Source organism: Vibrio sp. 661 (genome assembly GCF_033339315.1).
GTDB classification, from domain to species: Bacteria; Pseudomonadota; Gammaproteobacteria; order Enterobacterales; family Vibrionaceae; genus Vibrio; species Vibrio alginolyticus.
This window is the reverse complement of sequence record NZ_JAWOUJ010000008.1, coordinates 115,344-173,014: the sequence shown is the minus strand read 5'-3', so window position 1 is coordinate 173,014 and position 57,671 is coordinate 115,344. Positions and strand designations below refer to the sequence as shown.

Sequence of the window (57,671 nt, the reverse complement as noted above, 5' to 3'; positions counted from 1 at the left end):
GAAACCCTGGTTGAAGCCACTCAAGAGTAACGCGATACCCATTGGGAATCTCAGAAATTACAATGATGAATGAACTCTTTCATCGCCTTAAGCGGCCCTTAGTGGCCGCTTTTGTTGGCGCCTCTACTACACTCGCTTTCGCTCCTTACCAGCTGTGGCCTATTGCCATTCTTAGCCCTGCAATTCTACTGATTCTTCTTGCTAACCAAACTCCGAAACGCGCACTATGGATTGGTTATGCTTGGGGGTTAGGTCAATTTGCAACTGGCGTTAGCTGGGTTTACGTCAGTATCTCCGGTTTTGGCGGTATGCCGCTCATTGCCAATTTATTTTTAATGGGCTTACTTGTTGCCTACTTGGCTGTTTATTCAGGCTTATTTGCTTGGCTCAACAACAAGCTGTTTCCTCAATTTACGCTCACAAAAGCACTTCTCGCTGCACCTGCTTTATGGCTGATAAGTGATTGGTTGCGTGGTTGGGTGATGACCGGCTTCCCTTGGTTATGGCTAGGCTATAGCCAGATAGATGCTCCACTCGCAAGCTTTGCACCAATTGGCGGCGTAGAACTGCTTACTCTATTTATCCTTATCAGCGCAGGGGCGTTAGCCTATGCATGGATTCATAAGCAGTGGCTGATGGTGATTATCCCTGCGGTATTACTCAGTACTGGCTTTGGGATTCGCAACTACGATTGGGTAACACCCCGACCAGAAGACACGACTAAGCTCGCACTGATTCAAGGTAACGTAGACCAAAACCTAAAGTGGCTACCAAGTCAACGCTGGCCAACCATCATGAAATATGCTGACTTAACTCGTGAAAACTGGGACGCTGACATTATCGTTTGGCCAGAAGCAGCAATTCCCGCTTTTGAAATTGAAGTGCCTTCATTTTTGAGCAATATCGACAGCGCTGCAAAAATGAATAACAGCGCAATCATCACCGGTGTCGTCAACCAAGCTGAAGATCGACAGTTCTACAACAGTATTCTGTCCCTCGGCATCACACCATACGGTGACTACAGCTTCGATTTAAGCGAACGTTACCATAAGCATCACCTACTACCGTTTGGTGAGTTTGTACCATTTGAAGATATTTTGCGCCCATTAGCGCCATTCTTTAACCTACCGATGTCATCGTTTAGCCGTGGGGCTTTTGTGCAGCCAAACATCGTTGCGAATGGCATGCACATGGCACCAGCGCTTTGCTATGAGATCATCTTTAATGAGCAAGTGCGTCAAAATGTGACTGACGAAACAGACTTCATTCTAACGCTTTCAAACGATGCATGGTTTGGTCACTCTATCGGCCCTCTTCAGCATATGGAGATCGCCCGTATGCGTGCCTTAGAGTTAGGTAAACCGCTCATCCGCTCGACTAACAACGGATTAACAGCGGTAACCGATCACAAAGGTAAAATCGTTGAGCAAGTACCGCAGTTTGAAACTGCAGTACTGCGCGCAGAGCTCACCCCAACCGATGGGAAAACGCCATATCGAATCGTTGGTACTTGGCCATTGTATATTTGGGTAGGGTTAAGTTTAGCTCTGGCTTTCGGTTTAAGAAGAAAACAGAGCTGATAACAGCTTGAAAGTAGAAAAGACAAAAAAGAGGCGACTAAGCCTCTTTTTTATTCATAGCATTATACTGTCGTTACGCGCCATTTATGGCTTTAATGACTGACGAGTAAAGCCTTTGTGACCACATTTAATACACGGAATGATTACAGTTGGGTGGTTATACGTTGTCTTGTGACCACACTCATCACAGACTAAAGTGCCTAAGCCTATCACCTCTCCTGCTTCATATAGCCCTTGATGCTCTAAGTCATCGAACAACTCAACCCACTCAACTTTAGTTCGGTCAGTAATCTCTAACAGCCCTTGCCATATCGAGTCCGCAATCGTTAAGTAAAACGGGCCGCTTTTGCTATCCTCGTAACTCTCTGAAAACTCTTTTAAGTCTGCTTTAAGGTACGCTTTGATTAAAGCCAATTCATCTTTGGTCAAGTCATTAGCAGCATCCACCACTTTGCCCGACGTCTCAATCGCTTTGTTAACTTCTTCCGGACTGTGCTTCAAGGTTTCAATCACATCCTCGAGCATTTCCTCATAACCTGTTTTACGTTTAGGCATAACTGACCTCCATCTTTCTCCTACCTGCGTCACTTAAGGGCGCATGGGTACAGATTGGCTATTGTTGTGATCCCTAGCTTTAGGTATTCTATGACGATCTATTTAAGTCTGTTCTAACCGAACTCACAAATTCCAAGATAACGGATACCATCGATGCAAGAACAATACAACCCACAAGATATTGAACAAAAAGTTCAAAAGCACTGGGATGACAACAAAACCTTTGTTGTAAGTGAAGACCCAAATAAAGAAAAATTCTACTGTCTGTCCATGTTCCCATACCCAAGTGGTCGACTGCACATGGGTCACGTGCGCAACTACACTATCGGTGATGTAGTATCTCGTTTCCAACGCCTACAAGGCAAAAACGTGATGCAACCAATCGGTTGGGACGCATTCGGTCTACCTGCAGAAAACGCAGCAGTAAAAAACAAAACTGCGCCAGCACCTTGGACTTACGAAAACATCGAATACATGAAGAACCAACTTAAGCTTCTAGGCTTTGGTTACGATTGGAACCGTGAATTCGCAACATGTACACCGGAGTACTACCGCTGGGAACAAGAGTTCTTCACTAAACTTTACGAGAAAGGTTTAGTTTACAAAAAGACTTCTTCTGTTAACTGGTGTCCTAACGACCAAACTGTTCTTGCAAACGAGCAGGTTGAAGACGGTTGTTGCTGGCGTTGTGATACGCCTGTAGAGCAAAAAGAAATCCCTCAATGGTTCATCAAAATCACTGAGTACGCTCAAGAGCTACTAGACGACTTAGACAAGCTTGAAGGTTGGCCTGAAATGGTGAAAACCATGCAGCGCAACTGGATTGGTCGTTCTGAAGGTGTTGAACTGAAGTTTGAAGTTAAGGGTCAACAAGACCTAGAAGTTTACACAACACGTCCAGATACGCTAATGGGTGTGACTTACGTGGGTATCGCAGCCGGCCACCCTCTTGCAGCTCTTGCAGCAGAGAACAATCCAGAGCTTGCAGCGTTTATCGACGAATGTAAGAACAACAAGGTTGCAGAAGCTGAGCTAGCGACAATGGAGAAGAAAGGTATGGCAACTGGCCTTACTGCTATTCATCCATTGAACGGCCGCGAAGTACCAGTATACGTAGCAAACTTCGTACTGATGGACTACGGTACAGGCGCGGTAATGGCTGTACCTGCGCACGACCAACGTGACTACGAGTTCGCAACGAAGTACGGTCTAGACATCGTGCCTGTTATCAAGCCTGCTGATGGCAGCGAGCTAGACATCTCTGAAGCAGCATACACAGAGAAAGGCGTACTGTTCGATTCAGGTGAATTCGACGGCCTCGAATTCCAAGCGGCGTTCGATGCAATTGCAGCGAAGCTAGAAGCAGAAGGCAAAGGCACTAAGACTGTAAACTTCCGTCTACGCGACTGGGGTGTATCTCGTCAACGTTACTGGGGCGCACCAATCCCAATGGTAACGACTGAAGACGGTGAAGTTCACCCAGTACCTGCTGACCAACTACCAGTGATTCTTCCAGAAGACGTGGTAATGGACGGCGTAACCAGCCCAATCAAAGCAGACAAAGAGTGGGCGAAGACAACCTTTAACGGCGAACCTGCTCTACGTGAGACAGATACGTTCGATACATTCATGGAATCTTCTTGGTACTACGCGCGTTATTGTTCACCGCAAGCAGACGACATCCTAGATCCAGAAAAAGCAAACTACTGGCTACCAGTAGACCAGTACATCGGCGGTATCGAGCACGCTTGTATGCACCTACTGTACTCACGCTTCTTCCACAAGTTGCTACGTGACGCGGGCTACGTAACGTCTGACGAACCGTTCAAGCAACTACTGTGTCAAGGCATGGTACTGGCTGATGCGTTCTACTTCGAGAACGAGAAAGGTGGTAAAGAGTGGGTAGCTCCAACAGACGTAGCCGTTGAACGTGATGGTAAAGGCCGCATTACTTCTGCTAAAGACACTGAAGGTCGTGATGTAACGCACTCAGGCATGATCAAGATGTCTAAGTCTAAGAACAACGGTATCGACCCTCAAGAAATGGTAGACAAGTACGGCGCTGACACAGTACGTCTATTCATGATGTTCGCGTCTCCAGCGGACATGACACTTGAATGGCAAGAGTCTGGCGTAGAAGGTGCGAACCGCTTCCTAAAACGTGTTTGGAAACTAGTGAAAGAGCACACAGCGAAAGGCGCAGCAGAAGCAGTAGATACCGCAGCGCTTTCTGGTGATCAAAAAGCACTTCGCCGTGACGTTCACAAGACTATCGCGAAAGTGACGGACGATATCGCTCGTCGTCAAACATTCAACACCGCGATCGCAGCGATCATGGAGCTGATGAACAAACTAGCGAAAGCGCCTCAAGAATCTGCGCAAGATCGTGCAATCCTTGACGAAGCACTGAAAGCTATTGTTGTCATGCTTTACCCTATCACTCCGCATATCTCATACGAGCTATGGGCAGCACTAGGTGAAACAGACATTGATAACGCGGCATGGCCGACGTTTGACGAAAAAGCGCTAGTTGAAGACGAAAAAACTATCGTTGTTCAAGTTAACGGTAAGCTACGTGCGAAGCTAACAGTCCCAGCGGATATCTCTAAAGACGATATCGAACAGCTTGGTCTAAACGACGAAAACGTGGTTAAGTTCACTGATGGCCTGACTATTCGTAAAGTCATTTACGTTCCAGGTAAACTGCTGAACATCGTTGCAAACTAATCACAGCTGTCAATTTGTCTCTGTGTAGCGAACTTATTTGTTAACCAAGAGTCATTAAACAGGGTAGTTAGCTACCCTGTTTATTTACCTCAAACCATTCACATGAGTGGTTTAAGGTAAATAACCCCTTCAATTTAGGATGAATACAATCAATGCGCTTTTTCTCTTTGATTAAACTACCAGTGGTATTGGTATTAGCGGGGCTTCTTTCTGCCTGTGGTTTTCACCTTCGCGGCGAGTATTCCGTACCGGAAGAGCTGCACACTATGTCTTTCTCCAGCTACGATGAATACAGTGAATTAACTCGCTATGTTCGCTCTCAACTCGAACTGAACAAAGTTGAACTTGTTCAACCATCATCGACGGTACCCAACCTTCATTTGACGGAAGCGACAATCGATGAGCGTACACTATCGCTTTATCAAAATAGCCGTGCAGCAGAAAAAGAGCTGACATACGTAGTAAAATACCGTGTGACAATTCCTGGCTATGGTTCTAAAAACTTTACGACAACAGTAAACCGCAACTACCTAGACAACCCGTTGACCGCACTTGCAAAATCTGTTGAGCGTGACGTAATTGAAGACGAGATGCGCTTGCAAGCCGCAAAACAGATGATGCGCCAGTTGGGTCGTATTCGTGCCGAATATGAAGCAGGACAAATCTCTGAGCCAGCGAACAAAAACTCTTAGTCACTATGCGAATTTATGCCGATAAGCTAACGGATCATTTAACTAAACAAGTTAAACAGGTTTACTTAATCTTTGGTAATGAGCCGTTACTGATTCAAGAAAGCCGCCAAGCAATCCAAAAGGCAGCGTTTCAGCAAGGTTTTGAGGAAAAACACCGTTTTGCTGTGGATGCTAGCATCGACTGGAACCAAGTTTACGACTGTTTCCAAGCGATGAGTCTGTTTTCACACCGTCAATTGATTGAGCTTGAAATTCCTGAAAGTGGCGTGACAACCGCCGTCAGCAAAGAGCTGCAAACACTGTGTGATATGCTTCATGATGACATCATGCTCGTCATTGTTGGTAGCAAACTGACCAAAGCCCAAGAAAATGCGAAATGGTTCAAAGCATTAAGCTCAAAAGGCGATTGGGTAAGCTGCTTGTCGCCAGACCTTCAACGCCTACCTATGTTCATTCAGACACGTTGCCGCACGTTGGGACTAAAACCCGATCAGCAATCACTGCAAATGTTGGCTCAATGGCATGAAGGTAACCTATTTGCATTGACACAAAGCTTAGAGAAATTGGCCCTACTCTATCCGGATGGTGAGCTGACCATCATACGTTTAGAGGAAGCCCTAAGTCGCCATAATCACTTCACTACCTTTAACTGGATCGACGCCTTACTGGCAGGTAAAGCAAACCGTGCACAACGCATTCTTCGCCAACTTGAGGCGGAAGGGGTTGAGACCGTGATCTTGATTCGAAGTGTACAAAAAGAGTTGAGCCAACTTTTAAATATGCATCAAGACTTAACTCAAATGGGAATGAACCAGGTATTTGAGAAATATCGAGTTTGGCAAAACAAGCGTCCACTCTATAACGCAGCACTGACCCGCTTATCGGCGAGTCGTATTTGTGCATTGCTCTCCTTGTTGGCTCAAGCAGAGATAAAAGCCAAAACTCAATATGACGAGTCTGTATGGCCAACTATTCATCAGTTGAGCTTAGAAACCTGCTCTCCTGATATTAAGCTGGCAATTTAAAAATCAAAGCGTGATATAGTGCGCGACCTGTTTTGCAAGCAAGAATGTAAAACACTGTAGAGATAAGAGACAAACCGAGGAAAACCGAGTGCTTCGCGAAGAACTGAAAGACTTTTTAGCTGATAAAGCCGACGACATGAAAGCGGAAGACATTATCGTCCTAAATGTGGAAGATAAATCAAGCGTGACAGATTACATGATCATCTGTACTGGTACATCCAAACGCCACGTTTCATCCATCGCTGACCATGTTGCAACAGAAGTGAAAAAAGCCGGTCTTGAGCCACTAGGAATGGAAGGTGAAAACGAAGGTGAATGGGTAGTCCTAGATATGGGCGACGCCATGCTTCACGTGATGCAAGAAGAGCACCGCGAACTCTACCAGCTAGAAAAACTCTGGGGTTAATCTTTTGAAAATTCAACTAATTGCTGTTGGCACAAAAATGCCAAAATGGGTTGAGGAAGGCTTTCAAGAATATCGTCGCCGTTTCCCGCATGATATGCCGTTGGAGTTGATTGAAATCTCTGCTGGCAAGCGTGGTAAGAATGCCGATATCGCTCGCATCCTGCAAAAAGAAGGGGAAGCGATGCTCGCGGCGGTACCAAAAGGCAACCGTATCGTCACGTTAGATATCCCTGGTAAAAAATGGGACACTCCTCAACTCGCTGAGCAGTTAGAAGCTTGGAAATTAGATGGCCGTGATGTATCAATATTAATCGGCGGTCCCGAAGGACTCGCTCCTGCATGCAAAGCTGCAGCAGACCAAAGCTGGTCATTGTCTGCCTTAACGCTACCCCACCCTCTAGTGCGTATCGTAATGGCAGAAAGCTTGTACCGAGCGTGGAGCATCACCGCTAACCACCCTTATCATCGCGAATAATCGTTGTTTAACTTTAGAGCCAAGCGTTAATGATTCGTAAACGCCGCAGTCAAATCCGAGATTATCAAGCCGAAGCGCGTCTGTTTGCCAGCCGCGCTATTGTTGCTTTTATCGGCATTGTTGTCTTGATGGGAGCTCTGGTTGCCAACATGTACAACATTCAGGTGAACCAGTTTCAAGACTATCAAACCCGCTCGAACGATAACCGCATCAAAGTAGTGCCTATCGCGCCTAACCGAGGTCTAATTTATGACCGAAATGGCGTTTTACTGGCAGAGAACCGTCCCGTCTTTAACTTAGAACTGACCCCAGAAAAAATTAAAGACATTGATGCAACCATCCAAGAATTACAAACTATTCTGGAAATTACACCAGACCAGATTGAACGTTTCCACCACGAGCGTAAACGGACTCGTCGATTTAAATCGGTCCCACTGCTTACCCAACTGAACGAAAAACAAGTAGCGGTATTCTCCGTCAATCAGTACCGCTTTCCGGGTGTGGAAATAAGTGCGACCTTAAAGCGCTACTACCCTTTCAGCGAAGTCTTAACCCACGTGATTGGTTACGTTTCTCGAATCAATGATCGCGACATGCAGCGCCTGATCCGAGAAGAAAAAGACGCAAACTATCAAGCCACTCGCGACATTGGTAAGCTGGGTATTGAAAAATACTACGAAGACCTCTTACACGGTACAGCCGGATATCAAGAAGTCGAGGTAAACAGCCGCGGCCGAGTAATTCGTACGTTAAAGTACGTTCCACCTGTACCCGGAAAAGACATCGTTTTAAACCTTGATATCAACTTGCAGCTGTACGTACACCAATTATTGGATGGCCGCAGAGGCAGTGCTGTAGTGATCGATCCTAGAGACAACGGCGTACTGGCTATGGTTTCAAGTCCTAGCTACGATCCTAACTCGTTCGTGCACGGAATCTCAGGTAAAGACTATCGTGCCCTTTTGAACGATAAAAACCGCCCTTTGGTCAACCGCACTACACTTGGCATTTACCCTCCGGCCTCTACCATCAAACCATTTATGGCGGTAGCCGCGCTGCAAGAAGGTGTCGTCACACCTAACACCACACGAAATGACCCTGGTTATTGGCGCATACCAAACTCCAACACACGCCCGTTTCGTGACTGGTTGCGTTGGGGGCACGGGCGCGTCGATATCATTAAGTCGATCGAAGAGTCTGTTGATACCTTCTACTATCAAATCGCTTATGACATGGGTATTGACCGTATTTCGAATTGGATGATGATGTTCGGTTTTGGTGATTACACTGGCATTGATATCTACGAAGAAAGTAAGGCGAATATGCCGACTCGTGACTGGAAAATGTCTCGCCATAAAACCCCATGGTATAAAGGTGATACGATCCCTGTGGGTATCGGTCAAGGATATTGGACAGCAACACCAATGCAAATCGCCAAAGCAACCTCCGTATTAGTAAACGAGGGAGAAGTGATCGCACCTCACTTGCTCAAAGCGACGATAGAAAATGGTAACGACTTCGAAGAGCAGCAAACGACAGAATACGTGACTTACCCACCAATCAAGAATGTGCCTAAAAAGTACTGGGATATGGCGAAAGAAGGCATGCGTCGGGTAAACCATGGCACGCGCGGAACAGCTCGTCGCTCATTCTACAAAATGAATTATGAAACAGCGGGTAAATCAGGTACTGCACAGGTCTTCGGTCTGGGTGAAAACGAAGAGTACAACGCCGATGAGATCGCCGAGCACTTACGTGACCATGCGTTATTTACTGGCTTTGCACCATTTGATGATCCTAAAGTGGTCGTCACTGTAGTACTAGAAAATGCCGGTGGTGGTTCTAGTAACGGTGCCCCAGTAGTAAGGAAAATTTTTGACCGAGTCGTTCTTGGTCCAGAAGAAATTGAGCCTGAAAACAATGCGAAGAAAGAGGTAAAACAGTAATGAAGATGGATCCCTCTACAGGTAAAAATCGCGCCCTGTTTGAACGCTTCCATATCGACTTACCACTCCTACTTGGCATACTGGCCCTGATGGGGTTTGGCCTGGTGATCATGTACAGCGCCAGTGGCCAAAGTTTACTGATGATGGATCGCCAAGCCATGCGAATGGTGCTTTCACTCGTTGTGATGCTCGTCCTTGCACAGCTTTCTCCACGAACTTACGAAAGCTTGGCACCTTTGATGTTCGTTGGTGGCGTTATACTGCTTTTCGGCGTGCTGTTTTTCGGTGAAGCATCGAAAGGCGCGCAGCGTTGGCTTAACCTCGGTTTTGTGCGCTTTCAACCGTCAGAGCTATTGAAGCTCGCGGTGCCATTAATGGTAGCTCGCTATGTTGGTAGACAGCCCCTCCCACCAACGCTAAGAACACTCATTGTTGCACTGATTATGGTCTGCTTACCAACCATTCTCATTGCAAAACAGCCTGACTTAGGTACCTCAATCCTGATCGCGGCTTCCGGTATTTTTGTTATCTTCCTCGCAGGCATTAGCTGGAAAATAATTGCTGGTGCTGCGATTGCATTAGGTGGTTTCATTCCAATTCTGTGGTTTTTCTTGATGCGAGAGTATCAAAAAGTGCGAGTTCGTACTCTATTTAACCCGGAGTCTGATCCGCTAGGAGCGGGCTACCACATTATTCAGAGTAAAATTGCGATTGGCTCCGGCGGTATTTCCGGCAAAGGTTGGTTGCAAGGTACGCAGTCACAACTAGAATTTCTTCCTGAACGACACACTGACTTTATCTTTGCAGTAATTGCTGAAGAATGGGGTATGATTGGCTTCCTTTGCCTTTTAGCCATCTATCTATTTATTATTGGACGAGGTTTATATCTCGCCAGCCAAGCGCAAACCGCATTTGGACGAATGATGGCAGGCAGTATTGTACTCAGCTTCTTCGTGTATATTTTTGTAAATATTGGCATGGTAAGTGGCATCCTACCTGTAGTAGGTGTACCGTTGCCACTCATCAGTTATGGCGGCACATCAATGGTAACCTTGATGGCTGGTTTTGGTATTCTGATGTCGATTCATACGCACCGAAAAGCATTCTCTAAGGCGACCTAGACATGCAAAAACGCGCTTTATATTCCTTGGTTTTCTCTGCTCTTATTTTGGCAGGCTGTTCATCAACTAGCCAAAAAGAACAAGAAGGCCGTTACGAACTCGAATCCGATGTTGCACCGGATACACCGCTTTCAGTCGAACACATCGAGGATGCGCATCCTAAATATGAACCGTACAGCCTAGGTGGGAACAAAGATTACCACTTGCGTGGCAAAGACTACAAAATAGTTCGCAATGCGAAAGGCTTTAAAGAAAAAGGCCGCGCATCTTGGTATGGGAAAAAATTCCAAGGTCATTTGACTTCTAATGGCGAAATCTATGACATGTACTCAATGACGGCAGCGCATAAAACGCTACCGTTACCAAGTTACGTAAAAGTTACCAATACTGACAACGGCAAAACCACCATAGTACGAGTTAATGACCGAGGTCCTTTTCACGATGGCCGTATCATTGATTTAAGCTATGCCGCCGCGCACAAGTTAGATGTCATAAAAACAGGCACCGCGAACGTGGAAATTGAAGTGATCAGTATCAATCAGCCCACGGACAAAAAGTCATTAGAAGCGCACCCTAGGTACGTTATTCAAGTGGCATCATCAAAAAATGAAGAACGCGCGCGAACTTTAGGTACCGAGCTTGGTCAAAAATTGGATACAGAAACTTTCCTAGAGAGTGCGAAAGAGTCTTATCGCTTGTTGTTAGGGCCATTTACTGACTATTCCCTGACGCAAGCCACATTAGATAAAGTAAAGTTGCTCGGCTATTCGTCTGCATTTATTAAAAAACACAACACTGCCAAATGACCTCGTGTCATGAATTTCTCTTTGATCCCCCTCTTACATAACTAGGGATTCTGATAAGATGTCTGCAGTTAACCCAAAAATTTGAATTACCATGAATAAAAATAAGTTTGTGAAATCTATTCTCGTTTCTTCGGTTGCCCTTTCTGCAACTTTCGCTCAATCTGCTCTTGCATCACCTATCGTTGTTCCAGATGCCCCTCAAATCGCGGCGAAGGGCTACGTGCTGATGGATTACCATTCAGGTAAAGTACTGGCAGAGAAAGAGATGAACACAAAATTGTCTCCAGCTAGTCTGACTAAGATGATGACCAGCTATGTAATCGGCCAAGAGCTAGCGCGTGGTAATATCTCAGAAGATGATGATGTCACCATCAGTAAAAATGCGTGGGCGAAAAACTTCCCTGATTCATCAAAGATGTTCATTGAAGTAGGCACAACAGTTAAAGTACGTGACCTGAACCGAGGTATCATCGTCCAGTCAGGTAACGATGCCTGTGTTGCGATGGCAGAACATATTGCAGGTTCAGAAGATGCATTTGTTGACCTAATGAACGCTTGGGCCAACACATTGGGTATGACTAACTCGCACTTTGCCAACGTTCATGGCTTAGATAACGCAGAATTGTACTCAACACCATACGACATGGCACTGCTAGGTAAAGCACTTATCCGTGACGTACCAAATGAGTACCGAGTGTACTCAGAGAAGAAATTTACTTACAACGGCATCACCCAATACAACCGTAACGGTCTACTTTGGGATAAGAGCATGAACGTTGACGGCATCAAAACGGGTCACACAAGTAATGCGGGTTACAGCCTAGTAAGTTCAGCAACTGAAGGTCAAATGCGCTTGGTTGCGGTCGTTATGGGTACTAAAGATGCCAATGCTCGTAAGTCAGAAAGCAAAAAGCTGCTAAGCTACGGCTTCCGTTTCTTCGAAACAGTGGCACCGCACAAAGCAGGTGAAACGTTCGTAGAAGAAAAAGTGTGGATGGGTAACAAAGACACCGTAGCACTGGGTCTTGACCAAGATACTTACGTAACACTACCGCGTGGTGAAGCGAAAAACCTAAAAGCAAGCTTCGTCCTTGAAAAAGAGCTAGAAGCCCCAATTAATAAAGGTGATGTAGTTGGTAAGCTATACTATCAGATCGATGGTGAAGATATTGCCGAGTACCCACTAATGGCACTAGAAACCGTAGAGCAAGGTAGTCTATTTAGCCGCATGTGGGATTACATCGTATTGTTATTCAAGAGCTTCTTCTAAAAAGAACGTTAGAGTAGCAAACTTATTCGCAAAGCCGCCTGAATGGGCGGCTTTTTAAGTTTGAGCTCCTCGTCTTGAGTTCCCCCTAATTTGACTGTACTATTTCGCACCGCAACGAATATCTACTGGAGTTATCGATATGCTAACCATCAACTCTGATGCAAAATTAAAAGACCTGCTTGAGTTCCCTTGTTCATTTACTTACAAGGTAATGGGTCATGCAAAGCCTGAACTTCCAGAGCTTGTTCTTGAAGTTATTCAGCGCCATGCTCCAGGTGACTACAGCCCGACCGTTAAACCAAGTGCTAAGGGCAACTACCACTCTGTGTCAATCAACATTACTGCAACCTCTATCGAGCAGGTTGAGACACTGTACAAAGAGTTAGGTGAAATTGACATCGTACGCATGGTTCTATAATTTTTTGATATATTAAATTTTTTTTGAAAGCAGCCTTGGCTGCTTTTTTATTACTTATCAAAGAGATAACGAGGCTTTACATCGCTTTCAGTTAAAAATCTGTTACGCAGCGGTAGAGCATCAGGGTTATCCGGTTTATAATCCAAAAACTTTATATATTAGCAACAGGAATTCCCATGCAACACCAACTTGTTGTAAAACGACTTGGCCGCCAAGACTATGAGCCTGTATGGAAGGCGATGCATGAGTTCACCGACCAACGCACAGAAGAAACCCGTGATGAAGTCTGGTTGGTAGAACATAACCCAGTATTTACGCAAGGACAGGCAGGTAAAGCTGAGCACTTGATTAACACTGGCGATATTCCTGTTGTACAAAGTGATCGCGGAGGCCAGGTTACGTATCATGGCCCTGGTCAGTTGGTCGCCTACTTCTTGATCAACCTACGCCGCAAAAAATTAGGTGTACGAGATCTCGTTACCACAATCGAGAACCTCGTGATCAACACGCTAAAAGCATACAATATTGACTCAGCCGCGCGACCTGACGCACCAGGTGTCTACGTTGCCGGTAAGAAAATATGCTCTCTCGGTTTACGCATTCGTAAAGGATGCTCGTTTCATGGTTTAGCCTTGAACGTAAATATGGATTTAACACCGTTTCTGCGTATTAACCCTTGTGGTTATGAAGGTATGGAAATGGTTCAGGTCAGCCAATTTGGCGGCCCAGACAATGTAGAAGCCGTAGAAAAACAATTAATAGAAGAACTCGTTACTTTGCTCGATTATGAGCAAGTAGAATTCAGCACAGAAGCACCTTCTCAAGGTAATAAAGCATGAGCAAACCAATCCAGATGGAAAAAGGCGTTAAATATCGTGACGCCGATAAAATGGCATTGATTCCCGTAAAGAACATGCCTACAGAGCAGAAAGAAGTGCTACGTAAGCCTGATTGGATGAAGATCAAGCTACCAGCCGACAGCCAACGAATTCAAGACATCAAAGCGGCGATGCGTAAGAATAAACTTCACTCCGTATGTGAAGAAGCATCTTGCCCGAACCTAGCGGAATGTTTTAACCACGGTACAGCAACCTTCATGATCTTAGGTGCTATTTGTACTCGTCGTTGTCCTTTCTGTGACGTTGCTCATGGCCGCCCATTACCACCGGAAGCAGAAGAGCCTCAAAAACTGGCGAAAACCATTGCCGATATGAAGCTGAAATACGTAGTAATCACTTCTGTTGACCGTGACGATCTGCGTGACGGCGGTGCACAACACTTTGCCGATTGTAACCGCGAGATCCGTGCGTTAAACCCGCATATTAAGATTGAAACACTGGTTCCTGACTTCCGTGGTCGCATGGATGTAGCGCTTGATCTAATGAAAGACAATCCGCCAGATGTCTTCAACCACAACTTAGAAACAGCGCCACGTCTTTACCGTAAAGCTCGCCCAGGTGCGAACTATAAATGGTCACTTGAGCTTCTTAAGAAGTTCAAAGAGCAGCATCCCGATGTACCGACCAAGTCTGGTTTGATGATGGGCCTTGGTGAAACCAAAGAAGAAATCATCGAAGTACTGAAAGATCTACGCGCACACGGCGTAACGATGCTGACTCTAGGCCAGTACCTAGCGCCAAGCCGTCACCACTTGCCAGTAGAACGTTACGTTCCACCATCAGAGTTTGACGAGCTAAAAGAAGTTGCACTAGAACTTGGCTTCACGCATGCAGCGTGTGGTCCATTTGTGCGCTCTTCTTACCATGCCGATATGCAAGCTCAAGGTATCGAGATTAAATAAGCTCTCGCTTGTTTTGAAAAGCTTGTTTTGAAAAGAAAGGTTGGCTCAGTGCCAACCTTTTTTGTATCTGGAAAATGATGATAAAAAGCCATTCTACCACTGTCATTCTGAACAGCGAGGAACGAGCGTGATTCAGAATCAGTTTTCAGAATACTGATGATTTTTAGGGAAACTCTGAGTAAAAGAGTGTGCCTCAACAAGATTCCTGATCTCGCCTAGGCTCGTCGGAATGACGTGGTTTGGATATATTGAAAAGGGACAGTGTTGGTAGCCATCCCCTTATCACACACTCTCGCTATATCTCATTCCAAACGCCAGACAAACAAAAAGGCCCTCAAATGAGGACCTTTAGTATATCAATGTTCAAAATAGATGAGTCGAGTTCTAGAAGAACACACGGAGTTTGCGCGAGCAAATGAGTATGTTCGACACCGAAATCGACTCACTCTATGAAAAGCAGTTAGGCGTAAACTGGTAGACGCTTACAAATTTCTAGCACTTTCTGTTTTGTCGCTTCGATAACTTCTTCGTTGCCGATGTTATCTAGAACGTCACACATCCAGTTTGCTAGCTCTTTTGCATCTTCTTCAGTGAAGCCACGGCGAGTGATCGCTGGCGTACCTACACGGATACCAGACGTTACGAATGGGCTGCGTGGGTCATTTGGTACTGAGTTCTTGTTTACAGTGATGTTTGCTGCACCTAGTGCCGCGTCTGCGTCTTTACCAGTGATATCTTTGTCGATTAGGTCAACAAGGAACAAGTGGTTTTCTGTACCATTAGATACGATTTTGTAGCCACGCTCTTGGAACTGACCAGCCATTGCTTTTGCGTTTTTCACTACGCGAGCTTGATAAGCTTTGAACTCTGGCTCCATCGCTTCTTTGAACGCTACTGCTTTACCAGCGATAACGTGCATTAGAGGGCCACCTTGACCACCAGGGAACACTGCTGAGTTCAGTTTCTTGTACATATCTTCGCCAGCATTTGACAAGATAAGACCACCGCGAGGACCTGCTAGTGTTTTGTGCGTCGTTGTTGTTACCACGTGAGCATGCGGTACTGGTGTTGGGTATTCACCGGCAGCGATAAGACCAGCTACGTGCGCCATATCAACAAATAAGTAAGCACCTGCTTTGTCAGCGATTTCACGCATGCGTTTCCAATCAACGATTTGCGAGTAAGCAGAGAAACCACCGATGATCATCTTAGGTTTGTGTTCAAGTGCTAGCTGTTCCATCTCGTCGTAGTTGATTTGACCAGCTTCATCGATACCGTAAGGGATAACGTTGTAGTGCTTACCAGAGAAGTTTACTGGTGAACCGTGAGTTAGGTGACCACCGTGCGCTAGGCTCATGCCTAAAACTGTATCGCCTGGGTTAAGAAGCGCCATGTAAACTGCGCTGTTTGCTTGAGAACCTGAGTGAGGCTGTACGTTAGCGTACTCACAACCAAATAGTTGGCATGCACGCTCAATTGCTAGTGCTTCAGCTTTATCTACGTACTCACAACCGCCGTAGTAACGCTTACCTGGGTAGCCTTCAGCGTATTTGTTCGTTAGCTGAGAACCTTGCGCTTCCATTACACGTGGGCTTGTGTAGTTTTCAGAAGCGATAAGTTCAATGTGTTCTTCCTGGCGAAGAGTTTCTTCCTGGATAGCTGCGAACAGTTCCGCATCGTAATCTGCGATGTTCATATCACGCTTAAGCATCTGTATCTCCTGACTCAGATTAGTACTGAAAGTTGCAAAAAAACTGTTGAATGACCCGACGCAAACGTTTTCGTCACCCTAATGGCGCGCATTCTACATAATTTGATTTAGGTCATAAAGAGAAATTTACAATTTTTCTCATGCAGTTTTTTCATGATGACAAGCAATGTTTATCATGCCAGCATTGCAATCGCATAACGACAATCTATTGCCTGTCAAATTTGTGCTTTACACCCTGTAAAACAGCAATTACATAGGTTTACCGTAAATTTTACCCTCTAGCTACCGAAAAGATCATCTTTTTACTACTATGCACGCCTTATTTATCACTAATGACTGCAACATTGATGGAAAAACACTCATTAAAAGAAGACTGGATAGCGATTCTCACGGGTACCTTTTTAGTAGCTCAAGGCGTTTTCTTTCTCCAATCCGCGAACCTTCTAACGGGAGGCACGACTGGATTGGCTCTGCTTGTTAGCCAATTTACACCTTTTACCTTTGGTGTGCTGTACTTTTTAGCAAACAGTCCTTTTTACTTACTAGCATGGAAACGCTTCGGCCGTCATTTCGCCATTAATAGTGCCATTTCTGGCGCGTTGGTTTCTATCTTTGCCGATCATCTTTATTTGCTAATCTCGCTCGAATCGGTAAATGAAGTTTATTGCGCCGTCGCAGGCGGGCTTTTAATGGGGCTCGGTATGCTGATCCTATTCAGACATCGCTCCAGCTTAGGTGGCTTTAACGTGCTGTGTTTGTTTATCCAAGACAAATTTGGCATTTCAGTTGGCAAAAGCCAAATGGCAATCGATGCATGTATCCTGTTTGCTTCATTCTTCTTTGTCACACCAGAAGTGATTGGCCTTTCAATTTTGGGGGCGTTTGCACTCAATGTCGTGTTAGCGATGAACCACAAACCGCACCGCTATTCCGTGACCTACGGTTCATAAATTTTTGATAATGATTGAAGCGCGATTTATAAGATTTCGCGCTCCAATCGCTATATAATACTTCGCGATTTCCAAATAGATCGGTACGGTATGCGCGACTTTCTGCAACAAGCTAAACAGACTCACAGTTGTATTGCGATTGGAGAGCTGATCTATAACCCGAAGACACAGAGCCTTCATCAAGATGCTATCGCGATTGATCTTGAACCTCGCACCGTTGAATTATTAGAACTGCTGTTAACAAGCGTTGGCCACCCACTCTCTGCTGACACCATTATTGAAACCATTTGGCAGAGCAAGTTCATCTCTAAGAATGTGCTCACGAACCGCATTAGCACCTTACGTGCACTGCTACAGCAGTACTTACCCGAATACGATGCCGCTAAGCTTTTAGTCACTTACCCCCGCAAAGGCTACTTTCTTAACCCTGCCAATATTCGTTTAGTGCCACCAGCGAAAAACCATCGGCGCGTTATCTCAACCCAGGTGGCGAGTAATAAGAACTTCAAGCTGATTTTTGCTTACAGCTTATGTGCCATACTTGCGGTATGTAGCATGACACTCGCAAGCTTGTTATGGCAACGCCAAGAAATCTCAACACAACAAACACGTCATCAACTACTGATTCCCAAAGTCGAGCTACTACTCAACCGTGTCGATTCAATCGGCTCTCAGGCGCGAAAATACCGCATACTGGTCAAAGCCATCTTGCTGCAACAACAGGTCGAATATCCATACACCGACATCGCCAACCAAGATGCTCCCAGTTACTTTCTTGATCCTATCGGTCATACGCCATATTTCCCTGGCGCACGAAACATGCAGACCAGCGACTACGAGCTCAATATCGAGTTAAAAGACGGCGCAGAGCAAGGCATCTTGAAAGCGCAGATGAACCTTATTTATCCTGCGACGGGCAAGCTAGCGTTTCGCAATGAGTACACACTGCGTTTATCTGACTTACAATCGGATATTTTCCAAATGCACTCGGATGTCGCGCAATACTTCAATCTGCCTGCACCTTCGGCAAGTACGTGGCAGCTTTCGGATATTCACAAAAAAATGTTATTCGAGAATGCCTTTTCTAGCCAACCTCTCCGACAATCTGATGAGTTTGCGGCTATAACAACGGCAAGACATCTCGCCTTATACGAGCACGAACATCAAAAGCTGGAAGCGTATTTAACTCAAGTACAATCGTCGTTTGATGTTTTGCCAGATGAGCTGAGCCTCTGGTTAGGTCTATTGCATTTCAAATTAGGTAACTTAGACAGGGCAAAAGCTCTGTTAACGACACCAGATGGCGACTCACGCATCCAAAACGCACTGATTTATACCTTTGTGTCTCACATTGCTTACAAGCAGAACAAACTTGAACAGTTCCGTCTCAACTACATGGAATCACTGGTGGCGCTGCTGCGCGTTTTACCTTCCGAAACCTTGTTTGAGCGTCTTTCTCAATCTGAATCCAAAGAGACTTGCCTCCAACCGTGGAAAACGTTGCATGTTAGTGTGACCGATCAAGAAATCATAAGCCGATGGAAAGCGCTCATTAACGAGTATTGCACTAATGTAGCCAACGAAATAAATCCAAATAAAACAAAGACCTAAATATAAAATTAAGCTTTCATTAACCCCTGTTATCTTTTGTTTTTTGCCCTTTTTCTCTCGCTGAACTTAGCATGCTCGCATTCAAGCAACGGCCCAACATGAAGCGGCCTTATCAATCAGGAATGTAAACCATGCTAAACAAAATGACGCTTATCGCAGCAGCAACTCTGGCTCTTTACGGCTGTGGCGGAGGTTCGTCTTCTGGCAGTGCGAATCCAAACAAAGTGCCTCAAGAAAGTTTCGACGTCTCGATTCACAACTCCATTTTCGCTCCTGTACCAAACACACAATTGAGCTATTCGTTTAGCTTGGATGGCCAACCAGAGGGCGACATGAAACTGAGCTTCCAAGCGATGGATAGCGAGCAAATATTGGCAGCATTGGCACAAATCCCAAACAGCGAGGCAATGGTCCAGTTGGTTAATGACTTGATGAACTACGGCGCCGAACAGTTCTACTATTCAGACGAGCAGTACAACGACGACGAAGAGAGCAATACGCTTTACTTTGCAGGATCAGATGGTGCACTCCATGAAATCACTGACGCTTATTTCATTGGTCATCAGTTTATTGCCATGCTTATGCACAGCGGTCCGATTTTCCGCCTAAACGGTGACAACGTAAAAGAGAAAAGCCCGAATATTGACATCGGTGAAGAAACTATGTCTCTGCAAACCACTCTTACAGGCTACTCAGTTCACAACCTACTAGACCGTTTTGAAGAGCATGAGTGGGTACAAAACCTTCCTATGACAGCATCTTGCCAAGTGGTTTGGCAACAGCAAATCCGAGAAACTGGCGTGCGTAAAGCGTTCTCGATCTCAGGCAAGAAAATTGAAGCGGCATACCTGATGGAAGAGAACATCTACAACCTAAACTGTGATGATATGGACTCAATGGAGTTCGCCACTTCGGCAGAACGTTGGTTTAATCCGAGCTTAGGTCTGATAGAACAAATTGAACTGCTGAAAGTACAACAAGTACAAATCAACGAAGAGAAAGTGCAGCTAACAGCGATTGAAACAAAATAAGCTTGCATTTTTTATAGATATCTCAATAAAAGAAGGCTTTGGGGAGCACACCAAAGCCTTCATCTCGAACATCAATCTTAGGGGTGATGACACCCGAGTTTATTCTTCTATCAATAAAATACGAGTTTCGTAAGGTCGTAACACTTGATGGTTTGACGCGACTGCGCTTGCTGAGTTTTGATAGTTAGATAGCAAGTTTTTCGCCTTACTCATATCAAAACGTTCTGGCAGAACGCATTCCACCTCTTCAGCGTAGTAGTTATTGATACACAGCAGCGTTTGCTTATCGTTCTGACGAGCGTAAGCGAAAATACGTTTGTGCTCTGGCAGCAGGTCCTCGTAACGGCCATCGGTGATGACTGGAACCTGTTTACGCAGTTCAATCAGACGCTTGTAAAAGTAGAACACCGAGTTCAAATCGGCAACCGCAGCTTCAGCATTGATTTCAGAGTAATTCTGCGCCACTTCAAGCCACGGCGTTCCCTCAGTAAAGCCCGCGTGTTTTGCACTGTTCCATTGCATTGGTGTACGTGAATTATCACGCGACTTCTGTGCCAAGATCGCCATCATATCGTCATGAGATACACCATCACGGTTGACCATAATGTCGTACATGTTAGTACTTTCAACATCACGATATTGGCTGATTTCGGTATAACCCGGGTTGGTCATGCCGATCTCTTCCCCCTGGTAAACATAAGGTGTGCCTTGCATCATGTGCACTGATGCCGCAAGCATCTTGGCAGATTCAACACGGTATTGCTCGTCGTTACCTAATCGGCTGACAACGCGTGGCTGGTCGTGGTTACACCAGAACAGCGCCCCCCACCCTTTGCCATTTAAGCCCGTTTGCCAATGATTGAAGATCTGTTTTAACTGAATGAAATCAAACGGCGCTTTGGTCCATTTTTCACCATTTGGATAATCGACTTTCAGATGATGGAAGTTGAACACCATGGATAGCTCTTTGCCGTCTAGCGAAGAATATTGCTGGCAGTGCTCTAGCGTAGTGGAAGACATTTCACCCACCGTCACGCTGCCGTATTTTTGAAACACAGATTCGCTAATCTCTTGAAGGTATTCGTGCACACGTGGACCATCCGTGTAGAAACGACGACCATCACCAATATCGTCACTTGGAAAATCTTGCTGCTTGGAAATCAGGTTGATAACGTCGAGACGGAAACCATCGACACCTTTGTCTGCCCAGAAGCTGATGACTTCTTTCACTTCTTCACGCACTACTGGGTTTTCCCAGTTTAAGTCCGCTTGCTCTTTAGCAAAAAGGTGCAAATAGTACTGGCCTGTTTTTTCATCCAGCGCCCAAGCGTTGCCACCAAACTTTGATTGCCAGTTGTTTGGTTCAGCACCATCTACCGGATCTTTCCAGATGTAGTAATCACGGTATGGGCTGTTTTTATCACCCAGTGCGGATTGGAACCACTTGTGTTCTGTCGACGTGTGGTTCACTACAATGTCCATGATGATACGAATACCCAACTGATGCGCTTCTGCTAGCAAAGTATCGAAATCTTCCATAGTGCCGAACTCAGGGTTAATCGAGTAATAATCGGAGATGTCATAACCGTTGTCGATCATTGGCGATTGGTAAACCGGCGTCAGCCAAATCGCATCCACACCAAGGTGCTTAAGATAATCCAGCTTAGAAATGATCCCTTTGATGTCGCCCGTGCCTTTACTGCCACTGTCACAAAAGCTTTTTGGGTAAATTTGATAGATGGTTGCGGTTTTCCACCAGCTCTCATCATGCTTGGTCATAGCCATTTCTAACACTCACTTACCAGTAATCGGAAACTTAAAATTTGAAAAGAAAAATAGGAGGAGGCAGCCAAGTCACTGCCTCAAATAGAATTACGCGTTTGCAGGCTCAAGCTCACCTTTGGCTTGTGCACGCTTATAAAGAATTAACGTTAATGCAGCAGGTACCAGCATTGCGACTAACATAGCCAAAGCAAAAATGCCCCAGAACTGCGGTTGGATAGACAAGATGCCCGGCAAACCGCCCACACCGATACCGTTCGCCATTACGCCCGCACTACCACAAATAGCAGCAGCACACGCACTACCGATCATCGCGCTCAGCATTGGGAACTTGTATTTCAAGTTGATGCCGTACATCGCCGGCTCAGTCACGCCAAGGTAAGCAGAGATAGCCGCAGGCACTGAGATATCACGCTCGCCATGTTTTTTACTGATGATAATGATGCCGACGACCGCAGACGCTTGAGCAATGTTTGAAAGTGCAATCAGAGGCCAAATTGGCGTACCGCCTAGCTCTTGCATCAGTTGAAGGTCTACCGCGTTGGTGGTGTGGTGAATACCAGTAATGACCAATGGCGCGTATAGGAAGCCGAAGATGGTTGAGCCAATCATTGCGAAGTCACCCGTCATGGCTGCTTTTGCTGCGAAAGCAACGCCGTCACCCAACATACGACCGAATGGACCAATGATAGAGTGCGCAAGAATCACAGACACAATGATTGAGACAAACGGCACGACCACTAGGTAAAGGTAAGACGGAATGATGCGTTTTAAGTTGGTTTCAATAAACGCCAGAGCCATACCAGCAAGCATTGCTGGAATCACTTGCGCCTGATAGCCCACTTTCTCGATGGCGAATAAGCCAAAGTCCCACACTTCAGGTACTTGCTTACCAATTAGGTAAGCGTTCATTAACTGCGGCGAAACCAGCGTGACACCCAATGTGATACCCAAAATCGGAGTACCGCCGAGTTTTTTCACTGTCGACCAACACACGCCAACTGGTAGGAAGAAGAAGATTGCTTCACCAATTAGCCATAGGAAAGAGTGTACCGTTGCCCAAAACTGGCTGATTTCCGTTAGCGTTTGACCATCAAACATCTTGATGTCGCCAATCACGTTACGGAAGCCAAGAATCAGACCACCGGTAATGATCGCAGGTAGCAGTGGTACAAAGATTTCTGCAAGGTGGGAAATACCACGCTCAACGATATTCATGTTTTGACGAGCAGCGTTCTTCGCTTCGTCTTTGCTGGCTTCACTTTTACCCGTCAGTCCGATCAGTACCTTGTAAACTTCATCCACTTCAGTACCGATAACCACTTGGAACTGGCCTGCGTTGGTAAAACAGCCCTTCACCATCGGTAATGCTTCTAACTGTTTCGTATCTGCTTTGTCCGTATCATTTAGAACAAAACGCAAGCGAGTTAAACAGTGACTTACACTGGCAATATTGTCCGGCCCCCCGACCAGCTCAATAAGACGCTCCACGTCTTTACGCGCAATCTTACTCATAACTTTGTCCACCCTGTATTGGATACATTCGATTCATCATTTTGTTTTTATAAATGGGAACATTCCCATTTCTTAATTTTAATATTGCCATTCGAAGACAAAAAACAAAATGGGAACAGTCCCATTAATTGAGAATGATCACAGTATAATTTTAGAGCAGATCGTTTTAGTGTGGATTAACAAACGATAGGCTGTTGAGTAAAGTGAACCACTTCCTCATCACCATTTAATTGATTGATCAGCATGTTAGCGGACTTCTCACCTGCAAGGGTATAACCTGGGTCGACACTAAATACTTTAGGGAAAAGGAAAGAGAGCAATTCATTACCACCAACACCTGTCACAACCACGTCTTCACGGCCTAACTCTTGAAGACGCTTAATCACGCCCAACGCGATAGTGTCACTGGCGCACACGATGGCCTGAGTATCAGATTGAAGGACTTTGTCTACCAACTGATAAGCACTTTCATGGCTCAACTTACCCGTTTGGAAACAAGGTGCAATTTGCTTGCGTTGACACCAAGCTTTATAAGCATTTAGACGAGCTAAGCCAGTGGTTTTGTCTTCAGGATCAACACCAATATAAGCAATGCGAGATAAAGATTGCTGCTCAAGGTGAGACAAAGCCATGTCTATCACACCTTGGTTATCGTAGTTGATCGAGGAAACCATTTGCGTGTCCATCGCGATCACGACGATACGATTCCCCCACTCCGCTAATGCTCGCTCATCACATCCAGTAAAACCAAACACGATCACCCCATCGACGTTGCGACGTCTAAGCACATCCAAATGCTCATTGGTTTTATCGCGATCGAATTGGCTCTCCATGATCACCGCATCATAACCAGCGGAATACAAAACATTGAGCATGGTACCAACGGCGCGATTTTCTGATGGTGAGTCTAAACGGGAGATGATAACCCCAATGACTTTTTGGCTGCCACCACGCATCGACTGCGCCGACTTTGATGGGACGTAGCCTGATTCACGAATGATTTGCTCTACCTTCTCTCGCGTTTGGGGTTTCACTTTTGGATCGTTAGTAAGCACACGGCTTACTGTCGATTTGCCCACGCCTGCCAATTTTGCGATATCAAGAATGGTGAGTTTTTTGCTCATAAGTGTTCAGATTAAAAGAAGGAATCAAACAAAAGGGAAGCAGTGGCTTCCCTTATCTCAGTCAGTAATGAATATTACTTGTTTAAGTACGCAGGCACATCTGCAATGCTATCCAATACTACCGTTGCAATGGCTTCGCCCTGTTCCGTTACTGGCTTACCAGTGCGAACCAAAATCTTAGTGCCAACGCCTGCCGCTTCTGCTGCCATCATGTCTTCAGCTTTATCGCCGATCATCACAGATTTCTCCATGTCGATCTTCAAGAAGTCACGCGCAGAAATGAACATACCTGGTTTTGGCTTACGGCACTCACAATCTTGCTTGTACTCGCCAATGCCATGTTCTGGATGATGTGGACAGTAATAGATACCATCGAACTCAACACCATTATCAGCAAAGTTCCAATCCATCCATTGAGTCAGAGACAAGAAACGGTCTTCACTGAATTTACCGCGTGCGATGCCCGATTGATTCGTCACTAACACTAGAAGGTAGCCTTTATCTTTTAGCGCTTTCGTCGCTTCAAATACACCATCAATGTACTCAAAATCATGTTCGTCATGAACGTAGCCGTGGTCAACGTTTATCACGCCATCACGATCGATAAAAACAGCAGGTTTTGCCAAAACGTATTTCTCTATTAACTCGGTTTAATCAGATTATTACATACCTTATAAACTTCAACACTATCTAATTCATTCTAGGCCTCGACAAAACGGTTGATTTGTTGGGCAAGAATCGGTAAATCTGAGGGTGCCCTGCCGTCTACCTCCTCCTTTCTATCTATACATCTCCGTTTCGAAACAGAACATCCATACATTTAGACGTCTAGACGTAAAAATATCTATTGACTTCATTCTGCTTAACCCATAGCATCAACTGAAAATTGAGATAAAGCTCAACATTAAGTTCTGTCAAAGGCCGTTTTTGACAGCGAAGTTCCCCGTATCTTTGGGCAGGTTGAAACATGATAGAAATAAAAAACGTCAATAAAGTGTTCTACCAAGGCAGTAAGGAAATCCTTGCCCTGAAAGACATTAACCTACACATCGACAAAGGCACCATCTTTGGTGTTATCGGTTCATCAGGTGCTGGTAAAAGTACGCTGATTCGCTGCGTAAACATGTTAGAAGCGCCGACCTCTGGTTCCATCATCGTTGATGGTGTGGATCTAACCAAACTCAGCAAAAAACAACTAGTCGAAACACGCCGTAACATTGGCATGATCTTCCAGCACTTTAACCTGCTTTCGTCTCGTACTGTGTTTGATAATGTAGCACTGCCACTAGAACTGGCAGGTAAAGACAAATCGCAAATCACAACAAAAGTAACTGAGTTGCTAAAGCTTGTAGGCTTAGCCGACAAACACGAGAGCTACCCATCTAACTTAAGTGGCGGCCAAAAACAGCGTGTGGCAATTGCTCGTGCATTGGCATCCGATCCTAGCGTGCTGCTTTGTGATGAGGCCACTAGTGCGCTAGACCCGGCAACAACTCAATCTATCCTTGAGTTATTGAAAGAGATCAACCGCAAACTCAACATCACGATTTTACTTATCACTCACGAAATGGAAGTCGTAAAAAGTATCTGTCACGAAGTAGCAATCATCGGTGGTGGTGAGCTGGTGGAAAAAGGCACCGTTGGCGATATTTTTGCGCACCCTAAGACAGAGCTAGCGCACCAATTCATTCGCTCAACGCTGGATCTTTCCATTCCTGAAGATTACCAAGCTCGTCTGCAAGCAGAGCGTGTTGATGGCAGCTACCCGTTGGTTCGCTTAGAGTTTACTGGCGCAACCGTCGATGCACCGTTAATGTCGCAAATTTCTCGTAAATACAATATTGATGTGAGTATTTTGAGTTCCGACCTTGATTACGCTGGTGGCGTGAAATTCGGCATGATGGTCGCAGAGCTATTTGGTAACGAAGAAGATGACAACGCAGCTCTTGAATACCTGCGTAAGCACAACGTAAAAGTAGAGGTACTTGGTTATGTCCTTTAATACGATTTCTGAATGGCTGAGCTTAAACAGCAAACTACTTTTAGGTGCAACGTGGGAAACGCTTTACATGGTTGCGGTTGCCGGATTAGTCGGCTTTGCTGTGGGTATTCCATTAGGCGTAATCCTCCATATTACTAAGAAAGGCGGCCTACTTGAAAACACCAAACTAAATAGCGGCTTAGGCGCTATCGTTAACATTGGTCGTTCTGTGCCATTCCTCGTACTGATGGTTGCGATTATTCCAGTGACAAAAATGCTAGTTGGAACCTTTATCGGTACAACCGCAGCAATCGTCCCACTGACTATTGGCGCCATTCCTTTTGTCGCTCGTCTTATTGAAGGTGCTTTATTAGAAGTACCGACAGGCTTGGTGGAAGCAGCGCAGTCAATGGGGGCGACTCCAACACAGATCATCACAAAAGTTCTACTACCTGAAGCAATGCCGACTATTGTTAACTCAGTAACGATTACCTTGGTCACTCTCGTTAGCTACTCAGCTATGGCGGGTACGGTAGGCGGCGGCGGCCTAGGTGACGTAGCCATTCGTTACGGTTTCCACCGCTACGATGTAACTATCATGGCCGTGACTGTCGTGATGTTGATTGTTCTAGTACAGATTATTCAGTCTATCGGCGACGCAGTGGTGCGCCGTGTAGACCACAGATAAGCATCAAAAATACAAATTATAAGGAGATAAAGATGAAATTTAGCCTTAAAGGTCTTTTGACTGTAGCAACGGCCGCCTCTGCTCTTGCTCTAGCGGGTTGCGGCGACAAAGAAGTAGACGTAAACAAAGTAAAAGTTGGCGTTATTGCTGGTGCTGAAGCACAAGTAGCCGAAGTTGCCGCTAAAGTAGCAAAAGAGAAATACAACCTAGACGTTGAGCTAGTAACATTTACCGATTACGTAACACCAAACGCCGCTCTGGATGATGGTTCAGTAGACGCGAATGCGTTCCAGCACAAACCATACCTAGACCAACAAGTGAAAGACCGCGGCTACAAACTGGCTATCGCGGGTAACTCATTCGTTTACCCTATTGCTGGTTACTCAAAGCAAGTAAAATCAATTGATGAAATTCAAGATGGCGCACGCATCGCAGTACCAAACGACCCAACTAACCTAGGTCGCTCACTACTGCTTCTTGAGCAGCAAGGTTTAATTACGCTACGTGATGGCGTTGGTCTACTCGCTACAGTACGTGACATCGTAGGCAACCCTAAAAATATCGAAATCATTGAACTAGAAGCCCCACAGCTTCCACGTTCACTGGATGACGTAACGCTATCTATCATCAACACCACTTACGCAAGCTCTATCGACCTATCGCCAGAGCGTGACGGCGTGTTCGTTGAAGATAAAGACTCACCATACGTAAACCTAATTGTCGCTCGCGAAGAAAATGTTAATGCGCAAAACGTACAAAACTTCGTAAAAGCTTACCAAACGGAAGAAGTTTACGAAGCGGCAAAAGAACTGTTCAAAGGCGGTGTTGTGAAAGGTTGGTAATCCCACTTTTCAAAACATGACTGAAAACAACGTTCTAAACACAAAAGGGCTGATGTGAAAACATCAGCCCTTTCTATTTGTCTATCTACCCATTTAAGTAGCTTCAATTCGCTACTTAAGATGGTCCCAAGAGATATTCGACACGATTCGGCAGTCATCACACTTAAAATGAAATATGTCATGTAGTGGCTCATCGAGTAGCCACTCGCCATCGCATTTTGGACACTTGCGCGCTTTCTCGCTCTCCAGCGACTGACCACCGACACGATACTGGTAATAGTACGTAGGGATCTTCGTGATGTAATCGATACGGCCACGTAAGTCCCAACCTCGGCGAAACAGCACACTATCCACATCGCAAATTTCGTGCAGCGCCGCATGTTCCGCTCGGCAGCCCCCTGCCATTTGGATTTCATCACACGCTTGCCACTCAGTCTGCCACTTAATGACGGCTTTATGGTCTCCATTAAGTGTTGGCTCATTACGATACAAAGGAATTGGCAACAGGGTTTCACCACTTCGCAAAGGCGAACACGTATGAACATAAGTCGTGTACAACACTTGCCAGCTAGGTGTCTCTTCTTCGGCTGCTTGTTCTGAATTCAAATCACGCCCCAGCATACGCATTTTCGGTGCAAGCAAAGACGCATCCGACAAACGGTTCATGCACACTTTGACGAAATCTGAGTGATAACGTGGATGCAAGCTGTCTTGTTCTGGGCAAACAACACGAACGAAAAATTCACCTTCTCCCATCACTATCGGGAATTCACGACCTAATACTTGGCCGTTGTAACGCAGAGCATCCATCAAGCCATTAATGGCTTTGTCTACCGCGCTGACGGTGGTGTTATCAAAACACTCAAACTGCAACTCAACAACATACATACTTAGACGGCAGCCTCTAACTTATTCAAGAACTCAACCAATGAATCTGCCAATACATCACGTTTAGAGGTGCCCAAACGCTCTAGAATCACATTGCCAGTGAGGTTACAAATAGAAATCACATCCATTTCCTCATCTGTCGCTGCGATAAATACTGTTGGTTTAAGTTTCAAGCGGCGCTGCGTCACCAAATGACCAAGAATATTTTCTTGTAGACGCACGAAATCGTCATCGCTCCAGACTTGCAGCAGCGTCAACGAATTACCTTGCCAAGTTGCCTCCATATCAGCGCAGTATTGAGAACCATAAAAGGCTTTAACATCATCTTGCAGTGACAACTCAATCGCATTTTCCACATTGGTGAAATCGGCCATTTCATCACGTGCGACCGCTTTCCAAAGCACCTTTCCATCACGCTTCTCTTCGACACAAGGAGAAACAAGCTCTGCAAGCTCTTCACTGCTTGGCAACTCATTGTGCTTAGCTTGCCAAGCTTGTTGGTAGCGCAGGCTGAACTCTTGTAGCGCCTGAGTAACGTTTGGGGTCATGAAGGTCTCCTCATTCCTTATTTATCAGATAGCCGTGCTTGCCGGATGGCAATTGACCAGCGGATTCAGTAAAATTCTCGCCATTCTAATCGAAAACGACCACAAAGTATGAGCAAATATTCTGACGCTAAAGAGCTTGCTGGCTTAACACTAGGTAAAACGACCGAGTATGCGAACCAGTATGACCCAAGCTTGCTGCAACCAGTCCCTCGCAGCCTGAACCGAGATGACCTCCAGTTAGGCGATACTCTGCCTTTCATGGGGCACGACATTTGGACGCTGTACGAACTGTCTTGGTTAAATAGTAAAGGTTTACCACAAGTGGCCGTTGGCGAAGTATACATTCCAGCCACCAGCGCAAACTTGATTGAATCGAAGTCTTTCAAACTGTACTTAAACAGCTATAACCAAACCCGCTTTGCAAGCTGGGAAGAAGTGACTGAGCGTTTAACACAAGACCTTTCTGAATGCGCAGGTGAAAAGGTGCTGGTTGAGGTGAATCCAGTGACCCACTATACCAATCAACCTATCGTAACAATGGACGGTGAATGTATTGATGACCAAGACATTAACATCACCAGTTACGATTTCGATGCCGATTTGCTTGAAGGTGCAGCAGGTGAAGTACAAGTTGAAGAGGTGCTACATAGCCACCTATTGAAATCAAACTGTTTGATCACTAACCAACCCGACTGGGGCAGTGTAGAAATTCGCTACCAAGGCGCAAAAATAGCTCGTGAGAAGCTGTTACGTTACTTAGTGTCTTTCCGCGAGCACAATGAGTTCCACGAACAGTGTGTAGAGCGTATTTTTACGGATCTAATGAAATACTGCCAACCAAGCAAACTGACCGTATTTGCCCGCTATACGCGCCGTGGAGGCTTGGATATCAACCCTTACCGCTCAACGGAACAAGATAAGCCAGCTCACAATCACCGTATGGCTCGTCAGTAAGCGCATAGGCAACAGAAATAAGTTCGGCAATCTAAAGGGTTGCCGGACGTTTTTATTGTCCAAGCATGTTACTATATCAAATGGCTTCAACCCGCATTTAAACGGCTAATTGAGGCTTTTCGCCGTTATCGCCATATCTAAAAACAGTTCGAGGGAACGAAAGGATGTTTTGGGACAGTTCGCGTCTATTCAAATTGATTGGCTTTCTTTGCTTGCTGTTTGTACAGCCACTTCATGCAACCATTTTATCGTCCGCGTTACTCAACGAAGCACAACAATTGGCGGAAATAGAACCATCACAAGCAAAACAAGCGGCAACCAACTATTTGTCACAGCGTGAGCTAACAGAACGCAAAGAAAGTGACAGCCCTTCAGCCATGTCTCGCGACGAAACAGATCGTAGCGTTCGCACACCAAGCAGCACCATCGAAGCGCACAAGATTATCGCTCAGGCAGATTACGCCATGGGTAATGTTCGTTCGGCTATCGAGCACCTAAATAAAGCGGAACGCTTAGCGCAAGAATATCAATTGCCGTACATGGACTTAGATCTCCAGCTGATGCGCAACCAAATGATTTGGATGTACGACGAAAACTACTCAAAAGCGGAAGACACGCTTAACCAAATTGAACAACAGCTCGATGAAGCCGATGCCGTATTACAACGCACCGACAGCGTTCGCTACCGACTAGTGATGCAAAGAGCACTCCTCGCTTCACATAGTGGCGATATCATTAAAGCGGAAAACTTGTACTCTGAAGCAAAGACCATGCTTGACGATAGCCGCTCTGAGTTAGCCTTGATCGACTACTACACAGCCGTCGGCGAGTTTTACCTCAATAGCAAGAAATACAATTTGGCTTTGTCAGAGCTGCTATACGGTTATTGGCAATCTATTGAAAGTAACAGTGGTGCAAGATTAGCAAAAGTGAATCGCCTTTTGGCTAGGCTCTTCCAGGAGCGACGAGTGTACGACAAAGCGATCGAATACTTATCTCAAGCCGCAGATTTTTATGACTCTTACCCTAGCTCTCCGATCCTAGCGGACGTCCTAGAGCAAATGGGCGACATCTACTTTTATCAGGGTAAGTTTAACCTTGCGTTAGTGCATTACTTCAACGTGCTTGACCATGAAAGTACCAGTAAGAACATCAATAGAATCATTAAAATTCGCTTAAGCTTGGCGGCTACCTACCTACAACTCTATAACTACGCGCTAGCAGAGCAGTACTTAGACCGCTCTAAAGAGCTTTTAGAATACACCAATATTCCTAAGCTTGAAGCAAAGGCTGCCCTGCTTCAGTCAGGTCTGGCTTATCATCAAAATGACAGTAAAGACGTCATTACTAATGCTAAGCTGGCGTTAGCACTTGCTGAAAAGTCACCTGAAAATAACAACTTCATTAAGCAGCAGTCATACCGTTTACTTGGGTTGGGTTACGAGCAGGCAGGCGAATACAAACTTTCTCTGCAAGCTTATAAAAAATACACCAACCTCGTTCGTCTAGAACAAAAGCAGCTTAACCAAATCAGTGAGGATGCGTTCCGTCAGCAAAAAGAATTTGCCGAACAAACCATCCATTACATCGGTCAATCAGAACGCTTAGAGCAAGTGGAAAGAGAGCATCGTAAATTCCAGAAAATCTCATTTGCATTGTTTATTACTGTCTTGGTCATGTTTTTGTTCATTATGCGCCGTGGTGTCATTATGCAGCGCCAAGCAAGTGAAATCGAAAAACTGCGTAACGACCTCTTCACCCACTCTCGCTCTCGTTTACGTAACTTGCGTATGCTGAATGTTAAGCTTTCTCGCTCATTGAAAAAGTCGAGCGAAACTTTCGAGCAATGGCAAATGGGTGAATTGATCCACGAACCACTTAATGATCGCCTACGCTTTGTTATGATCGATTTGCCATTCTTACGAAGCATGTACGTCCATAACGGCTATAAGGCAGGTCTAGAACTAGAACGGGCATTTGGCGACTTCCTTGCGGAAAAAATAGAAAAACCGTCGCGTCTTTACCATTTCTCAGATGCGAACTTACTCTACATAGAACCGAACGCTGACCGTGATGCTTCTGCCGAAGTCATGTTCGAAAAATTCCAGACTTGGGTGGATGAGTTCGCACAGCAGCACAACGTCAATCGTATTATTCGTATGGGCATCAGCGATTATCCGTTCTTACCCCGAGCCTACACTGCAATTAACGATGAGGAATTACTCGATCTGTTATTGCTTGCTACTCACATCGCACGAGAAGTCAGCTTGAAGGATAAGCAAAGCCACTGGGTGTTCTTAAAAGCCATCGATAATGCGCCTGCTGCTAGCTTTGCAACAGGTAACATAAGAACTGCCTGTCAACATGCCATTAGCCAAGGCCTGATCAAGATCCATTCGTCCTACAAGAATGAGGACGACATCAAGAAAATATTAAAAAATGGATAATTAAACGCCTGTTGAACGTAATAACTAATGACGCTATAAAGTTTTTTGTTATTATCAGATAATTGTCAGTAGTACATGGACTTAACCGTAGTCACTTCATGGGAATCTTGGAATCCGATATTCAGTCGCAGCTGCATCAGCTGAGTTGTCAACTTGACCAACTCAGACTGACTCATCGTGATACTTCACTCAAATTCAAACGTGAACAACAAGTTCTTAAACGCGTTGTGGCATCATTGTCTTCAGCTTGCCAGGGTTCGAATACTCAGGTATCCAACTACCTATTTGAAATCCAACAAGAGCTGCAACATCAAAAAGATATCAGCACTCTTATCCCGCGTTTAGCGGTATTAGAGAGGATGCTCAAACAGCAGTCGAAGACGATGGATAAACAAAACGGTTACCTTGACGAACAAATCAAGCACAGTGGTGAAACACTGCAACGTGTCACGGGCTTACCTGCGCAGTTAAAACGTGAACTACGGAACCTGATGAGTTTCTCTGAAGTTCACGCCAGCAATAAAGCTGATCAAGCCACTAAGCTACTGAGTATTTACGAACGCGCTCTGAAAATCATCACGTCTAATTCACGTCTACATCTTAGTGAATTTGAAAACAATCCCGACAGATCTCAGCTTGAGTGCTTAGCCAGCGACCTCCAACATACTATTACAGAGCTTGATTTCGAGGGAGAATCAGGCGATAGATTGCTGGATATTCGCGCTAAGTTGCTCCTTGGCGTGAGTGCCGAGTCTCTCATTGAGCTTACGCTCTCAACGCTGAAATTGGTTGTCGAAGCAACAAAGTTCGAGCGCGAGGCGTCTAGCCAATTCCTTGATCAGCTGAACACTTCTCTCGCAAGTAACCTAAAAACCGTTCATCAGAACGTCGACCAGCATCATACCTACTTTGAACACCGCCAAGAGCTCAACACAGAAATGAACAGCTTGGTTGAATTAAGCCAAAAGTCACTTAATCAAGCTCAAGATATCGCGGTTGTGAAAAAAGAAATCACGCCTCTTCTCGAAAAAATGGCGTCGCTGACAGAGCGACTGAAAATGACGGAAGAGCGAGAGCAAGCGCTGCAAGAGCGGTTAAGTTACAGTAAGAACCAACTCGAAGCGGTATTTGAAACTACGCAAGATTATCGTCGACGCTTAGATGACCAAGCTCAGCGTATGTTGCTCGACCCGCTGACTAAAGTTTATAACCGCACTGCATTTAACGATCGACTAGAGCTAGAGTATCGCCGTTGGATTCGCTCTCAGCAAAACCTTCGTGTTGTGCTGTTTGATGTAGACAATTTCAAAGCGGTGAATGATAGCTATGGTTATACGGCTGGCGATAAAGCGCTGAAGATCATCGCTCGTACTATTAACAAGCGCGTATCAGAAACGGAAACAGTGGCTCGCTTTGGTGGCGAGGAGTTCATTCTACTCGTCCCGGAACAATCTGAAGAATACACACTGGATCTGATTAAGCATATCCAGCGTGATATTAGCCAATTACCCTTTAAGTTCCGTGAGCAAAATATCATGATTACCTTAGCTGCTGTATCGACGTCTTTCAAAGAGTCCGATACGCCAGAGTATGTGCTCGATCGTCTTGGCAAGATGCTTGCGGACGCTAAAAAACGTGGAACAAACCAGCTTAACTGGAGCTAAGATTCGTACAAAAAGCGAGCAAACAAACCAAATTTGGTGCAATCTTCGCTTTATAACCACCCATTTTCAACGAGTTATCACATTTCTTCCCTTTTAGTCTGCTAAGCTGTAAAAACCCAAGTCACTTCAAGATGATGTATTTATAAAAGGCAAATGTATCATCTTGAGGTTGCTTGGGAGTTGATAACCATAAAACCAAATCGGCCAACTACCTTTCATCAAACCATACGTATAACACCAAAAAGGTAAGTTGGTACTTTCCCTCAAATTAATGCAACACAAGGAGGCGTTATGATTACCCATATAAGCCCCGCTGGTAGCATGGACTTGCTATCTCAACTAGAAGTAGAGCGCTTAAAGAACACAGCCTCGAGTGAACTTTATCAGCTGTACCGTAATTGCACATTAGCGGTGTTGAACTCCGGTAGCCATACCGATAACTCGAAAGAACTGCTCGATAAATACCAATCGTTTGATGTCAACGTCGTGCGTCGTGAGCGTGGTATTAAGCTTGAGCTGACTAATCCGCCAGAGCACGCTTTTGTTGACGGCGAAATAATTAAAGGTATCCAAGAGCATCTGTTCTCCGTATTGCGTGATATCGTTTACGTAAACATGCATTTGGCAGACGCCCAGCGGCTCAACCTTACTAACCCAATTCACATTACGAACCTCGTATTCGGCATTCTTCGTAATGCCAGAGCATTAACTCCAGGTATCGCACCGAATCTTGTCGTATGTTGGGGTGGTCACTCTATCAATGGAGTGGAGTATCAGTACACACGTGAAGTGGGTAACGAACTGGGCCTGCGTGAACTTAACATCTGCACAGGTTGCGGCCCTGGTGCAATGGAAGGGCCGATGAAAGGTGCAGCAATTGGGCACGCAAAGCAACGTTATACTCAGCAACGTTATCTTGGTTTAACCGAACCCTCGATTATTGCTGCCGAGCCACCAAACCCAATAGTAAATGAACTGGTCATCATGCCCGACATCGAAAAGCGCTTGGAAGCTTTCGTCCGTATGGCTCATGGTATCGTTATTTTCCCAGGAGGCCCGGGCACAGCGGAAGAGCTACTGTACATTCTTGGCATCATGATGCACCCGGATAACGCCGATCAGCCAATGCCTATCGTATTAACAGGACCAAAAGAGAGTGAAGAGTACTTCCGCTCTATTGATGAGTTCATTCGCGACACACTTGGTGAGGAAGGGCAAAAGCACTACGAGATCATCATTGACAACCCGGCAGAAGTCGCTCGTATTATGAAACGCTCCATGGACTCGGTACGCCTTCACCGAAAAGAGAAAGGCGATGCGTACAGCTTTAACTGGTCATTGAAAATTGAGCCAAACTTCCAACTACCATTCGAGCCTACTCATGAGTCGATGGAACAATTGGATTTAAGCCTAGATCAAGAACCGCAAGTTTTAGCGGCCAACTTGCGTCAAGCCTTCTCTGGCATAGTGGCAGGTAACGTAAAGGCTGAAGGCATTCGAGAAATAGAACGTAGAGGGCCTTTCACCATTCATGGCGACGCAGTCCTCATGAAAAAACTCGATAAGTTGCTAAAAGACTTTGTCGAACAGCACCGAATGAAATTACCTGGCGGTTCAGACTACGAACCGTGTTATCGAATCGCTCACCCGGAAATTGGTGGTCGATAGTCAGGCTAGCATTCGTTACACTAGGGGCATTACGCCCCTTTTTTATTGCTAAGTCATTATGTCTATTCATCTTGTTATCATTGATGCCCTAAACCTGATCCGCCGAGTGCACTCAGCACAACCAGATCCAACCGACATAGCAAGAACCATAACCACAACGCAAAGAACCCTCACTCGCATTCTGTCAGAGGCCAACCCGACACACATCATCGCAGTTTTTGATCACCACGAACAAGACAGAGGTTGGCGCGCTGAAATTCTCCCTGACTATAAGCAAAACCGAAAGCCAATGCCTCAGCCACTACTGCAAGGGTTAGATGCGATTCAACAAGCGTGGTGGGAGCAAGGTATTGATTCATTGCTTTCTGAAGGCGATGAAGCAGATGATTTGGTTGCTACACTCGCAACGAAAGTGGCCAGCCATGGTGAAAAAGTCACCATCGTTTCCACAGACAAAGGTTACTGCCAGCTACTTTCCCCTACCCTACAAATCCGTGATTATTTCCAACACCGTTGGTTAGATGAACCATTTATCGAAAAAGAGTTCGGCGTAAAACCAAATCAACTAGCGGACTACTGGGGATTGACAGGGATAAGCTCTAGCCAGGTTCCGGGCGTACCTGGAATTGGCCCGAAAGCAGCGAAAGAGATTCTCACTCAGTTTGAGAGTATTGAAGCTGCCTACGCTAGTGAAGACCTCGTACCGAAATACCGTAAAAAATTGGACGAGCACATTGAGTCTGCTCGTTTATGTAAACGCGTCGCCGCTTTAAAGTGCGATATCGAACTAGGCTTTAACTTGCAAGATATTCGCTTTTTAGGGCCAAACAAAGCGAAGTAGTGCCCGATGGAAGTTTCACACCATGAAATCCGGCAGATATTAAAAAAGCGCCATTTGAAGGCGCTTTTTCTATTCTAATCACTATTCCCAAAAGACTCGGGGAATAAAGTTAGTAAGGTGAAATATTCGACAGACATTGGATATGAATCGTGATCTCTTCACGATCATGATACAAATGTTTAGCTTGTAGCTTGAACTTTACCTTATTATCAATGAGGAACTGCTTCAGATTTTCAAGGTCTTGCAGCACTTCGTCATAACGCCCTTTCATTGGCAGCTTAAGGTTAAAGATGGCCTCTTTTGCCCAACCTTTTAACAGCCACTGTCCCATCAGGTGAGCAACACGAGCTGGCTTTTCCACCATGTCACAAACAATCCATGTTACGTTCTTGCGGTCTGGTTCGAACTTAAAACCATCCACCATATGGTGCTTGATCTGGCCAGTTTCCATCAAACTGTCTGCCATCATGCCGTTATCTACGCAGTGAACGAACATTGAGCGCTTCACTAATTGGTACGTCCAACCGCCTGGACATGCACCTAAATCCACACCCCACATACCTGGTGCCAAACGCTCATCCCACTCTTCACGTGGAATAAAGACATGAAATGCTTCTTCCAGTTTAAGTGTTGAACGACTTGGAGCGTCTGCTGGGAATTTAAGGCGAGGGATACCCATGAAGAACTGTGAGTTGTTGTCAGTGTAAGAGTAACCAACGTAACAGTGGCCAGGCTCAACAAAGCAAATGTGCAGTACTGGTTTTTTCGCGTTATCTTTGTTCAGCATTAAGCCTTTGCCGCGCAACGCTTGACGCATTGGGACGGTAAACTTACGGCAGAATTTCAGTAGCTCTTTCGCTTCATTTGTATCTGGCGTTTCAATTCTCAAATCACCACAACGAGGGAATGCTTCAATGTCTGCTAGTTCATTCAAAATTGGACTAATGCGGTCATCACTTGGCAACGATTGAAACTCAGCTGCTACCGCAAACATTTGTCGAGCAAAAATTAAAGACTTAAAGTCTAAACCTCTCGCAAGTTTGTCGGCATCTCCATCTTGGTAACACTCGAAGACAACATAACCTGAGTTTCTCTTCACACGAGGGAAGCCATACACTTCCAACTGTGTCGCTTTGTCCTGAATTTCACCAGCACACTCTTTCTCAAAGCCAGAACGGCAATAGAGCATTAGTTGTTTCACTTGGAGACCTCTTTGATATTGAACGCAGCAAAAAAGAACAGACACCAACCAATCATGAACAGTAATCCTCCCACAGGAGTAATTGGCCCAAACCACTTAATGCCCGTCAGCGCCAGCGCGTAAAGACTGCCGCTAAAACAAAAGATGCCGATAATAAAGCAAATCGCCGCAATGAAAAAATATTTTTGTGCTTTTTGTCCCAAATTGAGCAGAAGCAGAATGGCACAAAACACAATCGCCAACGTGTGAATAAATTGATACAGAACTCCGGTCTCAAATACACCGAGCAAATAAGGGGCCAGTGTCGCTTTTAGCCCATGAGCAGCAAATGCTCCAAGAGCGACCGAAATCAGCCCAGACAGAGCAGAGAATGAGAGTAACCACTTACTTTTCACTGTACACCTCTTTTATAAACGCCGCTAACTGCTCTATCGCGAGTGCAATGTTACCCACTTCAGTATGACCTGAGATCTTGCGCGGTTTGAAGCTGTGGTCACCATCAGGTAAAAAGCTCACCGTTACTTGTGACGAAAGGACGAAATCATCGAATTCCTCACGCTTACCAAAGGTGTCTCGTTCCCCTTGCAGAATCAGCGTAGGTTTCTCAATGGTTGCTAAGTGTTCGCCTTTGTATTTCTCTGGCTTTCCCGGCGGGTGAAATGGAAACCCTAAACAGGCAATGCCCGCCACCAGCTCATTTTCAGCCAACAAGCTCGACATACGACCGCCCATTGACTTACCACCAATAACCACGGGAGAAGAAGTAAAGTGAGCGATCACTTCGCTGTATGCTTCGAGCAACTTTGGCGCGCGATCGGGCGGACGCTTTTTGCCATCTTCCGAACGTTTCACCATGTAAGGGAAATTAAAACGCACTACACGAATACCTTGCTCCACTAATCCTTTGGCGACAGCTGTCATGAAGTCATGCTCCATCCCCGCACCTGCGCCGTGAGCAAAAATAAACAGCGGTCCGTTTTCAGGTCCCTCAGCTATCCAGTGATTCATCCAATACTTCCTCTTGTTCTTTTCTCGCGGTTGCTAACATCCAGTCTCTAAACGTTGCGATTCGGCCCATATCTGCCTGCTGTTCATGACACACCACATAGAATGCATTCTTAGATATCAACACCTCGTCGAATGGTGCAATGAGTCGTCCGGCTTCCATTTCAGGTTTGGCGAGTACGTTGTTACCGAGCGCGACCCCCTGACCGTGCGCAGCAGCCTGTAGCACCATCGTTGAGTGACTAAAAATAGGACCGTGGTTTACGTTGATGCCTTCAATGTTGTAATGACGAGCAAACTGCTTCCAGTCTTTACGCGAAGTATCGTGTAACAAAGTATGTAATTTGAGGTCACTTAAAGATTCTAATGGTTTGTTACCCAAAAGTAATGAAGGTGAACAAAGTGGGATCAAAAACTCTTGGTACAATTTATCTGCTCGCAAACCTGGCCAGTTCCCACGGCCATAGTAGATCGCCACATCAACATCATCAGTCAGTGAGCCTTCATCCATATCTACGGCTTTAATACGAACATCGATATCGGGCTCTTGAGCATTAAAATCGGCCAAACGAGGTACAAGCCATTGGATAGCAAAACTCGGCGGTAGGCTAATCGTCAATGCCCCTTTTTCGCTACGTTCCAACACCTTATCTGTCGCTTCCGCAATCGAGGTGAAAATATCTTTGATATCGAGAAAGTAACTTTGGCCTTCTTCTGTTAACAACAAAGAACGATTACGTCGACGGAAGAGCTTCAATGATAAGAACTCTTCAAGCGCTTTAATCTGGTGACTGACCGCGGCTTGAGTAACAAATAACTCTTCTGCTGCTCGTGTAAAACTGAGATGACGAGCAGCCGCTTCGAAGACTCGAAGCGAATTTAATGGAGGCAATCTGCGAGACATATGGGACCTCTAATAGGATTAGTTTTTTTAATCTGAAACATTATAAAATGTCCGTTGTCGAACAGCCAGATAAATTCTATATTTCACCCCGCAACACGGGCCTGAACGGCTTGATTTCTTTGGAAATCAATTGGCTTCGTTGTTGCGATGTTGTGTTTGCAAACTCGTATTTCGAGTTAGGTAGATTTCTACCATAATGTTTTGTCCACACTCCCTGTGACAAAACATATACTTCCTGTATTTATTTTTGACCTGTCTGTCAAATTTGTTACACCGCCTAAATTAGGCGGTGTTTTTTTATCTATCAAAAATCTCATCCGCATATCTGGCAGCAATATCACTTTATTACTCTTCTTTCGGATTAATTATCGTTATATCAACACAAAGTGTATGGCTTTGCGATAAGCCTCAACATTATGCTAAGTAATGGTTGTCTGTAACGCGATCAAAAACAAAAAAGGCGCAAATTGATGTCTCAATTTGCGCCTTTTAACGTATTTTAACAGTCAGCTATGGACGGTAAACTTTTACGTTGCTGAAGCCTTGCTCTTGCAAGTAAAGCGCTTGCAGACGGCTCATCACACCGCGGTCACAGTAAAGTAGGTATGTCTTAGACTGGTCTAAGTCACCAAACTGTGTACCCAGCTTGTAGAAAGGGATATGTTTCACATCCACACCTTCGATTTCAAGTGGGTTATCGTCTTCCTCTTCAGGACTACGAATATCTAGCACAACCGCGTGCTCTTCTATCGCTTGAACTTGCTCTACTTCTGGTGCGGCTTGCTCAGACTCTTTCGCAATATCACGAATGTCCATCATGCGAGCTTCTTGAACCACTTGCTCAAGGATACTAAAGTCGAATTTCTCTTCTTCAGCTTCTAGCTTGCCTTTCACCGCTTTCACGGTTGGCTTCTTAGAGATAACACCACAGTATTCTGGCATTGTCTTCGCGAAATCTTCTGTGCCGATTTCACGTGCTAGATTGATGATGTCTTCTTTATCCCAGTTGATAAGTGGACGCAGAATCAGCGTGTCAGTTACGTTATCGATGTGGCGTAGATTGGTTAGCGTTTGGCTCGATACTTGACCTAGCGCTTCACCTGTTACCAATGCTTCGATCTTCATCTTCTGAGCGATCATGCCTGCTGCACGCATAAACATACGCTTCAAGATCACGCCCATTTGGCCGTCATCGACTTTCTCTAGGATTTCCGCAACCACAGGCTCGAAATCAACTGAGATAAAACGTACTTTTGCTGAAGAACCGTATTTGTTCCATAGGTAGTGAGAAACCTGCTTAACGCCGATTTCGTGTGCTGGACCACCTAAGTTAAAGAAGCAGTAATGTACTTTTGAACCACGCTTGATATGAAGATAGCTTGAAACACCAGAGTCGAAACCACCCGAGATCAGGCTTAACACGTCTTCTTGCGTACCCAGTGGGAAACCACCTAGGCCTTTATGACGAGACAATACTTGGTTTAGCTTGTCGTTCGAGACTTCTACCTTGATCGTCACGTCTGGGTTTCGTAGCTTAACACTAGCGCTTTCAATCGCTTGATTTAAACCACCGCCTACATAACGCTCTAGTTCAATAGAGGTAAAGTCATGCTTGCCACGACGCTTCGCACGTACAACAAAGGTTTTATTTTCGAGTGCAGCACGGTTGAGTTCTAGTACTTGCTCGAAGATATCGTGCAAGTCTTTAAATTCAGTTTGCTTCACTTCCAGTACGTGGTGAATGCCTGGTGTATGAGTCAAAACCTCAAGAACTTCAGCGTGGAATTCGTTACTCTCAGAGGTCACTTCAATGTGATCACGACGGTTAAATACCGCGACAGACTCCGTGCGGCTCTTAATGATGTTACGAATGTTGCACTCTAAAATCTTTGTGAAGCGCTTACGCACAGATTCACTTTTTACAAAAATTTCTGGATGGGGCTTTACAATAAATTTCATAGTCTAATTCGCAGGTTAGTTTCGCAATCAACAAAGAGTGACACTCAACTTCAATACTTCATACGCAGTAAAACCGCGTTTCAGTCACAAAAAGTAGTCTGAGCTCACTTTTAAGGCGCAAGATTATACACCCAAGCGGATTGGAAAAACAAAAAAAGCGAGCAATCTGCTCGCTTTCTTATCTCTTTACTGACTTAAAACTAAAGCCTAGTTATTGAATTACCGGCACTTCTTCACTGTAGAGAGGCTCGCCTTGCATAATGCTGATTTCAACCCGTCGGTTAAGCGCGCGATTGTCATCAGAATCATTCGGTAACAAGGGTTCCGTATCCGCCATGCCTCGTACTCTTAAACGTTGATGAGAGAAGCCTCTCACTTTCTCCATCTCTTGCGCGACTGATACTGCACGCTGAGAAGAGAGATCCCAGTTAGAACGATAAAGTTCCGAGTCTAGCGGTCGATTGTCTGTATGGCCAGATACTCGCACAATGCCTGGCACGTCTTTTACTAGCTCTGCAATCTGACGAACTAAAGGACGAAACTTAGGCTGCAAGAAGGCCGAACCTTCTGGGAATGCACCTTTTTCACGCATACGTATAACAATCTGCTGACCGAGGTTTTCAACTTCAATGGCGCCTTGTTCAATCTCTCGCTCTAAGGCTTTCTTGATGCTTTCCATCAAGGTTTCCATCTCTTTAGATTGCTGTTGTTGCATGTCCGCTTCGGCAGATTCATTGTTTTGAGTTGACGTTTCTGGCGATTGCCCACCCGTTAACTTGCCTTCATCACGTTTTGTGCCACCAGCTCGATCAGACTCCCCTTCATGAAATTCGAGCGTCTGCTGAGTGATGTCCATGGTTTGCTGCATGATGACATCAATCGGAGTTGGTTCCGGCCGACCCGGTCGAAACTCTTGGGCAATAATGCTAGTGCCTTTGGGAATGTCTTTCACTTCAAGCTGATTTTGCACACCGAAGGCAAATTTCATTGATCCTGCAATTTGTTTGAACTTCAGTACATCCATCTCAGAAAAAGAGAGCAGAAGAACAAAGAAACACATCAGTAGCGACATCAAATCTGCGAATGTCCCCATCCATAACGGGAGGCCAGGTGGCGGACAATCGCATTTGTTATCTTCATCATCCATCACGACTCTCCAAGTTACTCGTCAATCTCAAGGGCACGTTTACCTTCATTGAGGTAGTTCTTCAAGTAACTATCGATCACTCGCGGGTTTTGGCCATCTTGAATCGCTAATACGCCATCCATGATCAAACGGCGATTTAGCGTTTCTTGGTCACGGCGAAGAGAAAGCTTATCCGCAATAGGGAAAAACACCATATTGGACAGGATCGCGCCATACAATGTGGTCAAGAGTGCAACGGCCATTGCTGGTCCAATCGCTTTAGGGTCATCCATGTTTGAAAGCATCGCAACAAGACCAACCAAGGTGCCAATCATTCCCATCGCAGGAGCAACGTCGCCAAAGGCGCGAAATACGCCAGTACCTTGCGTATGTCGTTCATCCGTAAGCGCGATGTCTTTTTTGAGTGCCGCTCTCACAACGTCGGCATCATGGCCATCAACCAGTAGATCAATGCCTTTCTGCATGAATGTGTTGTTTATTTCCATCTCTTCAAGAGCAAGAAAACCACCTTTACGCGCCGCGTCGGCCATTTCCACAATTTTTGCGATCAGGTCTTCGGGTTCATCCGCTTTAAACATGAAGGCTTTGCCAGCAATCTTTGTCGCACCAAAAAACTGTCCCATTGTGAACTTCATCAACACGACGAATATTGAGCCACCAACGACAATAAGGATCGACGTGACATCGACAAACATGCCGATGCTGCCACCAAGCACCATCGCCATAATGACGAATGCAAAACCACCAATCAAACCTAATAGGGTTGCTAAATCCACAAAGCACTCCTCACGCTATACTCAAATACTGCCATTGGGCGGATTATTACCTGTATCGACAACTCGCGCAGAATTTTTAGAAAAATCTTAGCTAATGGATCACAAATTACACTTAACAACCTCAACCAAAATATGGGGTTTCATCGCTTAGACTCGTTGAACGCTAATTTTGTGACAATTATATAAGGTTAAATTTGACCAAGTTACTAGGCTAAGGTAACTTTCGTGCATCTTACCCGAGGCTTGATTAAGGCAGAAAAAAGATGGCGGTCAAGAAACCAGAAAACATGACCTTTGAAGCAACCATTGAAGAGCTTGATAGCTTGGTTGATCAATTAGAAAATGGCGATCTTGCTCTAGATGATGCCCTGCGTAAGTTTGAACGAGGCATTGCCTTAGCTCGTGCAGGCCAAACTAAATTAAGCGACGCCGAACAGCGCGTGAGCATTCTTCTTAGTGAAGATGATGAAGCACCACTGAGTGACTTCAAACCAGATTCAGAATAACAATCAGTAGTGAGCAATGTGATGCAACAGACATTGACGTCTTTTCAACAAAGAAACAATCAGCAATTGAATTTGTGGCTCGATCAGCTTCCATATCAAGAGCAGCCATTGATTCAAGCAATGAAATACGGCCTTTTGCTAGGTGGGAAACGCGTTCGCCCTTTTCTTGTTTACATCACAGGTCAAATGCTCGGCTGTAAACCTGAAGACTTAGACACCCCCGCCGCTGCTATCGAATGTATACATGCCTACTCACTCATTCATGATGATCTGCCAGCCATGGACGATGATGAACTGCGTCGAGGTCAACCAACTTGTCATATTAAGTTTGATGAAGCAACCGCAATACTGACAGGTGATGCACTACAAACCCTTGCCTTCACTATTATTGCTGATGGTCAATTAAGCCCGGCGGCAGAAGCTCAACGCATCAACATGATCAAAGCCTTAGCGCATTCCTCTGGTGCCAGCGGCATGTGTGTAGGGCAAGCCTTAGATTTAGGCGCGGAAAATCGCCAAGTTTCTCTTGAAGAAATGGAAGAGATACACCGTAAAAAAACCGGAGCTCTGATTGATTGTGCGGTAAAATTAGGTGCATTAGCTGCTGGTGAGAAAGGTATCGAGGTTCTACCTCACTTGGAGCGCTACTCAAAAGCAATTGGTTTGGCGTTTCAGGTTCAAGACGATATTCTTGATATCATCAGTGACACAGAAACACTGGGTAAGCCTCAAGGTTCCGACCAAGGTCTGAATAAGAGCACTTATCCTTCCCTGCTGGGTTTAGAGGGAGCCATAGAGAAAGCTCACACTCTGTTACAGGAAGCACTTCAAGCATTGGAAGCTATCCCATACAATACTCAGTTACTCGAAGAGTTCGCCCGATATGTCATCGAGCGCAAAAATTAACACTATAAGCGCGCATTTATATGACTCTTGATATTTCAAAGTACCCAACACTGGCGTTAGCAAATACACCGGAAGAATTACGTCTTCTTCCGAAAGAAACATTACCAAATCTGTGTGATGAACTGCGAACGTATCTGCTAAATTCAGTGAGCCAATCTAGCGGACACTTAGCGTCTGGCTTAGGCACCGTAGAGCTAACTGTCGCTCTGCATTATGTTTACAACACCCCTATCGACAAATTGATCTGGGATGTTGGTCATCAGGCTTACCCGCACAAAATCCTCACCGGACGTCGCGATAAAATGCCAACAATTCGCCAAAAGGATGGTCTACACCCTTTCCCTTGGCGTGAAGAAAGTGAATATGACACCTTATCTGTCGGCCACTCTTCGACATCGATTAGTGCAGGTCTTGGCATGGCCATCAGCGCACAAAAAGAAGGTAAAGGTCGCAAAATCGTCAGTGTGATTGGTGATGGCGCAATTACAGCAGGCATGGCATTCGAAGCCATGAACCACGCTGGCGACGTTCATCCTGATATGTTGGTGATTTTGAACGACAACGAAATGTCGATTTCAGAAAACGTCGGCGCCCTGAATAACCACCTTGCAAAGGTACTTTCTGGTAGCTTATACACTTCTATCCGTGAAGGCGGCAAGAAAGTGCTGTCTGGTGTTCCACCTATTAAAGAGTTGGTTCGCCGTACGGAAGAGCACCTAAAAGGCATGGTAGTGCCTGGTACTCTGTTCGAAGAGTTCGGCTTTAATTACATTGGTCCGATTGATGGGCACGACGTCAACGAACTCGTCAAAACGCTGAAAAATATGCGTGAGCTCAAAGGCCCTCAATTCCTGCACATCATGACCAAGAAAGGCAAAGGTTATGAGCCTGCCGAGAAAGATCCTATCGGCTACCATGGTGTTCCTAAATTCGATCCAACACATAACTGTCTACCGAAAAGCAGTGGCGGTAAGCCAACTTACTCAAAGATCTTTGGTGACTTTTTATGTGACATGGCGGCCCAAGATCCTAAGCTAATGGCAATTACGCCAGCAATGCGCGAAGGATCAGGTATGGTGCGTTTCTCAAAAGAGTACCCAGACCAATACTTTGATGTGGCGATTGCTGAGCAGCACGCAGTGACACTGGCAACAGGCATGGCAATTGCGGGCGATCATCCAATCGTTGCTATCTATTCGACTTTCTTGCAACGTGGTTATGACCAATTGATCCACGACATCGCGATCATGGACTTACCAGTGATGTTTGCGATCGACCGCGCAGGTCTCGTTGGCGCAGATGGTCAAACTCACCAAGGTGCGTTCGATTTGAGCTTTATGCGCTGTATTCCGAACATGGTGATCATGGCGCCAAGTGACGAAAACGAATGTCGACAAATGCTTTACACTGGCCATAAACATACTGGCCCTAGTGCGGTTCGATACCCTCGTGGTAGCGGGATGGGCGTAGAAATCGAAACTGAGTTTACGGCGTTAGAAATCGGTAAAGGACGCATGGTTCGCCAAGGTGAAAAAGTTGCTATTCTGAACTTTGGTACTTTCTTGGGTAACGCGCTAGAAGCGGCAGAATACCTTAACGCCACTGTTGCTGATATGCGCTTTGTGAAGCCGCTCGATGAAGCATTAATTCGTCAATTAGCCGCAGATCATGACGTGCTCGTGACGTTAGAAGAAAATGTTATCGCAGGTGGTGCAGGTGCGGGTGTCGTTGAGTTCATGATGAAAGATAAAATCATTAAGCCAGTCTTAAACCTAGGTTTACCCGATGAGTTTATTCATCAGGGAACACAAGATGAACTGCATGAAGAGCTTGGTCTCGATGCAAAAGGAATTGAAAAATCCATCTTGGATTATTTAGCAAAATAGCATGTAAAAAGGGATGCTCATGGCATCCCTTTTTTACGTCCAGTGTTTAGTTCATGGTTTAATTCATCCAGCCAGCGTATTTTGCGACTAGAAACAGGGCAACACCAGCCATAATTCCCGCCACGATATCATCAACCATAATACCCAGCCCACCGTGAACTCGCTTATCTAGCCACCCAATTGGCCAAGGTTTTACCATATCGAAAAAACGAAATAAGATGAAGCCAGTGATCAACCACTTCCATTCAGTGAGTGGAATATTCAGTGCAGGTACAATGCTCATCGTAATCCAAAAGCCCGCAAACTCATCCCATACGATTGAACCATGATCATGTACTTTCATGTCTGCAGACGTCACTTGGCATATTTGAATGCCGATCACACACGAAATCAGAACAACAATGACATACGCCGTAAATGGTAATTGTGCCAACAGCAAAAAGAAAGGCACGGCCGCCAGTGTGCCCATTGTTCCAGGGATAAACGGGGATAATCCACTGCCAAAACCCGTCGCCAATAGATGCCACGGATTCTTTAATGAAATCAGAGAAAGAGGGTTGGTCATATCCTTAAACCTATACTGCTAGTTTGGTTTCAATCGTCATGCCTGCGAGTTACTCAATAGTAACAGGCTCTTGGCTAGAGCTTAGCTCAGATCATTTAAAGTGGTCGAAGCCACTTAAGTCCCAATCAAGTGGTTGATTGTTATCATGCAGCTCGAAGGTTCCATTTGGTCGGATTTGACCAATACATGTGACCTTACAGCCAGTATGAGATAAAGCGCTTTGTAACGAGCCTCGATTTTGCTCCGGCACGGTAAAACACAACTCGTATTCTTCGCCACTTGCTAAAGCATACTGCTGCGCGCTGATCTTATCATCTAAAAACTGGACTAATTCTGAAGAGATCGGTAGCTGAGAGACATCAATACTCACCCCAACCTGAGAACGCTGTAAAATGTGCTTAATATCAGAGATTAAACCATCTGAAATATCTATCGCCGACGAGGCTAAGCCAACAAGAGCTTGTCCAGCAAGCACACGCGGAGAACTAAGGTAATGAGCTCGCTCTAGTGCTTCCGCGCCGGCTCTGCTGCGCAGAGAGTCATCTAGAATCACATCCAAGCCAGCTTTTGCATCGCCAAGGTTTCCCGTTACATATACCCAATCCCCAGGCTTGGCTCCGGATCGCGTGAGCGCTTTGTCTTCAGGTACAAAACCTTGCACCGTGAGTGTCAGACACAATGGCCCTTTGGTGGTATCACCGCCTATTAACTGAATACCATAGTAATCAGCCAGTTCGAAAAATGCATCACAGAAAGGAGCAAGCCATTCTTCATCTGGCTCAGGCATCGTTAATGCAAAGCTCACCCACGCAGGCGTTGCGCCCATCGCCGCCAAATCACTGATGTTAGAAGCCAATGCTTTGTGTGCGACCCATGCTGGGTTCGCGTCGACTAAGAAATGCGTTCCAGCTACCAATGTATCCGTGCTAATCGCAATCTGAACATTAGCTGGCGCTTTGACCAAAGCACAATCATCACCAGCGGCTAGATGGACATCTTTACGTTGGCTCTGACGACCGACGAAGTACTTGTCTATCAGATTAAATTCACCAGACATAATTCACTTACTTTTTGATGTAAAAGCTTTTGATACAAAAAAGGTCAGCATGTGCTGACCTTTTCATTGAAGAAATCGTTATTTCTTACGAATGTGAGGTGCTGCTTTATCAAGTACACCATTCACAAACTTGTGGCTATCTTCTGCTGCGAAAACTTTTGCAAGTTCAATCGCTTCATTGATAACAACTTTGTAAGGAACATCTTCGCGACGAGTCATCTCGTACATAGCAAGGCGAAGAAGAGCAAGTTCCATCATATCTAAATCCTGCATAGGACGAGAAATGTATGGACGAATTTTGCTATCTAGCTCAGCGTGGCTAAGTACAACACCGCTTAATAGTTCACGGAAGTAAGCTACGTCTGTCTCTGGAGCAGCAAGCGCTGGCTCAGATGCATGAAGTTCTTCTTCATCGTATTTGTCGCCAGACAAAAACTGTTCTTCAATCTTGGCAACATTCTCTTTAGTAATTTGCCATGAGTAGATCGCCTGTAGAGCGAATTGACGTGCGTTACGACGTGCGGCTGGTTTCACACTGGCCCCCATTAGGAATCAATTTCAGATAGTACATTAATCATTTCAAGTGCGCTTAGTGCAGCCTCTGCACCTTTATTACCAGCCTTGGTTCCTGCGCGTTCAATCGCTTGATCGATCGTATCAACAGTCAAAACACCAAATGCTACTGGAATGCTGAATTCCATAGACACTTGTGCTAGACCTTTGTTCATTTCACTACAAACATAGTCAAAGTGAGGCGTTCCACCGCGAATAACAGACCCTAGAGAAACAATAGCGTCGAATTTGCCAGTTTTAGCAACACGCTGAGCTACTAGAGGTAGTTCTACGGCACCTGGACAACGCACAACCGTGATGTTGTCTTCGCTTACTTGTCCGTGACGCTTTAGTGTATCGATCGCACCAGAAAGTAGGCTTTCGTTAATAAAACTGTTGAAACGAGAAATAACGATAGCAATTTTTGCATTTGGCGCTGGGAAGCCACCCTCGATCACTTTCATAAGCTTTCCTTTAACTCTATTTATAAGTGAAATATGTTCATCAAGTGAGAATCGCCGGATTCTAGCACAAATTTGTGAGCAATATCTAATGGAAATTGGAGGCAAATCACCGGTTCCTAGCCATTGACGAGTTAAGCACGTCAAAGACTAGGAACTTATTGTTCGGTTGTTACTCGCAGACGTACTCAACAACGTTCAGACCAAAACCACCTAACGCGTGGTACTTTTTGTTGGTCGATGACAGAAGGCGCATATCATGTACACCGAGATCCGCAAGAATCTGTGAACCAACGCCAACACGGCGAGACGTGCCTTGTTTTTTAGCAAGCGTTGGGGCTTCACCTTTGTCTTGCGCTTCGAACATCTTCACGCGATGAATAAGTAGATCGGTCGATTCTTCATGGCCAAGAACAACCAGCACACCGCCTTCTTCACCAATGCGTTTCATTGCCTTATCTAGTGTCCAGCTGCGCTCTGCATTACGATCGCTACGTAGTAAGTCGGTAAAAACGTCTTGAAGATGAACGCGAACCAGTGGCGCTTTTTCTTTCAAATCGCCCTTGCACATTGCGTAGTGCACTTGGTTATCAATGGTGTCTTTGTACGTGACTAACGTGAACTCGCCAAACTCTGTCGGTAACTTGCACTCTGCCACACGTTCAATCGTTGTCTCAGTGTTATTGCGGTACTCAATTAGGTCGGCAATAGTGCCCAATTTAATACCGTGCTTCTCTGCAAAGATCTCTAGATCTGGGCGACGAGCCATGGTGCCGTCGTCATTTAAGATTTCAACAATCACCGATGCTGGCTCTAAACCAGCAAGACGAGCCAAATCACAGCCAGCTTCAGTGTGACCTGCGCGAGTCAGTACACCGCCGTCTTGAGCTGCGAGAGGGAAGATGTGACCAGGCTGCACCAAATCCGCAGCTTTAGCGTTTGGCGCGACTGCTGCTTGAACGGTACGTGCGCGATCTGCGGCTGAAATACCAGTCGTTACCCCTTCTGCTGCCTCAATCGAAACAGTAAAGTTGGTGGTGTATTGCGCATTATTGTCTTGCACCATTGGTGGCAGACCTAGACTTTCGCAACGATCTTTGGTCATGGTTAAACAAATCAGGCCACGGCCATAGGTTGCCATAAAGTTGATGGCTTCCGGCGTAATATGCTCGGCAGCCATGATCAAGTCACCTTCATTCTCGCGGTCTTCATCATCCATTAGGATGACCATTTTGCCTGCGCGAATATCATCAATAATTTCTTGTGGCGTACTGATTGGCATAGTCTGTTATCCCGTTATTCTAAATTTGTTATTGCGACAGCAATGAAAAATTACGTTGCATTGAATGCTAGTTAGGTCAATAGTTTGAGCTTTGCATCAAGCAAGTCAATGAATCTCGCGGTGTTCTGTGAGTCTGCTCTTTATCGCATGCCTCACGCAGCCACTCCCAAGACTTATGCAAAACCGTTTTGCTGTAAAAAGTCCATCGTGATACGAGACTCGGCCTTATCTTCTTGTTGTCCTTGCAGTAAACGCTCCATATAACGCGCAAGTACATCAACTTCTAAGTTGACTTTGCGCCCCACTTGAAACTGGTCAATCGTAGTTTCTTCACTCGTATGAGGAACGATCGTCAGCTTAAAAGCATTTTTACGTAAGTCGTTGACGGTTAGGCTAATACCATCAACAGTAATCGAGCCTTTCTCTGCAACGTACTTGCTAATTTCCGCAGGCATTGCAACCCAAAACTCTATCGCACGGCCAACTGAATTGCGTTCGACAATTTCACCAACCCCATCGACATGGCCAGAAACGATATGTCCACCCAATCGCGTTGTTGGCAACATGGCTTTTTCTAGATTCACCTTATCGCCTACTTGGTATTCAGCAAACCCAGTTTTCTTCAAGGTTTCTAATGACAGATCAGCACTGTAATAGTGGCTTCCGAAGTCAACTACCGTTAAGCAAACACCATTGGTCGCAATGCTATCGCCTAACTTAACGTCTGACATATCAAGCGTACCAGTTTCAACCGTGACGGTGATATCTTCGCCCTTCGGCGTAATCGCAGCTAACTTGCCAACTGCTTCTACTATTCCTGTAAACATACTATTTCTTATCTAAGTTCATTACGTTTGATGGTGGCGGTGATGCGAATGTCTACCCCGACCATACGAACGTCTGTAATGTTTAAATCAATGACGTCAGCCATAGCGCTTAACCCTAAAGCACCGATAAGCCCCCGACCATCGCTGCCCATGAGTTTTGGCGCAAGGTAAACAATGAGCTCATCTACAAGATTAGCCTTTATCATCGCACTCGCTAGCGTAGCTCCAGCTTCAACCCATAAGTGATTGATGTGGTGCTCATCCGAGATACGTTTTAATGTCGTTGATAAGTCAATTTGGTCAGCGCTGTCCAATAGAGGGATACAGTCTCCATCAGAGCGAACAATAACTCGTTCTCCATCGGTATGGAACAGCTTGAGCGCACCCGTTAAATGGTTCTGACGGTCTAAGATTACACGTACTGGTTGACGAAGCTCTTCTTGTAAATACTGCGCTTGAACACTATTAGGTAAGTCATCCCAGCGCACATTGAGTGATGCATTATCATCAATCACCGTTTTGCTAGTAGAAAGAATGCCACCACTCATTGCTCGATAACGCTGCACATCTTGGCGGGCCGCTGGGGAGGTGATCCATTGGCTCTGACCATTATTGAGTGCGCTTTGCCCATCCAAACTGGCTGCCATTTTTAATTGAACAAACGGCATGCCTGTACGCATGTACTTTATAAAACCAGGGTTAAGGGCAAGGGCATCTTGCTCTAACAAGCCGATTTGTACTTCAACTCCGGCATCACGCAACATCTGGATGCCGCGACCTGCAACTTTCGGGTTTGGGTCTACCATGGCGCAAACCACACGTGCCACTTTGGCTTTAATCAGCCCTTCGGCACATGGCGGTGTACGGCCGTAATGAGAGCAAGGTTCTAGCGTCACATAAGCGGTTGCACCAACTGCTTTTTCACCCGCCATGCGCATCGCGTGCACTTCGGCATGCGGCTCACCAGCACGATGGTGATAGCCTTCACCGACAATTTCTTCATCACGAACGATGACACACCCTACATTTGGATTAGGGGCGGTGGTATAAATGCCACGTTTCGCTAACTTAATAGCTCGTGACATCATGGCGAAATCTAAATCAGAAAACGCTCTTTCAGGAGTGTGTTGAGTCATGAGCTACTCAGTCTTCTAGGCGGGCAATCTCTTCGCCAAACTCGCGAATATCTTCAAAGCTTCGGTAAACGGAAGCGAAACGAATGTAAGCCACCTTATCGAGCTCTTTGAGCTGGTCCATGACTAAATTACCAATCATTTCACTCGGAACCTCTCGCTCACCCGTCGCACGCAGTTGTGATTTGATCATACTGATCGCTAACTCTATAGAATCGGCACTCACTGGGCGTTTCTCTAAAGCGCGTTGAATACCGCCAACCATTTTATCTTCATCAAATGGTTCACGATTGCCATTCGATTTGATCACTTTAGGCATCACTAACTCTGCGCTTTCAAACGTAGTGAAACGCTCGCTACACGCCAAGCACTGACGGCGACGTCGAACTTGATGGCCATCAGCCACTAAGCGGGAATCAATAACTTTGGTATCGTTCTCGGAACAAAAAGGACAATGCATATCACCTCCATATCTATACCAAAATAACCTCATGAGCAATCACGGATAACCACGCGTTCATGGTTATACGGACTCTATTAAAGCTATTTGGGTATAACGCTTTCAAACCGAAATAAAAGCTCATGTAGTGTAGCGGAATTGGTATGTTAGACAAAACAAAAAGGGGCGCAAAGGCCCCTTTTTCACTCAAGATCTCGTCGAATGTGTTAACTGCGTGCTAAGTAGTTCGCTTTACCAACCCACTTGTAGCTAGTTAGCTCTTCTAAGCCCATCGGACCGCGTGCATGTAGCTTTTGTGTAGATACTGCGACTTCTGCGCCAAGGCCAAATTGCGCACCGTCTGTAAAGCGCGTTGAAGCATTCACATAAACCGCCGCCGAACCGACAGAATTGATGAACAGTTCTGAGTTTTCCAAACTATTGGTCATGATCGCATCTGAGTGGCTCGCGTTATGGACACGCATATGATCAATGGCATCTTTCACATCAGACACAACTTTTACACCAAGAGTGTAGCTCAACCATTCCGTATCAAAGTCACCTTCAACAGCATCGCGAATTTGTGTTGCTTGAGCCATCAGTGCTTTTGCCTTAGGCTCTGTCACGAAGGTCACTTTATCGTTCATGCGCTCTACGATCATTGGTAGGAGTTGCGCTGCAATTTTTTCATGCACGAGCAGCGTATCTAATGAGTTACACGCAGATGGACGTTGAACTTTAGAGTTCTCAACCACATTCAGGGATTTCTCTAGATCAGCGGATTCGTCGACAAAGATATGGCTGATACCAAAGCCACCAATAATCACCGGAATCGTGCTGTTTTCTTTACACATTTTGTGTAGGCCAGCACCACCGCGTGGAATGATCATGTCGACGTAATCGTCCAACTTAAGCAATTGAGAAACAAGCTCACGATCTGGTTTTTCAATGTACTGCACAGAAGCGGCAGGAAGGTTCGCCTTTGCGAGCGCAGACTGAATAACCTTCACTAATTCCATATTCGAGAAAAAGGTCTCTTTGCCACCACGTAAAATGCTTGCGTTGCCGGTTTTCAAGCACAACGCTGCGATATCAATGGTTACGTTTGGACGCGCTTCATAAATTACGCCCACGACACCAAGCGGCACGCGACGACGAGACAGTGACATCCCATTTTCCAGTACCTTACTGTCTATTTCGCTGCCTACAGGATCGTTCAGGCTAATGACGTTGCGAACATCATTCGCAATTGCAGTCAATCGTTCTTCGTTAAGCAAAAGGCGATCGAGCAGCGCATCGGTTAAACCCGCTTCACGGCCAAGTTCGATGTCTTTAGCGTTTGCCGCCAAAATAGCAGCAGAGTTTGCTTCTAGCTCATCAGCAATGATGGCTAATGCTTGGTTTTTTTGCGCAGTTGACGCTGTCGCTAATTCGAAAGCTGCATCTTTAGCAGCTTTACCCATATTCGTTAAATCCACTTTGCTTCCCTCTAATTCTATTCCTGAATGACGACCAAATCATCGCGGTGAATCACCTCAGAGCCATAATCATGACCCAAAATAGAGATGATATCTTTACTGTGCTTACCCGTAATTTTAGTTAGGTCATCACTTGAGTAGGCGCTGATGCCACGAGCCACCAACTTACCGTGAGCGTTTGTTACACGCGCTACTTCGCCTCGTGCGAAGTCACCACTAACTTTGATGACCCCTTTAGCAAGTAGGCTACTGCCCTTGCCGACCACAGCATTGACTGCACCATCATCAATAACGATGTCGCCCGATGCCGCAGGTCCCGCTAGAATCCAGCGTTTACGATTCTCTAAGGCTTCAGCGCAAGGTAGGAAGCGCGTGCCCTGAGGTTCAGCACTTAAAGAGTCAAAGATAACATTCGGCGCACTACCAGCAGCAATAATAACCTCTATACCTGCGCGGCGAGCGATGTCTGCGGCTTGCAGCTTCGTTGCCATACCACCAGTACCCAATGTTGTACCGCTTCCACCTGCGATTTTACGCAGCGTATCGTCGATGGTTTTTACTTCCTTGATAAGCTCTGCGTTCGGATCTTTACGAGGGTCAGCAGTAAACAGACCTTTTTGGTCAGTTAAAAGCAAGAGCTTATCTGCACCACATAAAATGCCTACCAAAGCGGAAAGGTTGTCGTTATCGCCAACTTTAATCTCGCTAGTCGCAACGGCATCATTTTCGTTTACGATAGGAACAATATCGTTCGCAACGAGCGCATTAATAGTGTCGCGCGCGTTAAGGAATCGCTCACGATCTTCTAAATCGGCACGGGTTAGTAGCATTTGGCCGATCTTGATACCATAAATACCAAACAAAGACTCCCATGTTTGAATCAAGCGACTCTGCCCCACCGCGGCAAGTAACTGCTTACTCGCCATCTCGTTGGGCAATGCGGGGTAACCAAGATGCTCACGGCCTGCTGCAATCGCACCAGACGAAACCATTACGATTGAATGGCCTTGTTTTTTAAGCTCAGCACACTGGCGTGCTAACTCAACCATGTGTGCACGGTCGAGTGCCAGAGTGCCGCCTGTCAGCACACTTGTACCCAGTTTCACAACGACAGTTTGTGGTTGTGAAACAACTGCATTTTGTTGATTCGTTGTCATGATGTCTTCTGAAGTGAAAAACAAATAAAGAGAGGATGTTTTAACAATCAAATAGGGAATTAACAAGAGAAAAGGTGCGTTTTCGCACCTTTTTGTTTGGTATTAAATGAAAACAACCAAATTAAGCGAAATCGAAAGACTCCGTGTGATATTCGACTTCTAATTTGAAGTGTTCTTCTAAAGTATCAACCAGCTTTTGATGGAATGTGCTCTGCGTGAGATACACTTCCTCTACTACTTTTTTGGGAAGGGCTTCAGATACCCATTGCCCTTCTTTGTTGTACTTGCCAATATGATATTTAGCAGTAAAGCCTCCCTCGATGGATTCCAAATCCATCCACCAGCCCCAAAATTCACGCTTCTCAGGCGATTTTTTGTCGTCTACACATACAGATAAACAATCAAAATAATAGCGCCCTTCTTGCGATTGTGGTTCGCGCAGGTAAGGCCCTATCGCCTTCAACTTAGACATCAAGCGAAAGTGAGTCGGGCCCTGAGTCGTCTCTGACATATGAATCTCCGTTTTCATAGTTAAAAGTAAACACCCAAGAATGATTATTATTTTTAATTATCATGAGCTTATTTTTTGCTCAGATATATCACTCTTAACTAATTTAGGAGAATTGTCACCCTAATAATTCATCTTCTAGCCACTTTATGGCTAAATCGAGGGATTGCTCATATCCTTTTGTAATTGTTTTGGAACTGATTTTTTTCGCTCTACCATACTGGCAAAATAGAGCAACAAGTTGATTATCACTGTGTGGCGACACTGGATCGCCTTCAAGACTCAAAGCCAAAATAGGCACTTTGGTTTTTCGACTGCTCAGGAAGCCCTGAACCTTCAATGACCACGCCATCATCTGACCAGCCATGCTATTAATATCAACCGCATTTTTCCCCAAACGGGAAGCCAAAAGATCTAAGTACATCTTCGGCATTTTTTGCAACTTCTGAGGGGAAGTAAAAATATCATGTACGGGTGCGCCTAGAGCGACACAAGCTTTGATCTTTTCTTGCTCGACAAAAGAGAGTCTGATCATGGCATTACCACCAAAACGAAACCCAACTAACCCCACTTTGTGATGATCAACCCAAGGTAGCGAGTAAAGCTCATTCAATACCGCTTGATGTAGGCAACTTGAATTCTCGGTCAAGGGCCAATGAGAGCTATGCCCTACCGAAGGCATGTCCACGGTTAACATCGCAATATCTCGCGGTGCAAGACGATTACGGAACAAACGCCACATGTCGGTTTGTAGGGTATCCAAACCAGCGCTCACCATTACCACAGGCAACTGTTTATCCGTTCTTGGTAAATGGAGGTTCGCGATGATTTTGCGATTTTGGTAAGGCACTTCAA

Annotated in this window: 55 protein-coding genes (2 of these 55 cut by a window edge); 28 read left to right on the top strand and 27 right to left on the bottom strand. The window is 45.4% G+C overall.

What is annotated here, in order from left to right:
* A protein-coding gene (gene corC, locus R7P69_RS15480) for a CNNM family magnesium/cobalt transport protein CorC (RefSeq protein WP_005384118.1) crosses the window boundary here: on the top strand, window positions 1–30 show its 3' portion. It extends 870 nt beyond the left edge of the window; the window shows 30 of its 900 coding nt (coding positions 871–900); the start codon falls outside the window, past its left edge; the stop codon is at window positions 28–30.
* 32 nt (window positions 31–62) lie between these two features.
* Window positions 63–1,580: an apolipoprotein N-acyltransferase gene (gene lnt, locus R7P69_RS15475; RefSeq protein ID WP_005384119.1), complete on the top strand. Its 1,518-nt coding sequence runs from the start codon at window positions 63–65 to the stop codon at window positions 1,578–1,580.
* An 84-nt stretch (window positions 1,581–1,664) separates the two neighbouring features.
* Here lnt and R7P69_RS15470 read toward each other — a convergent pair whose 3' ends face one another.
* A complete protein-coding gene (locus R7P69_RS15470; RefSeq protein WP_005373024.1) occupies window positions 1,665–2,135 on the bottom strand; it encodes a zinc ribbon-containing protein in 471 nt (156 codons plus the stop codon).
* A gap of 153 nt (window positions 2,136–2,288) precedes the next feature.
* On the opposite strand from R7P69_RS15470, the gene leuS reads away from it, so the two are divergent.
* The 12 genes from leuS (at window position 2,289) to lipA (ending at window position 14,822) form a co-directional block, all read left to right on the top strand.
* The gene (gene leuS / locus R7P69_RS15465; protein WP_005391313.1) at window positions 2,289–4,862 is read left to right on the top strand and encodes a leucine--tRNA ligase; all 2,574 of its coding nucleotides are present in this window, start codon (window positions 2,289–2,291) and stop codon (window positions 4,860–4,862) included.
* A 152-nt stretch (window positions 4,863–5,014) separates the two neighbouring features.
* Complete coding sequence (gene lptE / locus R7P69_RS15460) at window positions 5,015–5,554, top strand: LPS assembly lipoprotein LptE (RefSeq protein ID WP_005384122.1); 540 nt, start codon at window positions 5,015–5,017, stop codon at window positions 5,552–5,554.
* 5 nt (window positions 5,555–5,559) lie between these two features.
* Window positions 5,560–6,579, top strand: a complete 1,020-nt coding sequence (gene holA, locus R7P69_RS15455; protein ID WP_238952228.1) for a DNA polymerase III subunit delta — start codon at window positions 5,560–5,562, stop codon at window positions 6,577–6,579.
* Between the two features lie 88 nt (window positions 6,580–6,667).
* The gene (gene rsfS, locus R7P69_RS15450) at window positions 6,668–6,985 is read left to right on the top strand and encodes a ribosome silencing factor (protein ID WP_005373015.1); all 318 of its coding nucleotides are present in this window, start codon (window positions 6,668–6,670) and stop codon (window positions 6,983–6,985) included.
* A 4-nt stretch (window positions 6,986–6,989) separates the two neighbouring features.
* Window positions 6,990–7,460 carry a 23S rRNA (pseudouridine(1915)-N(3))-methyltransferase RlmH gene (rlmH, locus tag R7P69_RS15445; RefSeq protein WP_017821762.1) on the top strand — a complete coding sequence of 157 codons (471 nt, stop codon included), beginning with the start codon at window positions 6,990–6,992 and terminating at the stop codon, window positions 7,458–7,460.
* A 29-nt stretch (window positions 7,461–7,489) separates the two neighbouring features.
* A complete protein-coding gene (gene mrdA / locus R7P69_RS15440) occupies window positions 7,490–9,406 on the top strand; it encodes a penicillin-binding protein 2 (RefSeq protein WP_005384126.1) in 1,917 nt (638 codons plus the stop codon).
* On the top strand, window positions 9,406–10,527 hold the full coding sequence (rodA, locus tag R7P69_RS15435) for a rod shape-determining protein RodA (RefSeq protein WP_005384128.1): 1,122 nt from the start codon (window positions 9,406–9,408) through the stop codon (window positions 10,525–10,527). The genes mrdA and rodA overlap by 1 nt, the downstream gene beginning before the upstream one ends.
* 2 nt (window positions 10,528–10,529) lie before the next feature.
* Window positions 10,530–11,333: a septal ring lytic transglycosylase RlpA family protein gene (locus tag R7P69_RS15430; RefSeq protein ID WP_017635670.1), complete on the top strand. Its 804-nt coding sequence runs from the start codon at window positions 10,530–10,532 to the stop codon at window positions 11,331–11,333.
* Window positions 11,334–11,424: 91 nt separating this feature from the next.
* The gene (locus tag R7P69_RS15425) at window positions 11,425–12,603 is read left to right on the top strand and encodes a serine hydrolase (protein ID WP_005384132.1); all 1,179 of its coding nucleotides are present in this window, start codon (window positions 11,425–11,427) and stop codon (window positions 12,601–12,603) included.
* A gap of 139 nt (window positions 12,604–12,742) precedes the next feature.
* Window positions 12,743–13,021: a DUF493 family protein YbeD gene (gene ybeD / locus R7P69_RS15420; RefSeq protein WP_005384135.1), complete on the top strand. Its 279-nt coding sequence runs from the start codon at window positions 12,743–12,745 to the stop codon at window positions 13,019–13,021.
* A 176-nt stretch (window positions 13,022–13,197) separates the two neighbouring features.
* Entirely contained in the window at window positions 13,198–13,860 is a 663-nt protein-coding gene (gene lipB, locus R7P69_RS15415; protein WP_005384137.1) for a lipoyl(octanoyl) transferase LipB, read from the top strand.
* On the top strand, window positions 13,857–14,822 hold the full coding sequence (lipA, locus tag R7P69_RS15410; protein ID WP_005391329.1) for a lipoyl synthase: 966 nt from the start codon (window positions 13,857–13,859) through the stop codon (window positions 14,820–14,822). The genes lipB and lipA overlap by 4 nt, the downstream gene beginning before the upstream one ends.
* Before the next feature lie 460 nt (window positions 14,823–15,282).
* Here lipA and glyA read toward each other — a convergent pair whose 3' ends face one another.
* Entirely contained in the window at window positions 15,283–16,533 is a 1,251-nt protein-coding gene (gene glyA, locus R7P69_RS15405) for a serine hydroxymethyltransferase (RefSeq protein WP_238952227.1), read from the bottom strand.
* Window positions 16,534–16,880: 347 nt separating this feature from the next.
* Here glyA and R7P69_RS15400 point away from each other — a divergent pair, with 347 nt between their 5' ends.
* From R7P69_RS15400 to R7P69_RS15390, 3 genes are all read left to right on the top strand, one after another.
* Complete coding sequence (locus R7P69_RS15400; protein ID WP_054579054.1) at window positions 16,881–17,483, top strand: YitT family protein; 603 nt, start codon at window positions 16,881–16,883, stop codon at window positions 17,481–17,483.
* Window positions 17,484–17,573: 90 nt separating this feature from the next.
* Window positions 17,574–19,094 (top strand): transcriptional regulator, encoded by a 1,521-nt coding sequence (locus tag R7P69_RS15395; protein WP_238952226.1) that lies wholly within the window; start codon window positions 17,574–17,576, stop codon window positions 19,092–19,094.
* Between the two features lie 131 nt (window positions 19,095–19,225).
* Window positions 19,226–20,125 (top strand): hypothetical protein, encoded by a 900-nt coding sequence (locus tag R7P69_RS15390; RefSeq protein WP_005383600.1) that lies wholly within the window; start codon window positions 19,226–19,228, stop codon window positions 20,123–20,125.
* 99 nt (window positions 20,126–20,224) lie between these two features.
* On the opposite strand, the gene treC is transcribed toward R7P69_RS15390, so the two are convergent.
* The 4 genes from treC to gmhB all read right to left on the bottom strand — a co-directional run bounded on the left by treC (window position 20,225) and on the right by gmhB (window position 25,172).
* The gene (gene treC, locus R7P69_RS15385) at window positions 20,225–21,910 is read right to left on the bottom strand and encodes an alpha,alpha-phosphotrehalase (protein WP_053350273.1); all 1,686 of its coding nucleotides are present in this window, start codon (window positions 21,908–21,910) and stop codon (window positions 20,225–20,227) included.
* 87 nt (window positions 21,911–21,997) lie between these two features.
* Complete coding sequence (treB, locus tag R7P69_RS15380) at window positions 21,998–23,422, bottom strand: PTS trehalose transporter subunit IIBC (RefSeq protein WP_005381959.1); 1,425 nt, start codon at window positions 23,420–23,422, stop codon at window positions 21,998–22,000.
* Between the two features lie 176 nt (window positions 23,423–23,598).
* Window positions 23,599–24,546 carry a trehalose operon repressor TreR gene (treR, locus tag R7P69_RS15375; RefSeq protein ID WP_238952225.1) on the bottom strand — a complete coding sequence of 316 codons (948 nt, stop codon included), beginning with the start codon at window positions 24,544–24,546 and terminating at the stop codon, window positions 23,599–23,601.
* A 74-nt stretch (window positions 24,547–24,620) separates the two neighbouring features.
* Window positions 24,621–25,172, bottom strand: a complete 552-nt coding sequence (gene gmhB / locus R7P69_RS15370) for a D-glycero-beta-D-manno-heptose 1,7-bisphosphate 7-phosphatase (protein WP_005381961.1) — start codon at window positions 25,170–25,172, stop codon at window positions 24,621–24,623.
* A 341-nt stretch (window positions 25,173–25,513) separates the two neighbouring features.
* Here gmhB and metN point away from each other — a divergent pair, with 341 nt between their 5' ends.
* The 3 genes from metN to R7P69_RS15355 are packed head-to-tail and all read left to right on the top strand — an operon-like array spanning window position 25,514 to window position 28,057.
* The gene (gene metN, locus R7P69_RS15365) at window positions 25,514–26,548 is read left to right on the top strand and encodes a methionine ABC transporter ATP-binding protein MetN (protein WP_005381962.1); all 1,035 of its coding nucleotides are present in this window, start codon (window positions 25,514–25,516) and stop codon (window positions 26,546–26,548) included.
* The gene (locus R7P69_RS15360; RefSeq protein ID WP_005383604.1) at window positions 26,538–27,215 is read left to right on the top strand and encodes a methionine ABC transporter permease; all 678 of its coding nucleotides are present in this window, start codon (window positions 26,538–26,540) and stop codon (window positions 27,213–27,215) included. The genes metN and R7P69_RS15360 overlap by 11 nt, the downstream gene beginning before the upstream one ends.
* Window positions 27,216–27,247: 32 nt before the next feature.
* Window positions 27,248–28,057 (top strand): MetQ/NlpA family lipoprotein, encoded by an 810-nt coding sequence (locus R7P69_RS15355; RefSeq protein WP_005381966.1) that lies wholly within the window; start codon window positions 27,248–27,250, stop codon window positions 28,055–28,057.
* A 111-nt stretch (window positions 28,058–28,168) separates the two neighbouring features.
* Here the strand turns inward: R7P69_RS15355 and R7P69_RS15350 are convergent, their stop codons facing one another.
* A complete protein-coding gene (locus R7P69_RS15350; protein WP_065274234.1) occupies window positions 28,169–28,945 on the bottom strand; it encodes a Zn-ribbon-containing protein in 777 nt (258 codons plus the stop codon).
* A gap of 2 nt (window positions 28,946–28,947) precedes the next feature.
* Entirely contained in the window at window positions 28,948–29,493 is a 546-nt protein-coding gene (gene syd / locus R7P69_RS15345; RefSeq protein ID WP_025768899.1) for a SecY-interacting protein, read from the bottom strand.
* Window positions 29,494–29,601: 108 nt separating this feature from the next.
* Here syd and queF point away from each other — a divergent pair, with 108 nt between their 5' ends.
* From queF to xni, 5 genes are all read left to right on the top strand, one after another.
* Entirely contained in the window at window positions 29,602–30,447 is an 846-nt protein-coding gene (gene queF, locus R7P69_RS15340) for an NADPH-dependent 7-cyano-7-deazaguanine reductase QueF (RefSeq protein ID WP_025768898.1), read from the top strand.
* Between the two features lie 164 nt (window positions 30,448–30,611).
* Window positions 30,612–32,894, top strand: coding sequence for a tetratricopeptide repeat protein (locus R7P69_RS15335; protein ID WP_017635678.1), 2,283 nt, complete (start codon window positions 30,612–30,614; stop codon window positions 32,892–32,894).
* A 98-nt stretch (window positions 32,895–32,992) separates the two neighbouring features.
* Window positions 32,993–34,558, top strand: coding sequence for a sensor domain-containing diguanylate cyclase (locus R7P69_RS15330; RefSeq protein ID WP_005381978.1), 1,566 nt, complete (start codon window positions 32,993–32,995; stop codon window positions 34,556–34,558).
* A 291-nt stretch (window positions 34,559–34,849) separates the two neighbouring features.
* Window positions 34,850–36,226, top strand: coding sequence for a nucleotide 5'-monophosphate nucleosidase PpnN (gene ppnN, locus R7P69_RS15325; protein WP_047102074.1), 1,377 nt, complete (start codon window positions 34,850–34,852; stop codon window positions 36,224–36,226).
* A gap of 58 nt (window positions 36,227–36,284) precedes the next feature.
* The gene (gene xni, locus R7P69_RS15320; RefSeq protein ID WP_025768895.1) at window positions 36,285–37,067 is read left to right on the top strand and encodes a flap endonuclease Xni; all 783 of its coding nucleotides are present in this window, start codon (window positions 36,285–36,287) and stop codon (window positions 37,065–37,067) included.
* A 109-nt stretch (window positions 37,068–37,176) separates the two neighbouring features.
* On the opposite strand, the gene rlmM is transcribed toward xni, so the two are convergent.
* From rlmM to pomA, 7 genes are all read right to left on the bottom strand, one after another.
* Window positions 37,177–38,268 carry a 23S rRNA (cytidine(2498)-2'-O)-methyltransferase RlmM gene (gene rlmM / locus R7P69_RS15315; protein ID WP_017820611.1) on the bottom strand — a complete coding sequence of 364 codons (1,092 nt, stop codon included), beginning with the start codon at window positions 38,266–38,268 and terminating at the stop codon, window positions 37,177–37,179.
* Window positions 38,265–38,663, bottom strand: a complete 399-nt coding sequence (locus R7P69_RS15310; protein WP_042521214.1) for a DUF423 domain-containing protein — start codon at window positions 38,661–38,663, stop codon at window positions 38,265–38,267. Before R7P69_RS15310 ends, rlmM begins: the two co-directional genes overlap by 4 nt.
* Window positions 38,653–39,276, bottom strand: a complete 624-nt coding sequence (locus R7P69_RS15305) for an alpha/beta fold hydrolase (protein WP_005383614.1) — start codon at window positions 39,274–39,276, stop codon at window positions 38,653–38,655. The genes R7P69_RS15310 and R7P69_RS15305 overlap by 11 nt, the downstream gene beginning before the upstream one ends.
* Window positions 39,257–40,177, bottom strand: a complete 921-nt coding sequence (locus R7P69_RS15300; protein WP_005383616.1) for a transcriptional regulator GcvA — start codon at window positions 40,175–40,177, stop codon at window positions 39,257–39,259. Before R7P69_RS15300 ends, R7P69_RS15305 begins: the two co-directional genes overlap by 20 nt.
* Window positions 40,178–40,687: 510 nt before the next feature.
* Entirely contained in the window at window positions 40,688–42,136 is a 1,449-nt protein-coding gene (thiI, locus tag R7P69_RS15295) for a tRNA uracil 4-sulfurtransferase ThiI (RefSeq protein ID WP_042521212.1), read from the bottom strand.
* A gap of 211 nt (window positions 42,137–42,347) precedes the next feature.
* Window positions 42,348–43,283 (bottom strand): flagellar motor protein MotB, encoded by a 936-nt coding sequence (locus tag R7P69_RS15290; protein WP_206958415.1) that lies wholly within the window; start codon window positions 43,281–43,283, stop codon window positions 42,348–42,350.
* A 14-nt stretch (window positions 43,284–43,297) separates the two neighbouring features.
* On the bottom strand, window positions 43,298–44,059 hold the full coding sequence (gene pomA, locus R7P69_RS15285; protein ID WP_005381564.1) for a flagellar motor protein PomA: 762 nt from the start codon (window positions 44,057–44,059) through the stop codon (window positions 43,298–43,300).
* A 263-nt stretch (window positions 44,060–44,322) separates the two neighbouring features.
* Between pomA and xseB the strand changes: the two genes are divergently transcribed.
* From xseB to dxs, 3 genes are read left to right on the top strand one after another with little or no spacing between them, the layout of a single operon-like run.
* Window positions 44,323–44,565: an exodeoxyribonuclease VII small subunit gene (xseB, locus tag R7P69_RS15280; RefSeq protein ID WP_005381566.1), complete on the top strand. Its 243-nt coding sequence runs from the start codon at window positions 44,323–44,325 to the stop codon at window positions 44,563–44,565.
* A 21-nt stretch (window positions 44,566–44,586) separates the two neighbouring features.
* Window positions 44,587–45,471: a (2E,6E)-farnesyl diphosphate synthase gene (ispA, locus tag R7P69_RS15275; RefSeq protein WP_005383621.1), complete on the top strand. Its 885-nt coding sequence runs from the start codon at window positions 44,587–44,589 to the stop codon at window positions 45,469–45,471.
* Between the two features lie 20 nt (window positions 45,472–45,491).
* Window positions 45,492–47,357 carry a 1-deoxy-D-xylulose-5-phosphate synthase gene (gene dxs / locus R7P69_RS15270; RefSeq protein WP_047010153.1) on the top strand — a complete coding sequence of 622 codons (1,866 nt, stop codon included), beginning with the start codon at window positions 45,492–45,494 and terminating at the stop codon, window positions 47,355–47,357.
* A 58-nt stretch (window positions 47,358–47,415) separates the two neighbouring features.
* Here dxs and pgpA read toward each other — a convergent pair whose 3' ends face one another.
* From pgpA to frsA, 12 genes are all read right to left on the bottom strand, one after another.
* A complete protein-coding gene (gene pgpA, locus R7P69_RS15265) occupies window positions 47,416–47,922 on the bottom strand; it encodes a phosphatidylglycerophosphatase A (RefSeq protein WP_005381569.1) in 507 nt (168 codons plus the stop codon).
* Between the two features lie 91 nt (window positions 47,923–48,013).
* A complete protein-coding gene (gene thiL, locus R7P69_RS15260) occupies window positions 48,014–48,979 on the bottom strand; it encodes a thiamine-phosphate kinase (protein ID WP_017820606.1) in 966 nt (321 codons plus the stop codon).
* Window positions 48,980–49,057: 78 nt separating this feature from the next.
* Window positions 49,058–49,525 (bottom strand): transcription antitermination factor NusB, encoded by a 468-nt coding sequence (gene nusB / locus R7P69_RS15255; protein WP_005381571.1) that lies wholly within the window; start codon window positions 49,523–49,525, stop codon window positions 49,058–49,060.
* The gene (gene ribE / locus R7P69_RS15250) at window positions 49,525–49,995 is read right to left on the bottom strand and encodes a 6,7-dimethyl-8-ribityllumazine synthase (RefSeq protein ID WP_005381572.1); all 471 of its coding nucleotides are present in this window, start codon (window positions 49,993–49,995) and stop codon (window positions 49,525–49,527) included. The genes nusB and ribE overlap by 1 nt, the downstream gene beginning before the upstream one ends.
* A 169-nt stretch (window positions 49,996–50,164) precedes the next feature.
* Window positions 50,165–51,274: a bifunctional 3,4-dihydroxy-2-butanone-4-phosphate synthase/GTP cyclohydrolase II gene (gene ribBA, locus R7P69_RS15245; protein WP_005381573.1), complete on the bottom strand. Its 1,110-nt coding sequence runs from the start codon at window positions 51,272–51,274 to the stop codon at window positions 50,165–50,167.
* A gap of 173 nt (window positions 51,275–51,447) precedes the next feature.
* Window positions 51,448–52,101 (bottom strand): riboflavin synthase, encoded by a 654-nt coding sequence (locus R7P69_RS15240; RefSeq protein ID WP_005381574.1) that lies wholly within the window; start codon window positions 52,099–52,101, stop codon window positions 51,448–51,450.
* Between the two features lie 8 nt (window positions 52,102–52,109).
* Complete coding sequence (gene ribD, locus R7P69_RS15235) at window positions 52,110–53,237, bottom strand: bifunctional diaminohydroxyphosphoribosylaminopyrimidine deaminase/5-amino-6-(5-phosphoribosylamino)uracil reductase RibD (protein WP_238952224.1); 1,128 nt, start codon at window positions 53,235–53,237, stop codon at window positions 52,110–52,112.
* Window positions 53,238–53,244: 7 nt separating this feature from the next.
* Entirely contained in the window at window positions 53,245–53,694 is a 450-nt protein-coding gene (gene nrdR, locus R7P69_RS15230) for a transcriptional regulator NrdR (RefSeq protein ID WP_005381578.1), read from the bottom strand.
* Between the two features lie 206 nt (window positions 53,695–53,900).
* A complete protein-coding gene (locus R7P69_RS15225; protein ID WP_031780851.1) occupies window positions 53,901–55,151 on the bottom strand; it encodes a glutamate-5-semialdehyde dehydrogenase in 1,251 nt (416 codons plus the stop codon).
* 17 nt (window positions 55,152–55,168) lie between these two features.
* A complete protein-coding gene (proB, locus tag R7P69_RS15220) occupies window positions 55,169–56,308 on the bottom strand; it encodes a glutamate 5-kinase (protein WP_005383771.1) in 1,140 nt (379 codons plus the stop codon).
* Between the two features lie 121 nt (window positions 56,309–56,429).
* The gene (gene crl / locus R7P69_RS15215) at window positions 56,430–56,819 is read right to left on the bottom strand and encodes a sigma factor-binding protein Crl (protein WP_005381584.1); all 390 of its coding nucleotides are present in this window, start codon (window positions 56,817–56,819) and stop codon (window positions 56,430–56,432) included.
* A 115-nt stretch (window positions 56,820–56,934) separates the two neighbouring features.
* Window positions 56,935–57,671, bottom strand: the 3' portion of a protein-coding gene (frsA, locus tag R7P69_RS15210) for an esterase FrsA (protein WP_238952223.1). The gene runs 511 nt beyond the window's last position; 737 of the gene's 1,248 nt are visible here — the last part of the coding sequence; its start codon lies off the right edge, out of view — the gene reads right to left on this strand; the stop codon is at window positions 56,935–56,937.

Excerpts from the sequence above, each read along its gene's own strand:
- treC (WP_053350273.1), bottom strand. The coding sequence starts at position 21,910 with ATGGCTATGACCAAGCATGATGAGAGCTGGTGGAAAACCGCAACCATC.
- ispA (WP_005383621.1), top strand. The coding sequence starts at position 44,587 with ATGCAACAGACATTGACGTCTTTTCAACAAAGAAACAATCAGCAATTG.
- R7P69_RS15350 (WP_065274234.1), bottom strand. The coding sequence starts at position 28,945 with ATGTATGTTGTTGAGTTGCAGTTTGAGTGTTTTGATAACACCACCGTC.
- R7P69_RS15360 (WP_005383604.1), top strand. The coding sequence starts at position 26,538 with ATGTCCTTTAATACGATTTCTGAATGGCTGAGCTTAAACAGCAAACTA.
- metN (WP_005381962.1), top strand. The coding sequence starts at position 25,514 with ATGATAGAAATAAAAAACGTCAATAAAGTGTTCTACCAAGGCAGTAAG.
- treB (WP_005381959.1), bottom strand. The coding sequence starts at position 23,422 with ATGAGTAAGATTGCGCGTAAAGACGTGGAGCGTCTTATTGAGCTGGTC.
- queF (WP_025768898.1), top strand. The coding sequence starts at position 29,602 with ATGAGCAAATATTCTGACGCTAAAGAGCTTGCTGGCTTAACACTAGGT.
- xseB (WP_005381566.1), top strand. The coding sequence starts at position 44,323 with ATGGCGGTCAAGAAACCAGAAAACATGACCTTTGAAGCAACCATTGAA.
- R7P69_RS15355 (WP_005381966.1), top strand. The coding sequence starts at position 27,248 with ATGAAATTTAGCCTTAAAGGTCTTTTGACTGTAGCAACGGCCGCCTCT.
- R7P69_RS15425 (WP_005384132.1), top strand. The coding sequence starts at position 11,425 with ATGAATAAAAATAAGTTTGTGAAATCTATTCTCGTTTCTTCGGTTGCC.
- crl (WP_005381584.1), bottom strand. The coding sequence starts at position 56,819 with ATGTCAGAGACGACTCAGGGCCCGACTCACTTTCGCTTGATGTCTAAG.
- R7P69_RS15395 (WP_238952226.1), top strand. The coding sequence starts at position 17,574 with ATGCGCGACTTTCTGCAACAAGCTAAACAGACTCACAGTTGTATTGCG.
- lptE (WP_005384122.1), top strand. The coding sequence starts at position 5,015 with ATGCGCTTTTTCTCTTTGATTAAACTACCAGTGGTATTGGTATTAGCG.
- R7P69_RS15430 (WP_017635670.1), top strand. The coding sequence starts at position 10,530 with ATGCAAAAACGCGCTTTATATTCCTTGGTTTTCTCTGCTCTTATTTTG.
- R7P69_RS15390 (WP_005383600.1), top strand. The coding sequence starts at position 19,226 with ATGCTAAACAAAATGACGCTTATCGCAGCAGCAACTCTGGCTCTTTAC.
- thiI (WP_042521212.1), bottom strand. The coding sequence starts at position 42,136 with ATGAAATTTATTGTAAAGCCCCATCCAGAAATTTTTGTAAAAAGTGAA.
- ribBA (WP_005381573.1), bottom strand. The coding sequence starts at position 51,274 with ATGCCAATCAGTACGCCACAAGAAATTATTGATGATATTCGCGCAGGC.
- syd (WP_025768899.1), bottom strand. The coding sequence starts at position 29,493 with ATGACCCCAAACGTTACTCAGGCGCTACAAGAGTTCAGCCTGCGCTAC.
- holA (WP_238952228.1), top strand. The coding sequence starts at position 5,560 with ATGCGAATTTATGCCGATAAGCTAACGGATCATTTAACTAAACAAGTT.
- leuS (WP_005391313.1), top strand. The coding sequence starts at position 2,289 with ATGCAAGAACAATACAACCCACAAGATATTGAACAAAAAGTTCAAAAG.
- treR (WP_238952225.1), bottom strand. The coding sequence starts at position 24,546 with ATGAGCAAAAAACTCACCATTCTTGATATCGCAAAATTGGCAGGCGTG.
- nrdR (WP_005381578.1), bottom strand. The coding sequence starts at position 53,694 with ATGCATTGTCCTTTTTGTTCCGAGAACGATACCAAAGTTATTGATTCC.
- xni (WP_025768895.1), top strand. The coding sequence starts at position 36,285 with ATGTCTATTCATCTTGTTATCATTGATGCCCTAAACCTGATCCGCCGA.
- R7P69_RS15400 (WP_054579054.1), top strand. The coding sequence starts at position 16,881 with ATGGAAAAACACTCATTAAAAGAAGACTGGATAGCGATTCTCACGGGT.
- proB (WP_005383771.1), bottom strand. The coding sequence starts at position 56,308 with ATGACAACGAATCAACAAAATGCAGTTGTTTCACAACCACAAACTGTC.
- lipA (WP_005391329.1), top strand. The coding sequence starts at position 13,857 with ATGAGCAAACCAATCCAGATGGAAAAAGGCGTTAAATATCGTGACGCC.
- mrdA (WP_005384126.1), top strand. The coding sequence starts at position 7,490 with ATGATTCGTAAACGCCGCAGTCAAATCCGAGATTATCAAGCCGAAGCG.
- thiL (WP_017820606.1), bottom strand. The coding sequence starts at position 48,979 with ATGTCTGGTGAATTTAATCTGATAGACAAGTACTTCGTCGGTCGTCAG.
- dxs (WP_047010153.1), top strand. The coding sequence starts at position 45,492 with ATGACTCTTGATATTTCAAAGTACCCAACACTGGCGTTAGCAAATACA.
- rodA (WP_005384128.1), top strand. The coding sequence starts at position 9,406 with ATGAAGATGGATCCCTCTACAGGTAAAAATCGCGCCCTGTTTGAACGC.
- ybeD (WP_005384135.1), top strand. The coding sequence starts at position 12,743 with ATGCTAACCATCAACTCTGATGCAAAATTAAAAGACCTGCTTGAGTTC.
- R7P69_RS15335 (WP_017635678.1), top strand. The coding sequence starts at position 30,612 with ATGTTTTGGGACAGTTCGCGTCTATTCAAATTGATTGGCTTTCTTTGC.
- R7P69_RS15470 (WP_005373024.1), bottom strand. The coding sequence starts at position 2,135 with ATGCCTAAACGTAAAACAGGTTATGAGGAAATGCTCGAGGATGTGATT.
- R7P69_RS15305 (WP_005383614.1), bottom strand. The coding sequence starts at position 39,276 with ATGAATCACTGGATAGCTGAGGGACCTGAAAACGGACCGCTGTTTATT.
- ppnN (WP_047102074.1), top strand. The coding sequence starts at position 34,850 with ATGATTACCCATATAAGCCCCGCTGGTAGCATGGACTTGCTATCTCAA.
- R7P69_RS15300 (WP_005383616.1), bottom strand. The coding sequence starts at position 40,177 with ATGTCTCGCAGATTGCCTCCATTAAATTCGCTTCGAGTCTTCGAAGCG.
- lnt (WP_005384119.1), top strand. The coding sequence starts at position 63 with ATGATGAATGAACTCTTTCATCGCCTTAAGCGGCCCTTAGTGGCCGCT.
- nusB (WP_005381571.1), bottom strand. The coding sequence starts at position 49,525 with ATGGGGGCCAGTGTGAAACCAGCCGCACGTCGTAACGCACGTCAATTC.
- glyA (WP_238952227.1), bottom strand. The coding sequence starts at position 16,533 with ATGCTTAAGCGTGATATGAACATCGCAGATTACGATGCGGAACTGTTC.
- R7P69_RS15240 (WP_005381574.1), bottom strand. The coding sequence starts at position 52,101 with ATGTTTACAGGAATAGTAGAAGCAGTTGGCAAGTTAGCTGCGATTACG.
- lipB (WP_005384137.1), top strand. The coding sequence starts at position 13,198 with ATGCAACACCAACTTGTTGTAAAACGACTTGGCCGCCAAGACTATGAG.
- pgpA (WP_005381569.1), bottom strand. The coding sequence starts at position 47,922 with ATGACCAACCCTCTTTCTCTGATTTCATTAAAGAATCCGTGGCATCTA.
- ribD (WP_238952224.1), bottom strand. The coding sequence starts at position 53,237 with ATGACTCAACACACTCCTGAAAGAGCGTTTTCTGATTTAGATTTCGCC.
- R7P69_RS15330 (WP_005381978.1), top strand. The coding sequence starts at position 32,993 with ATGGGAATCTTGGAATCCGATATTCAGTCGCAGCTGCATCAGCTGAGT.
- R7P69_RS15290 (WP_206958415.1), bottom strand. The coding sequence starts at position 43,283 with ATGGATGATGAAGATAACAAATGCGATTGTCCGCCACCTGGCCTCCCG.
- ribE (WP_005381572.1), bottom strand. The coding sequence starts at position 49,995 with ATGAAAGTGATCGAGGGTGGCTTCCCAGCGCCAAATGCAAAAATTGCT.